Source organism: Fibrobacter sp. UWH5 (genome assembly GCF_900142505.1).
Classification (GTDB): domain Bacteria; phylum Fibrobacterota; class Fibrobacteria; order Fibrobacterales; family Fibrobacteraceae; genus Fibrobacter.
The window spans coordinates 1-57,671 of sequence record NZ_FRBB01000016.1 but is presented as its reverse complement, the minus strand read 5'-3'; the positions used below and the strand labels follow the sequence as shown (position 1 = coordinate 57,671).

The 57,671-nt window shown below is 47.6% G+C and carries 39 protein-coding genes (1 of these 39 running past the window's edge); 17 read left to right on the top strand and 22 right to left on the bottom strand.

Annotated elements, in window-relative coordinates; genetic code table 11:
- The 7 genes in view from BUB38_RS12150 to BUB38_RS12120 are tightly spaced (at most 31 nt apart) and all read right to left on the bottom strand, a layout consistent with a single transcriptional unit that may run on beyond the window.
- Positions 1–3,431: the 5' portion of a non-ribosomal peptide synthetase gene (locus BUB38_RS12150; protein WP_073160923.1), read on the bottom strand. 826 nt of this gene lie to the left of the window's left edge; 3,431 of the gene's 4,257 nt are visible here — the first part of the coding sequence; it begins with the start codon at positions 3,429–3,431; the stop codon falls past the left edge of the window.
- A gap of 2 nt (positions 3,432–3,433) precedes the next feature.
- Complete coding sequence (locus BUB38_RS12145; RefSeq protein WP_073160967.1) at positions 3,434–4,504, bottom strand: Gfo/Idh/MocA family oxidoreductase; 1,071 nt, start codon at positions 4,502–4,504, stop codon at positions 3,434–3,436.
- Position 4,505: 1 nt separating this feature from the next.
- Complete coding sequence (locus BUB38_RS12140; protein ID WP_073160921.1) at positions 4,506–5,588, bottom strand: saccharopine dehydrogenase family protein; 1,083 nt, start codon at positions 5,586–5,588, stop codon at positions 4,506–4,508.
- Entirely contained in the window at positions 5,585–8,293 is a 2,709-nt protein-coding gene (locus BUB38_RS12135; RefSeq protein WP_073160919.1) for an amino acid adenylation domain-containing protein, read from the bottom strand. The genes BUB38_RS12140 and BUB38_RS12135 overlap by 4 nt, the downstream gene beginning before the upstream one ends.
- A gap of 3 nt (positions 8,294–8,296) precedes the next feature.
- Positions 8,297–9,031 carry a thioesterase II family protein gene (locus tag BUB38_RS12130; protein WP_073160917.1) on the bottom strand — a complete coding sequence of 245 codons (735 nt, stop codon included), beginning with the start codon at positions 9,029–9,031 and terminating at the stop codon, positions 8,297–8,299.
- Between the two features lie 31 nt (positions 9,032–9,062).
- On the bottom strand, positions 9,063–10,784 hold the full coding sequence (locus BUB38_RS12125; RefSeq protein WP_073160915.1) for an ABC transporter ATP-binding protein: 1,722 nt from the start codon (positions 10,782–10,784) through the stop codon (positions 9,063–9,065).
- A 9-nt stretch (positions 10,785–10,793) separates the two neighbouring features.
- The gene (locus tag BUB38_RS12120) at positions 10,794–12,524 is read right to left on the bottom strand and encodes an ABC transporter ATP-binding protein (protein ID WP_083542151.1); all 1,731 of its coding nucleotides are present in this window, start codon (positions 12,522–12,524) and stop codon (positions 10,794–10,796) included.
- Between the two features lie 228 nt (positions 12,525–12,752).
- Between BUB38_RS12120 and BUB38_RS12115 the strand changes: the two genes are divergently transcribed.
- The 4 genes from BUB38_RS12115 (at position 12,753) to BUB38_RS12100 (ending at position 15,477) form a co-directional block, all read left to right on the top strand.
- Positions 12,753–13,463, top strand: a complete 711-nt coding sequence (locus BUB38_RS12115) for an energy transducer TonB (RefSeq protein WP_073160911.1) — start codon at positions 12,753–12,755, stop codon at positions 13,461–13,463.
- Positions 13,464–13,471: 8 nt separating this feature from the next.
- Positions 13,472–14,044, top strand: a complete 573-nt coding sequence (locus BUB38_RS12110) for a MotA/TolQ/ExbB proton channel family protein (protein WP_073160965.1) — start codon at positions 13,472–13,474, stop codon at positions 14,042–14,044.
- On the top strand, positions 14,037–14,429 hold the full coding sequence (locus tag BUB38_RS12105) for an ExbD/TolR family protein (protein WP_073160909.1): 393 nt from the start codon (positions 14,037–14,039) through the stop codon (positions 14,427–14,429). Before BUB38_RS12110 ends, BUB38_RS12105 begins: the two co-directional genes overlap by 8 nt.
- Before the next feature lie 109 nt (positions 14,430–14,538).
- Entirely contained in the window at positions 14,539–15,477 is a 939-nt protein-coding gene (locus BUB38_RS12100; protein WP_073160907.1) for a helix-turn-helix transcriptional regulator, read from the top strand.
- A 103-nt stretch (positions 15,478–15,580) separates the two neighbouring features.
- Here BUB38_RS12100 and BUB38_RS12095 read toward each other — a convergent pair whose 3' ends face one another.
- The 12 genes from BUB38_RS12095 to aqpZ form a co-directional block, all read right to left on the bottom strand.
- On the bottom strand, positions 15,581–16,894 hold the full coding sequence (locus BUB38_RS12095) for a hypothetical protein (RefSeq protein WP_073160906.1): 1,314 nt from the start codon (positions 16,892–16,894) through the stop codon (positions 15,581–15,583).
- Between the two features lie 34 nt (positions 16,895–16,928).
- Positions 16,929–19,148 carry a TonB-dependent receptor plug domain-containing protein gene (locus tag BUB38_RS12090; RefSeq protein ID WP_073160904.1) on the bottom strand — a complete coding sequence of 740 codons (2,220 nt, stop codon included), beginning with the start codon at positions 19,146–19,148 and terminating at the stop codon, positions 16,929–16,931.
- Positions 19,149–19,150: 2 nt separating this feature from the next.
- Positions 19,151–21,181, bottom strand: a complete 2,031-nt coding sequence (gene feoB, locus BUB38_RS12085) for a ferrous iron transport protein B (RefSeq protein ID WP_073160902.1) — start codon at positions 21,179–21,181, stop codon at positions 19,151–19,153.
- Positions 21,178–21,423 carry a FeoA family protein gene (locus BUB38_RS12080; protein ID WP_073160963.1) on the bottom strand — a complete coding sequence of 82 codons (246 nt, stop codon included), beginning with the start codon at positions 21,421–21,423 and terminating at the stop codon, positions 21,178–21,180. The genes feoB and BUB38_RS12080 overlap by 4 nt, the downstream gene beginning before the upstream one ends.
- A gap of 63 nt (positions 21,424–21,486) precedes the next feature.
- On the bottom strand, positions 21,487–22,701 hold the full coding sequence (locus BUB38_RS12075; RefSeq protein ID WP_083542168.1) for a DUF1302 family protein: 1,215 nt from the start codon (positions 22,699–22,701) through the stop codon (positions 21,487–21,489).
- A 24-nt stretch (positions 22,702–22,725) separates the two neighbouring features.
- Positions 22,726–23,517, bottom strand: a complete 792-nt coding sequence (locus tag BUB38_RS12070) for an outer membrane lipoprotein-sorting protein (protein ID WP_073160898.1) — start codon at positions 23,515–23,517, stop codon at positions 22,726–22,728.
- Positions 23,518–23,519: 2 nt separating this feature from the next.
- A complete protein-coding gene (locus BUB38_RS12065; RefSeq protein ID WP_073160896.1) occupies positions 23,520–25,880 on the bottom strand; it encodes an efflux RND transporter permease subunit in 2,361 nt (786 codons plus the stop codon).
- 144 nt (positions 25,881–26,024) lie between these two features.
- Positions 26,025–27,719: a diphosphate--fructose-6-phosphate 1-phosphotransferase gene (locus BUB38_RS12060; RefSeq protein WP_073160894.1), complete on the bottom strand. Its 1,695-nt coding sequence runs from the start codon at positions 27,717–27,719 to the stop codon at positions 26,025–26,027.
- A gap of 110 nt (positions 27,720–27,829) precedes the next feature.
- Positions 27,830–30,646 (bottom strand): FISUMP domain-containing protein, encoded by a 2,817-nt coding sequence (locus tag BUB38_RS12055; protein WP_073160892.1) that lies wholly within the window; start codon positions 30,644–30,646, stop codon positions 27,830–27,832.
- A gap of 26 nt (positions 30,647–30,672) precedes the next feature.
- Positions 30,673–32,790: an FISUMP domain-containing protein gene (locus tag BUB38_RS12050; RefSeq protein ID WP_175547685.1), complete on the bottom strand. Its 2,118-nt coding sequence runs from the start codon at positions 32,788–32,790 to the stop codon at positions 30,673–30,675.
- A 154-nt stretch (positions 32,791–32,944) separates the two neighbouring features.
- Entirely contained in the window at positions 32,945–35,230 is a 2,286-nt protein-coding gene (locus BUB38_RS12045) for a CotH kinase family protein (RefSeq protein WP_254794954.1), read from the bottom strand.
- A 206-nt stretch (positions 35,231–35,436) separates the two neighbouring features.
- The gene (aqpZ, locus tag BUB38_RS12040) at positions 35,437–36,156 is read right to left on the bottom strand and encodes an aquaporin Z (RefSeq protein WP_073160886.1); all 720 of its coding nucleotides are present in this window, start codon (positions 36,154–36,156) and stop codon (positions 35,437–35,439) included.
- Between the two features lie 163 nt (positions 36,157–36,319).
- Between aqpZ and BUB38_RS12035 the strand changes: the two genes are divergently transcribed.
- Genes BUB38_RS12035 through BUB38_RS12025 form a run of 3 tightly spaced genes read left to right on the top strand, consistent with a single transcriptional unit; the run spans position 36,320 to position 42,015 of the window.
- Positions 36,320–38,464 carry a polysaccharide biosynthesis tyrosine autokinase gene (locus tag BUB38_RS12035; protein WP_073160884.1) on the top strand — a complete coding sequence of 715 codons (2,145 nt, stop codon included), beginning with the start codon at positions 36,320–36,322 and terminating at the stop codon, positions 38,462–38,464.
- Positions 38,424–40,043 carry a hypothetical protein gene (locus BUB38_RS12030; RefSeq protein WP_249269348.1) on the top strand — a complete coding sequence of 540 codons (1,620 nt, stop codon included), beginning with the start codon at positions 38,424–38,426 and terminating at the stop codon, positions 40,041–40,043. The genes BUB38_RS12035 and BUB38_RS12030 overlap by 41 nt, the downstream gene beginning before the upstream one ends.
- A gap of 52 nt (positions 40,044–40,095) precedes the next feature.
- Entirely contained in the window at positions 40,096–42,015 is a 1,920-nt protein-coding gene (locus BUB38_RS12025; RefSeq protein WP_073160882.1) for a polysaccharide biosynthesis protein, read from the top strand.
- 9 nt (positions 42,016–42,024) lie between these two features.
- Here the strand turns inward: BUB38_RS12025 and BUB38_RS12020 are convergent, their stop codons facing one another.
- A complete protein-coding gene (locus BUB38_RS12020; protein WP_254794953.1) occupies positions 42,025–44,676 on the bottom strand; it encodes a U32 family peptidase in 2,652 nt (883 codons plus the stop codon).
- Positions 44,677–44,787: 111 nt separating this feature from the next.
- On the opposite strand from BUB38_RS12020, the gene BUB38_RS12015 reads away from it, so the two are divergent.
- Entirely contained in the window at positions 44,788–44,967 is a 180-nt protein-coding gene (locus tag BUB38_RS12015) for a hypothetical protein (RefSeq protein ID WP_139258433.1), read from the top strand.
- 365 nt (positions 44,968–45,332) lie between these two features.
- Entirely contained in the window at positions 45,333–46,037 is a 705-nt protein-coding gene (locus BUB38_RS12010; RefSeq protein ID WP_073160878.1) for a hypothetical protein, read from the top strand.
- A gap of 289 nt (positions 46,038–46,326) precedes the next feature.
- On the opposite strand, the gene rpiA is transcribed toward BUB38_RS12010, so the two are convergent.
- Both rpiA and BUB38_RS12000 read right to left on the bottom strand, forming a co-directional pair.
- Positions 46,327–47,016 carry a ribose-5-phosphate isomerase RpiA gene (gene rpiA, locus BUB38_RS12005; protein ID WP_249269346.1) on the bottom strand — a complete coding sequence of 230 codons (690 nt, stop codon included), beginning with the start codon at positions 47,014–47,016 and terminating at the stop codon, positions 46,327–46,329.
- Positions 47,016–47,645 (bottom strand): FKBP-type peptidyl-prolyl cis-trans isomerase, encoded by a 630-nt coding sequence (locus BUB38_RS12000; protein WP_073160874.1) that lies wholly within the window; start codon positions 47,643–47,645, stop codon positions 47,016–47,018. Before BUB38_RS12000 ends, rpiA begins: the two co-directional genes overlap by 1 nt.
- A gap of 144 nt (positions 47,646–47,789) precedes the next feature.
- On the opposite strand from BUB38_RS12000, the gene BUB38_RS11995 reads away from it, so the two are divergent.
- From BUB38_RS11995 to BUB38_RS11960, 8 genes are all read left to right on the top strand, one after another.
- The gene (locus BUB38_RS11995; RefSeq protein ID WP_073160872.1) at positions 47,790–48,518 is read left to right on the top strand and encodes a metallophosphoesterase family protein; all 729 of its coding nucleotides are present in this window, start codon (positions 47,790–47,792) and stop codon (positions 48,516–48,518) included.
- 8 nt (positions 48,519–48,526) lie between these two features.
- Entirely contained in the window at positions 48,527–48,988 is a 462-nt protein-coding gene (locus BUB38_RS11990) for a 23S rRNA (pseudouridine(1915)-N(3))-methyltransferase RlmH (RefSeq protein WP_073160870.1), read from the top strand.
- 160 nt (positions 48,989–49,148) lie between these two features.
- On the top strand, positions 49,149–50,198 hold the full coding sequence (locus tag BUB38_RS11985) for a GGDEF domain-containing protein (protein WP_073160868.1): 1,050 nt from the start codon (positions 49,149–49,151) through the stop codon (positions 50,196–50,198).
- Positions 50,199–50,341: 143 nt separating this feature from the next.
- Positions 50,342–51,907: a peptide chain release factor 3 gene (locus tag BUB38_RS11980; protein ID WP_073160866.1), complete on the top strand. Its 1,566-nt coding sequence runs from the start codon at positions 50,342–50,344 to the stop codon at positions 51,905–51,907.
- Between the two features lie 153 nt (positions 51,908–52,060).
- Positions 52,061–53,635: a citramalate synthase gene (gene cimA, locus BUB38_RS11975; protein WP_073160864.1), complete on the top strand. Its 1,575-nt coding sequence runs from the start codon at positions 52,061–52,063 to the stop codon at positions 53,633–53,635.
- A complete protein-coding gene (hisD, locus tag BUB38_RS11970; RefSeq protein ID WP_073160863.1) occupies positions 53,626–54,915 on the top strand; it encodes a histidinol dehydrogenase in 1,290 nt (429 codons plus the stop codon). The genes cimA and hisD overlap by 10 nt, the downstream gene beginning before the upstream one ends.
- A 237-nt stretch (positions 54,916–55,152) precedes the next feature.
- Positions 55,153–56,937, top strand: a complete 1,785-nt coding sequence (locus tag BUB38_RS11965; protein ID WP_073160861.1) for an RHS repeat domain-containing protein — start codon at positions 55,153–55,155, stop codon at positions 56,935–56,937.
- The gene (locus BUB38_RS11960) at positions 56,900–57,364 is read left to right on the top strand and encodes a hypothetical protein (RefSeq protein WP_139258432.1); all 465 of its coding nucleotides are present in this window, start codon (positions 56,900–56,902) and stop codon (positions 57,362–57,364) included. Before BUB38_RS11965 ends, BUB38_RS11960 begins: the two co-directional genes overlap by 38 nt.
- Positions 57,365–57,671 lie beyond the last annotated feature (307 nt).

Here is a 57,671-nt window from a genome sequence, read left to right as displayed (position 1 = left end):
ACAATATACTTGAATCTATCCGGATTCCAGAAAATGGGTGGGAGAATGACTCGAATTTTCCCATCCTTGATTTCTCCATTCCCGTAGTGCACCATGCGGATAAAATCGCCCTTGTCCTTCTTGACTTCATTTTCTTCCTTATGGAATAGGAAGTTTGCCGTATCGCGTACAGTGGGGTAGTCTAGCATCTGCTTTAACAGAATATCAAAGGGCATCTCAATCTTGAGCTGGGTGCGAATAGATGTCGCTACCTGAGTCATCATGATTGAATTTGCGCCAAGGTCATAGACGTTTTCTTCGGGGCCAATCTGATTGACCTCTAAAGCTTTTTTCCAAATTTCAGCAATTTTTTCTTCATCTGGAGTTATCGCCGAGTCTGTATGGGTATCCTTGTTGCAAACTTTCTTGGATTCAATGAGTGAGAGTACGGCCTTTCGGTCAATCTTTCCATTGGTGGAAAGTGGCATTGCCTCCACGATTTCGATATGGGAGGGGTGCATGTAGTGGAGCAGGTACTTATCGATGTGATTCTTAAGCCCATCCTTATCGATTTCGCCGGATTTTTCAATCATGGCAAAAATTTCATTTTTGTCGGCACTTACGATGGCTACAGCGGCGCGTACGTTTTTGAATTCCAAAAGCACATTTTCGATTTCACCGAGTTCAATGCGATGACCGCGAATCTTGACCTGGTTATCTCGACGGCCGAGAAATTCAATTTCACCTCCATGGAGGTAACGGCCAAAGTCTCCGGTAAGGTAGACACGTTTTGTAGTTCCTGGAAGGAATACGAACTGCTTATCCGTGCGTTCTTTGTCAAAATGATAACCGAGGGCTACGCCATCGCCACCCAGTGCAATTTGACCGGGTACAAGTACGGGGCAATCTTCGAGATTTTCATCGAGGACATACATGGTCTGGTTCGAAAGAGGCCTTCCATAGGGGAGTATCTTTAAACCGTCATTGGCGTCATAACGGTGGTAATTTGACCAGATAGAAGCTTCAGTAGCTCCTCCAAGACAGATGACTTCTGCTGTTGGAGCGTATTTTTGGATGGTCCCCGGCATATCGACAGGAATCCAGTCGCCAGAGAGGAATACCTTTTCTAGCGGAAGCTTGGGATTAGATACAGACTCTGTATAGTTGAGGAGCATTTTCATGAGAGCGGGAACGCTATTCCATAGCGTAATTTGCTTTTCGTGAAGCAAGCTGTACCAATAGGCGGGGTTCATGTAATCTGCCTTTGGCGGATAATAGATTGTGCCTCCTGCACCAAGAACGCCAAAGATGTCATACACGGAAAGGTCAAAATTGAGCTGAGAAAGTCCAAGGACGTTGTCATTTGATGAAACGTGAAATCTTGCATTCATGTCATCAATAGTGTTCATTGCACCTGCATGGGTAATGACAACACCCTTAGGTTCACCGGTACTTCCGGAGGTGTAGATGACGTAGGCTACATCATTTGGATCATTGCTTACTTCTGTAAAACCTTCCGTGGGGGCAAGGGTATCCACATTGATTAAGGTGTATCCTTCGGCTTCCGGGTGTTCTTCTGTGGAAACGCCTAAAACAACCTTGCAGCCTGATTTTGTCATAATTTTCTGGGCTCTACCGCTAGCGTGTGCCGCAGAAATAGGAATATAGACCGCTCCTGCATAAAGGATTCCCATGACGCTTACAATCTGCCAAGCGCTCTTTTCCATAAGGACAGGAACCGAATCACCTCTTTTTACGCCGTTATCTACAAGTGCCTGGGCGAGTGCACTGGCTCGCAGGTCAAGTTCTCTGTAAGTAAAATTGGTGATGCCGTCATCAACGGCAATCTTTGCTGGGTTTGCCAATACATTCTTTCTAAAGTCAGCTTGCAGCATACGGACGTTCCATTGACGTTGCGTGCTGTTGGCGGTAGTACGTTCTTCGTGGTCCTTTTGAGGTATGGCTAGATTCTTTATGAGTGTCCAGTCTGCATTTTCATCAGCCAATGACTTTAAGCGTTCCTCAAAAGACTTGAACATAGCGTCAATGATATCTGGTGCAAAAACGCCTGCTCTCAAATCCCAGTTGACCTGTAGGCCGAAAGATCCATCCATGACCTGGCAGTCTATGAACGTTTGCGGAGTTTGGGATATACCCCCACAGAATTCAGCGCGTAAAGGCTTTGACGATTCAGAAAGCCCTATGGCGCTGGTGTACACGATAGGCATAGAGATGCCATTCTTCTTGGTCTGCCTGGATATTTCGCGCATGACCTCTACGCCACTGAAAAGTCTGTGGTCGATATCGTCAAATAGCTGGGCGTTTAAGGTTTTGGCCCTTGTTAAAAAGTCTGTCTTTGTATTGTTATGGATTTCAAGAAGGCTTAAAGATGTAAAGTCCCCAACAATTTCCATAACATCCTTGTGAAGGGGGAGGCGGTTAAGTACCGTCATATTGATGCAGAAATCCTTGTTTCTGCTCCACTTGGCAAGGACATCGGCGTAGGCGGTAAGGACGGGGACGGTCGGCGTAAGGCCATATTGCTTTGAACGAGTCTTGACCCTGTTCCATTCTTCAGGGGAAAGCCTTGTGAACTTTCGTTCAAAGGCGTCTTGAACCTGGTCAATCGAATTGATCGGCAATTCTGGAGATTCGGGGAGGTTCGGGATACGCTCCATCCAGTATGCTTTTTCGCTCTGGTACTGCTTACTTTCCTTGATTTTCTTCTCGGCTATCAAGTAGTCCCTGAACGAAATTTTTTCTTCACCTTCAATGGCGACGTTGTCGAAATAGGCTCCTTCAAATTCTGCCACGAGTTTCCAGATGCTTGTCCAGTCGGCGATCAAAAATTCAATAGAAAAATGGAGAATGCTGTAATCTACGTGCTTGGAAACGGCTAGTCCAAACATTGGCCACTTGCCGATAGTGTAGGCCCTATTTCCCATTTGTTTGCGGAATTCTTCAAAAGCCTCTTTATTTTCAGGTTTCTTGACTAAATTCCATTCCGGGATTTCGAGGGAGGGGACCTCTTTTAATACCTGCTGGAATCCCCCTTCGTTAATTACCGCATGTAGCATATCGTACTTGCGGGTGAGCGCATTCCAGATTTCAAGGACTCGACTTGTATCTAGATCCTTGTACTTGAGTTCCAGATAGACGTGGCATGCGACGCCACCATAATCATAAAGTTTGCTTCTACCGACGAGATAGGCAGACTGTACATCGGTTAGAGGGAAGGGCTCGTAACGGTTTGTTCGGTCAATTACAAATTTTGAATTCTGTTCGCGTTCTTCAAGGGTCTGAAGAATTGCTTCCTTATTCGCCTTAAGTTCTGCCATGACATCTGGCGTCATGGTTTCCTTAGAGGCTTTGTATTTGAGTTTTCCGTTTTCGGACCAGAGCAGTATGCCTTTCTTTTCAAAATTGTCTAGGATATTTATGGTCGTCTGCATTGTTAAACCTCGCTACAGTATTTCTTGATTTCGTCGGAAGGAATGTAATGGTGCCCATCGGGCGTGATGAACTTTGCAAAACCCATGGCAGTGGTAAATTCTGCCCATCGTGTTGCGTATGTAATTGCTCGCTGAGCCATGGGGCCGATATTGGCGTGTTCGTCAATCATTCTTGAAAGATTTTGGATGTTTTTGCCGATTGCCTTTTTCCAGTCGTCAAGAAGAACATCCTCGAAGCTCTTTGCCGAGAAATTGTTCATGATTTCCATGGTCTTTTCGCAGGCGTAGGCTGGCATATCCTTTCGGTTTTCCGGATTGTACATTGCCTTGGGCATGTGCATCCTGGGTTTCCAAAGGACTGGGCCAAAGGTATCTTCAAGAATGAGACGGCCTGATTCGTATACAAAGGCGAAATTATGCAAAAGTTGCGAGTAATTGTCTCTGTCTTCGGCAAAGACGCGGTTGTTGTATTCAAAAGCAAAGGGGATGTTCCCTATTTTGCCTGTCGCAATATCGAAAGGCCCCAAATTTTCAATAGTATTTTCGATTCGTAGCGAATAGAGCGATGGCAAAGCCTGTGAAAGAATGTCGAAGGTAGGGTAGGCTACTTGAGGAGCGAAAGCTCCCTTGATATAAAGAGGAGGCTCCTTCTTGTTTAGCGCCTTTGCTATGCGAATGAATCTTGAAACTTCGGGCAGTTCCGTGTAAAGGTCGCTTGTTAAAAAGTAGGTCTTATTTTTCTGCGCTGCCTTATAGCATTGAGTCAAGTCTTTGGGGTGTATAGGCTGTTCCTGAATAACGCTTACACCCTTATTCAGAAATTGCAGCGCCATATCGGTCCCACATCCGCCAATAGTTGCGGCACTCACGATTACGCAGGCGATATCTACTTGTGGAATTTCGTTAAAATCGGTATAGAGGGGTATATGGTAGGTTTCAGCGCATTTTTTTGAGCGATCGCTGCCCTTTCCATAGAGGCCTACAAGCACAAATTCATCAGGTAGACTTTGGAGTGCCTGAATGTACATTTGGCCGAATGAACTTCCGCATACGACGACTTTCTTTCTATTCATCCTAAATTTCTCCTTCCAGTTCATCTACGGGATCGTTGGATGTGGAGCTTTTCTTGATTCTAATATCTGAGTCCTTGTTTATAAGGTCAATGACATTTTTGAATAGTGATGTTTCGCCAAGTAGAGACTTCTTGTTCTCCATTTTGACACTTTGCATAGTAAAGACTGTTGCTGCAGCGCATTCACCAGTAAGTCTTGAGGCCCCAATTCCCGATATGATAATTTGGCTTTCCTGTTCCTTGCCCTTCTGCATGCCCTTTATGGAACACGCGAAAACTGCATCTTCCTTAACACCGAATAAATCAAGCTTGTTTGCTGTACAAAGCCTTTCGATGGTTTTATCGGGGTTTTTCCTGTAACTTTCCCTGGCGGAGTCTAGTTCTTCCAAAGTTCTCTTGCCGATTATGCACATTTGCCAGTTTCCTATTTCTGGCTTAAGCTTTTCGGCAACGGCTCTCGACTCGTCGTCAAAGAATGGATAGAGCCTGAATGTTGAAAACTTCTGTCTAAAAATTTCAAACTTGCACTGGCTTGGAATATAAGGTTCAAGCTTTCCGTTTTTCCAATAAATCATGGAGTGGTTGGTATCGGAAAGGATTCCATTCATATAGTCCCTTGCAGCAGCTTTCGATATGGCGCTGCAGGTACCGTATACAAAGTCAAGTTCTGAAACCGAGTCGAATTCAGAAGCCAAATACTGAGGGATAAGACCCGAAAGTCCAGGAATGCTCCCTGAGCCATAGAGAATGGGTACCTTGGAATTGCTACGGGAAAAACCGTTAATTCCTAAGTGAGCGAGAGGAATTCCCATATCTTCGGCAACATCATCCATGTTTTTCATGTTGGCATCTAAGGTGCTGGTTGCGTCAAGCACGCAGCTGCAACCATTGAAAAAGTTTCGGATGCTATCCTTATTACTTACATCGACGCTTATCCATTCTGCATTGGAAAATTCGGAACGGATTTCGTTTGATATGCTATCTACGTTCCTTCCGCCAATTCGAATTTGTGTAATACCGAGTTTTGAAAGAAATCTGACGGCATGGAGCCCAATATTACCGTAACCACCGATAATACCGATCATATTTCGCCCTCTTCCATATTTTCGGATGCTTCCATTTCGGAGCTCAGCTTCTGGGCTAAAATATCGAGTTCTGGATGCTCAAAGAAGTCCTTTAGCGAAAGCTTGACTCCGTATTTTTGAAGAAGTACTTCAATAAAGCGGGTGGCGAGCAGGCTATCACCTCCAATTTCAAAGAAGTTTGCCTTGCGGTCAATGTGCGGAATGGAAAGGAGATCTTTCCAGATACAAGCGATATCTTCCTCCTTGCCAATGTAATTTTCATCGACACTCTCTTCACCGGCCTTCTTCTTTAAAAGTTCGGTAAGATACTTGCGGTTTAGTTTTCCGTTTGGAGTCAAGGGGAACTTTAAAAAGACTTCAATGCGGGCGGGAATCATGTAAGGAACGAGATTCTGCTTAAGGTAGATGCCCAATTCTTCCATTGGAATCTTGGGAGCGGACGCTTCCTTTTGTGCAATGAGCACCTGTGAGAACCCATTTGTGTTCAAAATGGTTGCTTCTTCAAAACGGCTAGCTTTAAAGAGTGATTCCCATTCGCTATCCGTCAGGAGAGATGTTCCCTTGCGGCTGCGGGAGTAGTCCTTGAAGCCGTCTTCAAGTACAGCGGAGCTTATGACTGCGATGGGGTCAAAATTTTCGAAATCAATGGCGTAAAGCTTTCCACCTGCCTTTAGCATTAGGTAGGCAAGCATAAGAGCCTCTGCCGGGTTTTGATAAGTATGCAGGAATCCTGCATCTACCACAAAATCAAAGCTCTGGAGTTCTTGTACGGGAGCAACTAAGTCCGAAACGGCAAAGTTTATGTTGCATTTATCCTTGAATTGAGCAAGATTTTCCCTTGCCATGGAAAGCATGCCTGTTGATTCATCAAATACGGTTACATCCACCGGTTGATTGGTTTCTTCTAGGAACTTTCTTATGGTAAGTCCGGAACGACCGTTGAGGAATGCGATTTTTGCCTTAGGGTAGTTCTTGATTTCTTCCTGGAGTGTCTTTACGAATTCACCATAGGCCTTGCTTTGCACCATGATTTTTTCTGGTGTGAAAAGATCATTTTTGAGAAGATTGGTTGCTGGGATACTCTTGTTGAGAACATCGCGCAATAGGGTTATGTTTTCGCTAGAAAGGAGTTTCCTTGAAAATTCAGATTCTTTGAAGACGGGCTTTTGGATAATGTTTCCGTTATGGTCCATAAAGCCGTTGGACTTTAGCCATACATTCCAGAAATCAAATTGCATGGAATCACTCATGACACGAATCATGAATTCCGCAACAATATTCTTTCTATCGAGAATTTCTTCCTTATCGGTTTCCTTCTTGAAAAGTGAAACGGATGGCTGCTGAGAGGCGCTATTCGTTGTAGGGACAACTGCCGCAGTAATTTCCTTCTTTGCTCCATTTTCGGTAACAAGGGCTACGGCATTGACATAGTTCTTATGCTTCTTGATGACATTTTCGATTTCGCCAAGTTCAATGCGGTATCCACCAAGCTTAATCTGCGTATCTAGGCGTCCCATAAATTCGGTATCTACACAATCCATAAAGCGAGCCTTGTCGCCAGTACGGTACCAGCGTTCGCCATCAATTATGGGGAATCTTTCTGCAGTAAGTTCAGGCTGGTTGAGGTACCCTTCGGCCACACCTTCGCCACCAATCCATAGCTCCCCAGGAGTACCTATGGGACAGTCCTTATTATTTTCGTCCACAACGCGGATCTTTTGATTGCGCAATGCATGTCCATAGGGGATAGATTTCCATTCCTTCTTGATTTCACTTACGTTGTAGATTACGGACCAAATGGATGCTTCCGTTGCTCCACCAAGCGATGTAAATTGAATAGAGGGCCAAATTTTATTTGTTGTATCAAAGAGCGAAAGAGGAATCCAGTCGCCCGATAGTAAGACTGCGCGCAGAGGGACTCTAGACATATTGTTCATGACGATGCAGAACATTTCAAACAGGGCAGGAACAGAGTTCCATAGCGTAATCTTCTGTTCTTCTGCGATGGTTTTCCATACGGAGGCCTCCTTCTTGGTCTCTTCCGAAAGTACGGCGAGCTTTCCACCGGCACTGAGGATTCCAAACAGGTCGTATACGGAAAGGTCGAAGTCAAGCTCGGAAATAGCCATGGCCGCATCATTTTCGCAGACATTGAATCTGGCGTTGATATCGCGAATGGTATTGCTTGCGCCCTTATGCGAAATCATGACGCCCTTGGGAACACCTGTTGTTCCCGATGTAAAAATGATGTAGGCGAGAGCATTTTCATCGGCGACGATTTCACTTTCGTCAAGGGCTACAAAGCTTGATGAATCTTCAATAAAGGTTACGGGACGCTTTTCGTCCTTGAAAAATTCCTTGTGGTCATAATCCGTAAGAACGCCACTCATATGGGCGGCTTCAAAGATCTTTTGCACGCGTTCCATGGGCTGGTGTACTCCAACGGGCACATAGGCTGCGCCAATGGATTGAATGGCGAGTGCTGCAATGACTTGATTCATGCCCTTAGGTAGGACAATGGCGATTAAGTCCTTTGTCTTGAACCCTTTTGACTTGAGCATTCCCGCGACGTTCATTACTTTAAGGAATAAATCACCGTATGTCAATTCGGCGTAAGAACCGTTGCTATTCCTTGCTACAAGTGCAATTGCGTTTGGAATAAGTTTCGCCCTTTCAAGAACGGCTGTATGAATGCAGTTTGTCATTGCTTAGATGCCCTTTGTCAAAAAATCTTGGTAGTTGCTTGATTTGAGTACAAAAAAGTGATCTCCGTTGAATTCCGTAAATTTTGTACCCTGAGTAGTTACATAACTCCAATGCGACATAATTTCTCTAGTCGCTCCGATATCCATTGTGCCTGCATGGAGATATATTGGGGTATCCACATGCTCGCCATGGTAAATTAGACTCTCGTTAAGTTTGTAGTCCTTGCGTACCTCGGGAAGAATGAATTGCAGAAGTTCCTTATTTTCAAGAATTTCAGGAGGGGTTGCGTTATATTTCTTGAGTTCTGCGATCAAGGCATCGTCATTCATGTAGCTCTTGAATTCGCTTGGATCCTCATCCTGTGGGGCCTGGCGGCCTGCGGCAATAATCTTGTCTGGATGAATGTTAAACTGCTTTTCAATGTAGTTTGCTACATAGAAGGCCATGGCTGCACCCATGCTGTGTCCAAAAAGGGTGAATTTTTTGTTGAGTGCAACTTTGACGATATTTTCGGCCAGTGTCGGTAAGATTTCGCTAAAGTCGTTAACGAACGGCTCGCGCCTACGCGTTCCCTTGCCGGGAAGCTCAACGCAAACGAAGTTCTTTTCTCCTTTATTGAGAGTCCATTTTCTATATACTCCGGCATTGCCTCCCGCATGATGAAAACAGAATATTTTTTCATGGGTTTCATCGTCCAGGGCATAAGTGTGAAACGGGAACCAAGAATTTGATACCATTTTACTAATCCAGCTATGTTAAAAGTCTATTTTAGTTCAATAAATTCCAGCCGAAGGCATTGCTCCGGATTTTTAGGAAGCGACTGTAGATTCCATTCTTGTTGTTAAGTTCATCATGCTTGCCGTGCTCGGCAATAGTACCATGGTCGATTACTAGAATCTGGTCGGCATCGCGAATTGTATTCATTCGGTGGGCGATGGAAATAACCGTTTTTCCTGCAGTCAATTCCTTGATGGCATCTAGAAGGTCGGCTTCGTTTTCGGGATCCACAGAAGATGTGGCTTCGTCAAGAATGACTACGGGGGCATTTTTCAGGAGCGCTCTCGCAATGGAAATTCTCTGCTTTTCGCCACCCGAAAGCGAGCTTCCGCTTTCGCTAATCACTGTGTCATAACCATTTGGGAGTGCCATAATAAAGTCGTGACATTTTGCTTTCTTGGCTACGGCAACGATTTCTTCGTGGGTTGCATCCGGCTTTCCAAAACGAATGTTGTTTTCTATGGTGTCATTAAATAGATAAACTTTCTGGAAAACCATTGAAAAATAGGAGAGGAGTTCATCGGGCGTGTATTCGCGGATGTCGTGACCGCCAAAGGTAATGGAACCTTTCTTAACATCCCAAAAGCGAACAATCAGGTTGCAGAGAGTGGTCTTTCCACTTCCAGAGGAGCCAATGATCGCGCAGGATGTTTTTTCGGGAATGCTAGCAGTAACATTGGAGAGAATTGTTCTTGAATCGTAACCGAATTCCACATCCTTCATTTCAATGGAAAAGTTTTCGGGCTTTACCCCGGCTTTACCGATCATTTCGGGAATCTTGAAGGTTTCTTCCAATTGGCTTAGAGCTGTTTCGACTAGTTCCAAAAAGAAGGTTCCGTTGCCAAGCAATTCAATCTGACCATAGATGATAAATGCGGAAAGGAGGAACATCATGCCGTACGCAAAGTCAAGCATGCCGTAGAATGTCATAAAACTTGATACAAGTATAAGGATGCCGCTAAAAATGTAGAGTGTCCCGCGAAAGAGACTATGGGGCTTTATAATGGAGATTTCCATGGCTGTGTTTACCTTTTGGAATTCTTCAAAGCTCTTGTCGAGTTCATTACCGTTTTTTCTGCCAAAGGAGCGGACAACTGCGATACCACGGATGAATTCTAGTATATCAGAGGTTGTCTTTTCAACAATTCGATAGCGTTCCGGTGCAAACTGGACAGACTTTTTTTGGACCAGTGTCAAGGAAAACATCGAAAGTAAAATGCCAAGAATGGCAATGCAACCAATTCGCCAGTCAAAGAATATGAGGAATACAGAAACGGCTACGGACTGTAATAAGCCTCCAATGACATTTTCGACTGCAATCATGGTTCCATTTTCCAAATCGGTCATGGCGCTTGAAATGGTGTTGTTGATTTGACCGAGGGATTTCTTTGAAAAGTAACCCATTGGGGCTTGCTTTAACTTTTCGCCAAGTTCAAGGCGCTTATCGGTGTACACGATGTACCCTGCTGCAGCGAGGAACATGTTGATTAGATACTTGAGGATGATTTTTCCGACGAGGGCTACGGCAAGAATCCCTGTGGTCTGCCAGATGACGGTCATATTCAGGGAATTGATATGCATAAGCACCCATAGGAATGCCATGACCGAGAGGGAATTGAATCCTGCGTTTAATAGACCGCAGACAATGCCTCCATAAATGCGTTTCTTATGTGTTCCGCATACATTTAAGATGTTTTTTAAAGACTTGAACATTATCTACTCCTATTTCTCTGTAGCGGCGATGTGTTTTTCCCACATGTTCTTGTAAAGTGGGCTGTTTTGCATCAGCATATCGTGCGTTCCTTGACAGGAAAGCTTGCCGTCATCTATGACAAGGATGTTTTGGGCATTCTTGATTGTAGAGAGGCGATGGGCGATGATGATAAGGACCTTATCCTTCACGAGTTTTTCAAGAGCTTTCTGGATTTCGGCCTCGTTTTCTGGGTCGGCGTAGGCGGTAGCTTCATCGAGAATAATAATGTCTGCATTCTTGAGAATTGCGCGGGCGATGGTGATTCGCTGCCTTTCGCCACCGGAAAGTTTTCCACCGGCATCGCCAACCAAAGTGTTGTAGCCATTTTCTAGCTTTGTGATGAATTCGTGGCAGCCGGCAGATTTGGCTGCTTCGTAGATTTCTTCATCAGTTGCCGTGGGCCTTCCCATGCGGATATTTTCTTTAATCGAGCAGTTGAATAGGTAATTATCCTGGGCTACATAGCTAATCTTATCCATCTGCTGCTTAAATGGAATTTTCGTGAGAGGCGTCCCACCCAAAAGAATTTCACCTTGTGAAACATCCCAGAAACCAGCCATGAGCTTTGCAATGGTCGATTTTCCGCTTCCAGAGGGTCCGACAATTGCAGTAACGCCGGACTCGACGGTCTTAAAAGAAATATCCTTGAGAACAAGCTTCTCCTTATATCCAAAGGAGACATTCTTGAATTCAAATACATTTCCATTCAGTTTAGTCTCTTCGGTGGGGCGAACGAGATCCTTTTCGTTAAGAAAATCGCCAATCTGCTTAAGAGCCTGGAAAACGTTCGAGAAACTTTCTGCATAGCTCATTGTTGCAAGGATTGGGCTCGAAATGCCCATGCTAAGAATAGCGCAAGTCAAGAACGAGGCAAAAGTAATTTCTCCATTCATGAACAGGTATGCGCCCAATGGGAGAGTCACGAGCAACGTGGCAGATACGAGCGAAAGGCCTGCGGCAGAAAACATCCAACAATTTTTCCACCAGTCAAGTGTTGTGTCGCGGTAGTAAGTGCAAGCCCTAGAGAACTTGCTGAAAGAGGATGTTCCCTGATTGAATGCCTTAATTACTTCGATACCATTCACGTATTCTATAATGGCGTCGTTCATGTCGGCATTGGCCTTAAAATAGCGGGAAGACTTTTCCTTGTAGCCAATCATTTGCCCCATGGTTACTATAAAACCGATGGGGATTGTTGCTATGGCACCGAGTGCCATTCTCCAGTCAATTACAAAGAGTATGACAACGATAACGATGGGCGTAAATGTATTTGCCGCCATTTCCGGAACCATGTGCGCAAGAGGCTTTTCGATTTTTTGGACGGTTTCGATTACAAGCATCTTGTAACTGCCTGAAGCCTTGTCAAGCATGATGCCCATGGGAATGCGTTCCATCTTGTGGGTAAGTCTAATGCGGATATTCTTGAGTATTTCAAAGGTTGCTACATGGGAAATTATGGTAGAAATAGTGGAGAGAAGAATCTTTACTATGTATCCACCAATTCCAACAAGTCCCCAGATCAATATAAAATTAGCGGTAACAGAATGATTGTAAAAACCGTTCAGTAGTTGCGCAGTTGAATAGTAGGGGATGGTCCCTGCGAGAACTCCAACCACTGCGATGATTAAGGATGCTATTAGATTTGACTTTTTTTCTGCGGCAAAGTCGAATAGTATAGATAAGCTATTTTGTTTTTTCATATTAGCCTTCAAATATTTATTAGTCAAGGCTAATTTAAAAAAGAAGGTTTGTTTATTAAAGATTGAAAAGGGCAATTTTGCCCAAGCGGTTTATAGAATGTCTAATTGGAGCTAAAATTTTCATTACAAAAAATCTCAGAATTTTTCAGATTGTCCATTGGGATTATTGCAATCCCTTTTGGAGTAGAAAATAAGCGTAGGTTTGGGTAAATTACCGCAGAAATATTTATGAATACGAATCCATACAAGAGCTATTCGTTTAATAGAGCACTTCTATTTGGAGTTCTTTGTGCACTTGTAGTGCATCTTTGCATATTGCTTGTGGCCCATAAAGATAAAATTGCCCAAATAGTCGTGAGTGATGGCAGTGAAATTATCCGCGTGGAACAGATCTTTTTACCTCCTCCTCAGCCTCCGCAAGAAATTGTAGCCCCAAAAAAGAAGATTGTCAAGGCGAAAATAATCCCGAATGTCGTAAAGGATTCGGTTGTTGAAGTTGAAGAGCCAACGCCACCGATAGAGCCGATTGCTGTAGCTGTTGAGACGGAAGTTATTGAAGTTCCTGTTGCACCCCCTCCGCCAAAGGTTGAAAAAGTCGTTCCCGTAGAGCCTCCTAAACCAGCCCCGATTTCTAAGGATTCGATTCAAAAGGTGATGAAGGCGTATCTTGTACAGGTCAAGAAAAATATCGACAAGAATAAGCTTTATCCAACCACGGCGCGCCGCCTAAATCAAGAGGGCACCGTGCGAGTTCGCTTTACGGTACAAAAGAATGGACGGGTTGAAGACATTCATTTGGCAAAGGGGAGTGACTATTCTGCCCTGGATCAGAGTGCTTTGGATGCTGTTGCCGCACTAACATCTGTTGCTCCAATTCCTGATCTTTTAAACAAAGATCATTGGACAATCGAAATTCCCATCAAATATCAACTTCATTGAGGAATAAAATGAATTACGTTCTTGATTTTATCAAGCAGGGTGGCGTCATTGCCTATATCCTAATCGCCATGAATTTTATTGGGTATGCTATTATCGTGTGGAAAATAGTGGCAATTGTCGTTTTCAAGCGCAGGGTTCAGAATAGGCTCCCGTCAAAGATTATTCATAGGATTGTTTCTGCCAATACGGACCACCACATTATCGTGGAAAATATTCGCACCGAAATATCGCTAGCCTTTTCTCCATTGACAAAGGGGCTTACGACCATCGAGAATATTGCGACGGTGTCGCCATTGATGGGACTTTTAGGTACGGTGGCCGGTATTTTTGACGCTTTTGGCGTAATAGCTGTTTCTGGTCTCGACGATGCGGGGGCTTTTGCACTGGGTATCAAATTTGCACTTGTGACTACAGTCCTTGGGCTTTTGGTCGCCATTCCGCACGTCATTGCCTATAACTATCTAAATGCCCATATGGAAATGGAACAGGACGAGGTTGAAAATCTTGTGTTCCAGAAGATGGGGAGAATCCTCCAGGAACGCGATCATTCTATCAATATAGAGGATTCCGATAATGGTTAGGCACAAAAAAAGACTCCGTCCGGACATGACGCCGCTTATTGACTGTGTCTTCCTATTGCTGGTATTTTTCTTGGTAACGTCGGTATTCAAGCAGGATGAATCTGTCTTAAAATTGATTTTGCCTGAAATTCAGAGCGAAATCAAGCGCGATGTTCCAGAAGGTCTGTATATTGAGCTAAGCAAGGATGAATTGGCCCTAAATGGCCAAAAGATAGAACTTGCCGTATTGGAGCAAAAGGCAGGGGATGTGGTTAATAAAAAATCGCCCATAGCCATAAAAATTGATAAGGAAACCCCTTACGAGCGTGTAGCTTCAGTGCTTGATGTGCTCCAAATGAAAAAATTATACAACATTCAACTGATAAATGATTATAAGGAACCTTAAAAAGGTGATCATACTTCTAGTGTGTACTTTGTAATAAAAAAGCATATTAGGATCCACTAGACATTTTAGTTAGATTTAGCTAACTTTTGCCGTGAAAATCGGGGTTAAAATGCTAAATCTTTCTATTGAAAAGAATGTTCAGTTACTTCAAAGAACGGAGTTCATGCAACACTACCTGTTGTCCGATGGTACGGATACAGGTCATTTGGTTGTCTACCATATTGTAGATGGTGTTGATGTGATGTATGTGGATTGTCATGTAAAATGCGCAGTCCTTAAGTTTGATGCTCCGCAAGACGCCATGGCCATAACTCATTGCTATATGGGTGAAGTTCAGTTTGAACTGGATTCCGAAGATAGCCTTGAAGGGGGAGATCTCGGTATATCGAGGACCTTCTTCAAAAATCAGATGTTCTCGTTTCCAACAAAGACTTTTCATGGCGTGACCATTGTTTTCTCGAGTAAGAATGCAGTTAACGAAATACAGGCGGCCTTCTGCAACTTTAACATTGACTTCAATGCCGTTTACGAGAAGGTTCTCTCTCTTAGGTCCAATGTACGCATTTGCTCGGATAAGAGAATTCTGAATATCTTTTCGGAACTGTATCTTGTTCCCAAAAGCATGCGTCTAACCTATCTTAAGCTCAAAATTCTTGAAATATTCGCCTATTTGAAGGATGCTCCGCTAATTCATTTTCTGCATGCTCCAAAGCGCTTGTCGAGAAAGAACGAGGACAAGATTGAGCTTGTAGTCAGCTTCATTCGCGAAAATCTAGATGAACATTACACCATTGAGGATCTTGCATCGAAGCTGGATATGAGTGCAACGTTACTTAAAAAGTGCTTTAAGACAGCTTATGGGGAGTCAATATACGCCTATCTCAAGAATTACCGTATGAAAATCGCTGCGGAATATCTTGCAAAGGACGAACTCCCCATATTTGAAATTGCAAACCGCGTAGGCTACATCAATTCCAGTAAGTTTACTGCGGCATTCAAGCAAGTCATTGGCCAAACGCCTAAAGAGTATCGCAGCGAACATGTTTAGTTTCGCTAAAAAGATTTCCTCTAATGTCTAATTTCTATAAAACATGGAAGAGGTCGCTCACTGTGATGTGAGCGACCTCTTTTTTTGTGGGGTAACAAAAACCTTAGTTGTTGCTCAGCGGGAACACGTAGTAGACAAAGCCTGTTTCTACGTCGGCAACTTTTGTGATCTTGTCGCTATCTAGGTCATAGCGGTAGAGAACGGAGGCTCCTTCTTCGTCCATGTGGCCGAGAAGCACCGTGCCATCAGTATCCATGTGTACGGAAGGTACTAGCCAGGGGAGGGTGAGACCGAGGTCAATCTTCTTAATGCTCTTCTTGTAGATATCAATGATTACATACTGCCATTCAAAGTTGTTGAAGTTGGTCGGATCTGATAAATCGCCGAAGAGGCCGACAAACTTGCCGTTGCTAGCATAGACACCACCGGTCATGAGCCAGTTTGTGTTGCTGCTCTTGCCATCATACTTTGCTTCGTGCAGATGGAATACATAGCTGGTGTCGAAATCTTCTTCACCCTTCTTGATGCGTACAAAGCCTTCGTTGTAGCCTTCGATAAAGTTCATTGCGCCGTTGGCATAGAAGTAGACGTCGCCTTCTTCATCGGTAAATGCCATGGTATTGTTCATGTCGTCGTAAACACCGAGTGCAGAGGTTTCGCTTTCGCTTGCAACCTTAATCACCTTGTCCGTTGCGACATCGATAATGGCAACTTCACCCTGGGGGCCCATGATGGAGTTGTTGAGGTCAACAACTTGATAGAGCGTTACGTAGAGCTTGCCGTCGGAAATGGCGCTGGAGCCCGGGAATGCCATGACGGCACTTACTTCTTCATCAACGTATTCGGAAAGGTCGATTTCGGCGGTGATGCTCAAATCGCTTGGGTTAAGGGCAATGAGCTTATCAGCCATAGTTTCGATGACGTACATCTTGTTGTTGTCAACGAACTGCATCATGAGTGCCGTAGAATTGAAGCTTCTTGTCTTTGTCGGTTTTTCAGGAACATCCTGGTTCTTGTCCAGCTTGAACATCTTGAGAACGGAAGCACCGGTTTCATCCATGGAAAGGCTATACAGGGCTCCGTTAAAGTAGACTAGGCTACCCGAAGAGGTCGTTTCATGGAAACTCTTGATTGCGGTATTGAAATCTTCATCAAGAGCAGTGGTGCCGTAGAACTGGCTTTCGCCAACCATGAACGAAATACCGTATTTTGTGCTGGCGACCGTGCTAGAGCTGGATTTGTCATCATCCTTGGCGCTGGAGCTAGACTTTGCATCACCCTTAGTGCTGGAACTTGACGTGGCGACGGTGGTGGAAGATTCGTCGCTAGAGGCGTTGGAACTGGAGTCGTCGCTGCAGGCTGCAAACATGATGCTTGCAGAGGCTGCTGCGATAAGAGTCTTCTTGAATGTATTCATTATTGATCCTTTTTGTTGTTATTTGATTAAAACCTTACAGATTGAGCCTAATCTTTGTGCTAAATGCCCTGCCAGGCTTGGAATCGCCATAGCTATCGTAAATCATCCTGTCCATAAAGTTTGTGACTTCAAAATTCCACGAAAGCATATTAGCGAAGATGGAGTATTCGATGCCGATATTTTGAGAGAAAGAAGAAGGAATAATTCGTTCCTGTTTATTGGAAACCTTCCAGGCGTAATAGTATTCGTCGGTATAGTTTGCGTTCCAGTAAATCTTAAGGAAATCATCGCGATTGAACAGATCGCCTGCATGGAGCTCTACGCCAAAGTTCATGTAGAACAGGGGGATGTTCGGTATATTCCAGTTCTTGCCAATGCCATAGCTGGGGTCTGCTTCGCGACTCTTGACTTCAAGACTAGTCATGTTCCATGAAAGGTTCAAGTACTCGTTTACATCGACATTGGCGTCGATTTCAAAGCCCTTGGTCTTGGTGCCAACGCTATTGTAATAGGGGCGAGGAATCGATGATAAGAGCGAGTTCAGGTAAATTCTATCATCCAGGAGCATGTAGAAGTAGTTGAATTCCAAATGTCCCTTGAGGATAAGGGGGATATGCTTTAGGTCTATGTCAGCGCCGGCGGTAAAATTGTCCGAAACTTCGGGCTTTAGGGCTGGGGCTATATTTATGTACATTCCGTCACCAAAGATTTCTTCGTGGGTCGGGAATCTTAAACTATGTTGGTAGCCACCACGAATGGAGAACTGCTCCACAATCTGGAATTTAAGGTTTTCGCTATAGCCTATATTCTTACGGCTGACGGCCCCGCTCTTTAGCTTTTGCAGACGAACGGCATCATCTTCGGCATCTAGCTTGTAATAGTATCCCTTGACACCAATAATATTCTGGATGTGGGAGTTCCAAAAGTTATCTTCGAGAGAAAGGCCCGATACGACGGAATAGTTGTATCCAGGGAAGCCTGCGGTAGAAAGCTGCCTTCCTCCATCTGAAAGTTTATCCGTCGGATCTTGGTGATCGTACTTATAAAGACCACTCCAGTTGATGGAATGATTGCTTGTGAACTGGTAATCGATATTCCAGGGCACCTTTACGGAGGTGTTGACGAATTCGTCCCAGGCTGGGCTAGAAATTCTTATTTCACCGATGCTGCGCTTGCTTTCCTTGACATCGTCATCTGTCCAGCCGTAGTGATAGGTATGGCTAGTATCGATGAAAGTCTCATTGGAACGTTCAAATGAAACGCCAAGCGAGAGGGCTAGTCCCTTGAAAAATAGGTCCTGCTTTTCAATGCCCGCGTTTATGCCCCAGCCACTGAATTCGCCATGGGCATCCACAATCTTGTGGTTCTTTGCCTGGACTTCCTTATCGCCAATATTGTAGCTTCCGCCAAGGGTAATCTTATCGAAAAAGTAATTGTCGAGTGCGATATAGGGCGATACGGAATAGCTGTAGTAGCGGTCGTGATCCCTGGTAACCGTCGTATCCATGTAGGGAGTTGTAAACTTGTAGTCGTTATCGGAGTAGTTCAGGTAGCTGCTGACGCCCGTTTCGATTGCCCTTCCTTTTAGGGAATCGAGTGCGTACACATATTTTGCGTCTAGGGATACCTTATGGGTATTAAAGCTTCCGAATGAGTATGAGGCGCTTATGCAGCTCTTTGGCATATTTCTTGTAATCACATTGATAACGCCACCCATGCCGTCAGTTGCAAAGCGTTCTGGAACGTAACTCTTGTAGACTTCGATGCGGTCAATCATGTCGATGGGAATGTCGTTTATGGAAAGGCTTCCGCTGCCGTTCTCTACGGGAACTCCATTGACAAGGACCTTTACATTTTTGCCTTCCATGCCGCGGATGCTTATCTTTGCATCGCTACCCATGCCGCCGGACTGCTTGACTTTTACCCCCGACGACCGATTTGTCGCATCGGCAATGGTATTGCTTGAACCCTGCAATTCCTGGGTGTTCATAACCTTGACGGATTCTGCCTTTGTCTTTGTATCTGCCGGGGCAGATTCGTTAATACCTTCGCCATCAACAGAAAGATCGCTGAGAACGGTAACCTCTTCTCCGCCATTATTCTGAGTCGTAAATTCGGAATCGTTAGATTCTGCACGGGAGGCTCCTTCTGTAGTTTCCTCGAAAAAGTCGTCGTCAAGTGTGGTGACTTCGTCATCTTGTGCAAAGGCAAGCGTAGAGAAAGTAAGTATGGTGAATAGCTTGATAAGTTTCATTTTTAGAAAATCAGTAGACCGATGTGGTATGCAATAAAGGCTAGAACGAGTGATATTGCGAAGTAGTATCCGATAATTGCCACAACCCACCTTGCGGAATGCATTTCGCGGTAGGTGGTCCCTATGGCAATAACGCAGGGAATATTGAACATGGAAGCGAACAGGAAGCTTAATGCCTCGGGCTTTGTGACGGATGCCCTGAGAGCTTCTCCCAAATTTTCGCTCACACCAGTCCTCGTGAGTAATGAGAATGATTCACCAGCCCCGACAAAGAGCGTATTCATGATGCCGAGGGAGGCTTCTTTGCTGAATACGCCTCCGAGGTACGAAATAAACAGCTGCCAGCGCATGCCAAAAAGCGACGTGACGGGCTCTATAAAGTTTCCAATCTTGTAAAGGATTGTATGCGTTACGTTTTCGTCGGCGGAGTAGGAGAGGATCCAGAATAGTGCCGAAATCATGACGATGATCTTGACCGCCTTGCAGAATACGTTCCACACGTTGCGAATAACGGATTTGCAGAGAGCCTTCCAGTGCGGCTTGTGGTAGGGGGGGAGTTCCATGATAATGCCGACTCTTTCGTTTTCCGGCAGGAGCTTTTTTCCGAGCGTCTTTGATGACAGGTAGAAAGACCCTAGAATAAGTGCAAAGAAGATAAGTACAATTAATGGGGCTACGGAGCCAAAGAAGGTTGTTGCCATGAAAAGAACAACGGAAAGCTTTGCTCCACAGGGTATACCCCACAGAAGCATCATAGTAAATAGTCGCTGTCCCTGAGTGTCAATGACGCGAGTGCCGCAAACTGCCCCTGCCGAGCAGGCAAGGCCTGAAAATAGTGGCATTACTGCTTTGCCGTGGAGGCCAAGGCGGCTCATGGTAGAATCAAAGATGTACGAAAGTCTGGCCATGTAACCCACATCTTCTAGGAGTCCGAAAACGAATACGATGGCAAAAACAAAGCTTGTCATGCAGATAGTGAGTCCCACTCCGCCAATAATCACCTTGTTTATGAACGAAATGAAGATATTTCCAACACCAATATAAGAGAGTGAGTCGCTTACGATGGGGCTCAGAAACCCTTGCAGGCCAAAGCCAAGGGTAATGCCCGGCATGGCAAGCGCCATACAGAGAATTAGCACCACAAGCATAATGGCTATGGCGAGTATTTTGCCTTTTATGCGATGTGTAGCAACCTTGTCAAATTTACGGAGTGTAATATTGTCGTTTCGCTTAGACATGCAACCGCGTATAAGATTGGAAATCCAGAAGTACTTGGACTCGCCGATCATGAGTCTAGCGTTGCTATCGTTTCCACCCTTCAGTTCTTCGGCCTTTTCAAGGTCTTCGGATGAGGCAATCTTGCTTACTTCGGCCATGACGAGCTGGTCATTTTCGATAAACTTTGTAGCGATCCATAGGGAATTGTACCGATTGAAATCGTACTTGGCAAGTATTTCAGAAATTTTGATTGCCACCTGGTTATTACACTCTTCGTAGGCACTCTTGAGCGAATCTGCTGAAAGTACCCGCGGATTTTCGAGTGCCTTTTCAAGCGTTGAATAGAAGTAGTCGTAGCCTGAAGAATCAGAAGCATTAAAGCCAATTACAGGAACGTTCAGCTTTTTCTGAATATCTTCGATCTTTATGTAAATTCCAAGCTCGTAGGCGACATCAATCATATTGATCACCAAAAGCACCGGAATCCTAATGCCCACGTAGTCCGAAAACATGTATAGGCTACGTTCCAGCTGGGAGGCATCTGCAAGGATTATGATTAGGTCCAATTTTTCATTTTCGATATATTCCCTGGTAACGACTTCTTCTTCGGAGTTTGCGGTAAGGCCGTAGCTGCCGGGAAGGTCCGCAACCACGTAAGATGCGTCATCATGTATAAAGAGGCCTTCGCATTTTTCTACCGTTTTGCCGGGCCAGTTGCCCACATGCTGGTGAAAACCGGTAAGCGCGTTGAACAAGGTAGATTTTCCTGAGTTCGGCTGCCCAAGCAGGGCTATTTTGAAAGACTTCTTGTTCATGCTTCAATCCATATTTGCGCACTTTCCTTGCGGTTGAGTGCTATGACAGTGTCTCTCACAAATATGAGGAGGGGAGACTTGCCGTCGTTCTTTAAAACCTTGATTTCGGAACCCTTTACGATGCCTATAGAAACGACTCTCGACAAAAAGCGTGAATCGCCTTCGATTTTTGCTACGGTACCGTTCTGATTTTCGTCAATTAAAATCAGCGAAATGTTTGTGTTTGCGACGGAATTTTCCATGGCGCGCAAGATAAATTCTAGTGGTGTCCCTTAGCTACTCCAAAAGGACCCTATATAATCCAATCAGAAAAAGTATTTTGCCTTGGCCCATACGCCACTGTTTTCTTCATAGGAGGCTAGCTGCCCCTTGTCTCCGCCAAATAAATCATAGCCAAGCGATAGGGTAATCTGGTCGTTGAGCTGGTAATCTGCCGATAGGCGGCCATAGTAGCTTTTGTTGTCAAAGTCGATCATGCCGTAAAGCGAAAGCTTGAGCGTATTGTTCAACAAATCCTTCGATATGCGGAAGGTCCCCTGGGAGGTATTCTTTTCGGAGCTTAATCGTTTTTCGTAATCGGCCAGGTACTTATGCAGGTACTGCACCATGAAAGTCCAGTTATTTCCGGCATACCAGTCGATTCCTGCGAGGGCATTAAAGGTATTCTTGTGGCAATATGCTGTTCCGCTTGCAAGAGCGAGTGGCTCGTGGAAATATTCCGCAATTTCACCTCGGAACACGAATTCACCTATGGGCATCGAAATATCGCCGCCAAAGACGGTCATCGGGTCGTATACGCCTTTTACAAGAATAGCCCCTGTGTTAAAGTCGTAACTGGATACCATTACGGGTAACTTGTTGTAAGTGTGCAACGCCATAATGGAAATATCTAGGCTTTCAAGGAAAAAGCGAAGCCTGGTTCCGTATTCGCTGTACTTAATGCGTTTTTCGGGATAGTTATTTAGCTCTAGTTCCGCATTTTCGGGTAGCGTCTTGAAATACCACGGATTATCGGTTGTTTCGGGGAACTGAAAGTATTCTGGAACCGGAACAAAAATAAATTCCGCCATGGCATTTTCGCCAGTATACTTAAAGTCAACCGCATTGATTGAAATGCGTGTGTCGTCATAGTCTTTCGTCAGGAACTCCGTATAGTCCAGAGGCGAAATCAGGTCCGTCACGCGCAAGCCGTCGGCTACGCCCCATGCGACAATCTGGCGCCCGACTTTCACATCTATTGTACCATTCGCATAATCCAGATAGGCCTCATGGAGATTTATGCCAGAGCTATTTTTGACTACGCCATTGTAAATGGCGTTAAAACTTGCGTATAACGAGGCGTTCTCGTAATCCATACGAAGCTCGCCACGCATACGCGTTCGTGAGGATAGTATTTCGTGGGGGTAATCGGTCTGTAGGGCATGGTACGAATCAACGAATCCGTTGAATTGCAGGCTAGACTCTTCTTGCGCAAAGCAGATTGAGGCTGCTAGGGGAATGCTCAATAAAAACTTTTTCATAATCCAGAACCCCATAGACGAGTTTTATTTTCCCTTTTCGAGACGGTTGACCGTAAAGATCTTTGGGTCTATCTCGACATCGTATTTTTGGTTACTGAAGGTAATATGGGTGCTGTGCTTGGTCTGCACATTTTCCATATTCATGGATGTACTGGTCCAGAAACCTCCAATATTTTCGATATTGTCGTTTACGAGGACTCGCTGCAAGGTGGAAAGCTTGTCATAGTATTCCACACGCTCCGGAATGAGGCAGTCCTTGCGGATCCAGGAGATTTTCTTGGTGTAGATTTCGTCGTTTTTCTTGGGTTTTGATTCAAGCACCCAGTAGTCATGCCCATTCTTGGATTCCTCGCGGAGGAGTGTATGGATATCTTCGTCTACGTTACGCTTGCCGATATCGTCGAAGGTAAAGTCGGAGCCCATAAAATAGTCCGTCTTCGAGCTTTTGCCGCTAATGCGGCGAGTCTTCTTGAGCGAAGGCATGTAGAGCCACTTGTCCTTATCCTTGTTCATATCGTCGTAGTTAATGGTCAGGAACCCGGTGCCCTTGACGTCATTGGGGTACAGGAAGAACATAATTTGCTTCGTATCCTTGCCAACGTCCATGGCCATGCTCGAAATTTTTCTCACTCGAGTACTTCCACCCTTGTTAATGAGAGTCATTTCCATATCCGAAGTACGGGTGTCGCCATCAGGGCGATTCTTTACCATCTGGGCAATGGTGCGGCCGTCAAGGCTTTCTGCTGCAACAGCGCAGAAACCTGTCAGGAGAACGGAAATAAAAACGATAGCCTTGTCTACAAAATTGAATTTCATGGTTATTCTTCCTTACCGTAGATTTTAAACTTCTTGATGAGAATAGGTGTTACAAACAAGTCGGCTGCCAGGGCGGATGCGAGACCTACGACAATCGTGAATCCAAAGTTGAAAAACATTGTGCAGCACGAGGTGTTAAAACTTGCAAAGGTTACACACATGATAACGGTTGTCATAACAAGGGCCGGACCCGTTGTCTTGAACACTCTCGAAATGGATTCCGTGTATTTCCCGGTGCGTTCGAATTCAAGCTTTCCATGGTTAATGAAGTGGATTGTATCGTCTACTGCAAGGCCAATGATCATGGGGATGACGGTAGCCGTCATCATGTCCAACGGGACTCCTCGCCATCCGAGATAGCCTCCAACAAATATTGCCGGGGATATGTTTGGAATCATGCCGATAAGACCCGTACGCACGCTGCCAAATACAATCATTAAAAGTACGGCGACTATGAGTACAGAAATGCCAAAGGAAATCAGCTGGCCACGTACCAGGTACTGCTGCATGGTCGTAAACTGGGAAACGTTACCCACGGCGCTGACCTTTGCGTTGCTAAAGAGATTGGATGCCTTTTCGGTAATGTCCTTTAGTTCGTATTCCAGCTCGTTACTGTTATAGGTGTTGATTTCGACCATCATGCGCAGGTTTTTGTAATCGTAATCGATCCAGTAGTTGGATTCGCTTCCGCCCGCATTTTCGTAGAGCAAAAGCATCTGAGCCACTTCCTCTTCGGTTGCGGGGAGTGTGTATTGTTCCTGCTTATTTTCGTTAAGGGTGCGGTTCAAATCCTTGATGATGTCGAGAATGGAGGTTACGCGCTTGGTGAGCTTGAACTCCTTGACAATGGAAGTGAGCGAGTCGAGCTTGCTCAGATTTTCGACAGATTTTGCGTCGTCGTTGTTGGGAAATTCTATGGCAATTTCGTAGGAATATATGGCACCGAGCTTTGTTTCTGCCATGTGGAGGATTCTATCGACATAGGTGACCTTGCGGCCCATGGTGCGTTCCACGTCAAAGGTAGGTTCTACTCGGAACATGCCCACAACTGAAACCAGTGCCAAAGCTGCAAATACGGCAAGGATTGCCTTGGAGTGAGCATCAACAAACTTGCCTAGGGCCTCCATTTTCAAACCGAGGCCGGTATCTCCCTTTTCAAGAACTTTCGGGCTTGGCTTTTTGTCCTTGCCAAAACTCAACATGATTGGGGAGATTACCAGCGCTACGGCGAGGATAAACAGAACGCACAATGCCGAAAGGCTTCCGACTGCGCGAATGGGCTTTAGCATAACGGCAAGGAACGAAAACAGGGCGACAATGGTCGTAAGGCCAGAAAATGTAATGGACCATCCGGTTTCCTTGACTGCGTTAAGGATAGCCGTACGCCTCTTGCCGTGCAACAGCATTTCCTTTCTAAAGAAGGAATAGAGGTGGATGTTGTAGGCGATGGAGACTGCAAACGAAAGAATTGGCGGAATCATGGAAGTTGTCGTATCCATGTACATGCCGGTAAAGCCTGCAAGACCAAATGTAAGGAGAATGCCTACAAATGTGGTAAGGATTGGTGCTACAACTCCGCGGAGTGAGCGGGTTACGACAACCATCACGAAAATGGCGCACAGGAGGGTAATGCCCATGATGCGCCCCATTTCCTTGTTGGTAAAGTTAATTTTCTGCTTGCTCATGTAGGGCATGCCGCCTGCATAGGGGTGTAGCGGTGCGTACTTTTCTTTTTCGATAATGTGGTCGGTTTCTTCGCCGGTCTGCATATCTGGAGCAATCTTGCCCTCGGCCTTCCATACAGAATCGTCGGGGAAGGGGCGGAGCTTTAATAAAATCCAGGTCTGTTTTCCGTCTTCGGTCACTAGCTTCTTTGAAAGCTCGGATTTAGCCTTCACGCGTTCCTTGATCTGGTTCATGCCTTCTTCGTTCTGCGGAATCTCTTCGGGCACAATCTGGGTGATTTCCATTCCCTCGTCGGTGCCGAGCATGTATTCCACGTTGGTGAGCGAGGTAACTTTACCGTCGGAGTACGAAATGCTGTCGCGAAGTTCTTCGCTCAGCTCGCGCAGTAGCTTGAGGTTTTCGGGGGTGTAGATGTTGTCTGTTTCGGTAAGGACCGTTACAAAGTAGTCGTTGCCGAAAAGTTCTTTGAACTTGTCGGTCTGCTGAAGCATCGGGTCATTTTCTACGAAGTAGCTATCCCAGGATGTTTCGTAATAGATTTTTTTAGTGCCGACTAATGCTAAAGCGACGAGTAACAAGGTCGCAATGATGAACATTAAACGGTGGCCCAAGAGAAAGTTGGCGAATGTCGCATACCTTTCATTAATTGCACGCAAATTAAGTTTGTGCTTGTTCATGTTTTTCCCTTTTTTGTAGCCAAAGCTACAATCAAGGACTTGTATCTTTCTACTCCAAATGGGCTTTGAATAATCCGTTGAAACAAAAAAAAGAACCCTCACGCTATTGCGTGAGGATTCCTTTAATCCATTAAAGTCGGACTATTACTTCTTCTTGGCCGGAGCCTTCTTAGCAGCAGCAACCTTCATGGCGCCGCGTTCCAGCTTGATGGTGAAGTTGGTAACGTCGCAAACTTCGCTGGGACCCCAGTACTGGATCGGACCCGGATAGGTGTAGGATTCAGTCTTGGCCCATTCTTCGCGGTTAGCAGCAAAGAACTTGAACGGAGCACCGTCGAGAACGACGAGAGCCTTCTGGATAACCGGCTTGTCTGCACCGTGACGGCGTTCCATGTTCATCATCATGGTGATAGGAATGCCACCAGCGGTCCACTTTTCGATACCCTTGGTCAGGTCGCGAACAGAGCTCATGTAGCCGTTCATCTTGTTGAAAGCGAGAACGGAAGCGGTGTAGCCCAGGCTGTAGCAGTAGTCAGCGTCGAAGTTGGACGGAGCTGCGCAACGGCCTTCGTAACCGAAGAAGTGGTTGAGAGCGGAGAACTTGCCCTTGAAGTTCTTGCGGCTCTTGAGTTCGCTCTTCACCATGTCGATGATGAGCTTTTCGGTTTCGATGAGGGAAACCTGAACGTTGCCATGAGAGTCGCGGTCCAGCATGAGCTGAGCCTGAACGAAGGAAGGCAGAGAAACGAGGACTTCAGCAGAAGCCTTGGAAACCCACTGGCAGAGCTTTTCAACCTTAGCAGCGGTGTCGAGGCCTTCAACTTCCTTTTCGTGGTGAGCGAGGGCTTCGGAAAGTTCAGAAATCAGAACGCCAACATCGGGGATGAATTCCAGGAGGCCTTCCGGAATGAGGGCAACACCGAAGTTCTTGCCGTCAGCAGCACGTGCAGCAACGATGTCTGCAACATACTTGATGACCTGCTTCAGCTTCATCTTCTTAGCCTTGACTTCTTCGGAAATCAAGCAGACGTTCGGGTGGGTCTGGAGAGCAGCTTCGAGAGCAATGTGAGAAGCGGAGCGGCCCATGAGCTTGATGAAGTGCCAGTACTTCTGAGCGGAGTTAGCATCGCGCATGATGTTGCCGATGAGTTCAGAGTAGGTCTTCACAGCGGTGTCGAAACCGAAGGAGGTTTCGATGTATTCGTTCTTGAGGTCGCCGTCGATAGTCTTGGGGCAGCCGCAAACAACGCAGGAAGCGCCGTTAGCCTGGAAGTATTCACCGAGAACAGCAGCGTTGGTGTTGGAGTCGTCACCGCCGATGATGACGATGGCGTCCAGCTTCTGAGCCTTGGCAACAGCCATGCACTTCTTGAACTGTTCTTCAGTTTCCAGCTTGGTACGGCCGGACTGGATGATGTCGAATCCACCAGTGTTGCGGTAGGAGTCCATGATCTTTTCGTTGATCACGATGAACTTGCCGTTTTCGAGGCCAGACGGACCGCCGAGGAAGCCGAGAAGCTTGGAGGACTTGTTGATGGACTTGATACCGTCGAAGAGACCTGCGATAACGTTGTGGCCACCAGGTGCCTGACCGCCAGAAAGAACAACGCCAACGTTCAAAGCCTTAGCTTCGCCAGCAGCCTTGCCAGCCTTCAGCTGAATGTAGGGAGCACCGTAGGTGTTGGGGAACAGAGCCTTGATCTTCTTCTGATCAGAGACAGATTCAGTTGCCTTACCCTTGTTGAGTGCGACATTGAGGGCGCCCTTACGGAGAGCGACGGGGAGTTTCGGCTGGTAGGCCTTGCGAGCCTTGCCGAGGACGGACAGATTGTCAGCCATTGTTTCTTCCTTTGGTTAGAAGTCTGCCTTTTTCGACAGACGGGTTAAAAAATATACGCAGAGAAATATAGTAAATAGATTCTTTGTTGTTATTTAAGCCTGTGATTTGTTTAGTCCTTTACGCAGCGGATATTTCTGGCATCATCCTTGTCGGCGTATTCTGTTGTGCTACTGCTTGAACTGAAATAAATGTAATAGCCGTTGTTCGAGGAATACTGGTCTGCAGTCCAGTAATCTGCGCGAGATCCAACATTGCTGAACGAACCATTGCTATATGGGTTGCTTCCGTAAGCCTTAAGATCAAATCCGTAATCGTTTGTGGCATTATCAGAGGTTGTCCATGTGGTAGTGGCTCTGAGAGCATATACGGCGTTGGAGTATTCTGTTTGCACGAATGAAATTAAGGTATTCCATTCGGCTCTAGTGGGAATGTGCCAACCTGCAGGACATGATCCCTGAATGGGGGTCGAATAAGAACAACTGGCTCCGTATCCACAAGAAGATCTTGTCTTATTCAGTGCTGCATTCCAGCGATAATATCTGCCTCTTTCAGAGCAGGGAGAAGTTGATTGGACTGGACTGGATCCTGCATAGCACCAGCTTTGTCCTGATTCTACTGTAGGCACGAAATTCAGGTTTTCTGCCATCCAGGTCTGGGTGCCGATTGTGACATAGGTGTATTTTTGGCCGTCTCTAGAGTCTGTAAATGTTGCGCGACTCCATTCCTTTTCTGTGCAGGACATCGTGCATGCCTTAACCGGAATTTCTTCGCCTTCACGATTGGTTGTGCATGCGCCATAATTTTTTTCGAATTCATCCTTAGCTTCGCGCCATGCAGATTCATCGCTATCCCAAACATAAATGATGGTGGTATTTATGTTTCCTGCCTTGAATTCGCCTTCGGTACCGTCGGCCCAGCCATAAGTGTCGCACATGGTTGTTGCTGTAGCTTGCCAGGAATCCACGCTGTAGATGTAACAGTTTCTTGTATTCACGGATCCTATTTTCAGTTCGCCGTCCGTACCAGCTTCCCATCCATAGGTATCTATTTCAAGATCAGTGGATAAAGTCCATGTCCTGCTATGGCATGTGTAATAGGTGGAACCGTAGGTCTTTAAGACCCCTTCGATTGTCTGGGTGCATGCGCCCAAGTCGGATTCCTGAGTTGATGCCGACGCTCTCCACGCGGATTCGTCACTATCCCAGACATAGTAGTATGTGGTATTCACGGATCCCATTTTCACATCGCCATCAACACCGTCTTCCCATTGGTAGGTGTCTACTTCGACGGTCTTGGCTTCTCGCCATGCGCTGTCGGCTACATAGTAGTAGTAATAATCAGGGTTGACGGAACCAGTCTTGATTTCACCTGGGGTTCCTGCTTCCCATTGGTAAGTGTTGTATTCCAAGGCGGTAGCATCATCAATACCGGATTCTCTACAGATCTTGTAAAGATTGCTTAGAGTGTCCAGCAGAATCATGCCTATCTTAGTTGAATCGCATTTCTGGAACAAGGTCTGCAAGGGGTCATAGCTCCATGTGCCATTATAAACGTAGAATGAATCTGTTGCGCTACCTTTTTTAACGGCTCCTATTTCATCATTCTTCCAGCCATAGGTATCCTTTTCGTAGGTGGTTGCAGAATCCCAGGCGGAACCATAGCGACAAATGAAGTAACGGTCCTTGTTAGAACTGTTGGGATTCTGATTCTTCATGACTTCGGCGTTACGGGTAGAGGTGCATTTCCCGATGCCATAGGCGTTCTGCCAGAAGTCATTCATACTGTTATCGAAATATGCGATTTCCGCAATGTTCCAGCTGGACACCGAAGCGCGAACAATGTTCTTGTCAAAACTATAGGCCCAGTCGGCCATGGCGATTTTCTGCGCAGAATCTTGCCAGAGGCCATCTTCGGCAATGTCCTGCCTAAAATGACTGATTTCTTCTGCGGTAAGAGAATCGCTCAGATCCCTGAGGAACAGCAGCGAGATTGTCATCAGTACGCCGTTGTTGTTGGCGGTGCTGAACAGGTCAAGATCTTCGGCGTTGGTAATCTTGGTGGGGAACCCGAATGCGTTCATGATTTCCTGCTGTGCCTGTTTTTTTGCAGCAGCTAAAGAATATCCCATCCGATAAAGTTTTAATACGCGGTCATATTCCAGGTGGGTGAGGATATTGATGTTCGCTTTGGTACGTCCAACCTTTTTCTGGTCGCCTGCAGAAATTTCTACAAGGGACTGTAATGTCATATAAGTTGTCGTCCATGTGCCGGTGACTTCATTGTAATATCGGCCGGATGCTTCCATGGACACGATGCCGTTTTCAAGAGTTACGGCGGGTATCACGAAGTCACCCTTGTTGCCAGAAACTTCGTCGGTATAGGAACGGGTTGTCTTTGAAAGGGAATCGCCGTAAAGTTCCGTGAGATTGATTACGCTATGGAACATGAAGGGACCCTTCTGGGCGACGCCAGTAATGGTGCCGTTTGTCAGGGCATAAGGTTCTGTGCGGTCAAGAACCCATTGTTCATCTTTACAGACATAGGTGTATCCACTGGTGACGGTGTATACTCGGTTTCCTTCCCATTCATCAAAGCAGTATTTGAGTTCCTTGAACGACAGGACGGATTTCATTTTTGCCGTATCCGCAATGACTGCGGAATCCTTTAAATAAATAGTGTCATGATTCAACACCAGGACACCAATGATGGAATCCACAAAAACCGTGTCGATACGATACAGCGTATCAAGAATTTTTAACGTGTCAATATTGAATACGGAATCATTGACATACACGGTGTCATATATAAATGCATTCCCATTTTGTTCAGTTGCACTAGATGTTGAGTCATCGCCACATCCGTAAATGAACAAAGCTGCCCAAAGGCTGAATGCAAAGAAAATCGTATAAATCTTTCTATTCAACATAATTTATCCTTTTTCTCGCCTTTAGGTTAATCCTTGATACAGCGGATATTTCTGGCATCATCCTTGTCCGAGGATTCTATTGTGTAGTTATTGTATTTGAATGAAATTTGATAGCTGTTGCTTGTGGATATCTGATCTGCAGTCCAGAATTCTGCATGGGTTCCCACATTGCTGAACGAAGTATTTCCATATGGATTACTTCCGTATGCTTTAATGCTAAATCCATAAATATCGGTGGCGTAGCTGGAGTTTGTCCATGTGGTTGTGGAGTTTAATGCAAAAACGGCATTGGAATATTCATTCATCACAAAATTAATGAGAGTATACCATTCTTCTAATGTGGGAATATGCCAACCTACAGGACATGATCCCTGAATGGGGTTTGAATAAGTGCAACTAACTCCATATCCACAAGAAGATCTTGTCTTATTTAGTGCGGCATTCCAGCGGTAATATCGACCTCTTTCGGAGCAAGGAGATGTTGATTGAACAGGACCCAATCCTTCATAACACCAACTTTGGTCTGATTCAGCTGTAGGCACGAAATTCAAATTCTCAGCCATCCAGGTTTGAGTTCCAATCTTGGCAGTCTTATAAATCTGGCCGTCACGAGTGTCAAGTACGTATGCGTCATCAACATCATATTGGACAAAGCCTTCTTCCGTACAAATATACAGGGTTTCAGTGGAGTCTTCCACAACTTTGCCAATTGAGGACTCATCACAAATCTGGAACAAGGTTTGCATGTAGTCATATGTCCAATTGTTGCCTAATCCGCAAACATAGACTGAATCGGTAACATTACCTTTCTTGATGTCTCCGGTTTTGCAGGAATTCCATTTATAAGTGTCTTTTTCAATGGTGGTTGCCTCGCGCCAGTTGGTGCCATTGCAGATATAGTACTGTTCAGTGGAACTTGCCGCTACAGACTTGTTGTGAAGAATGATGTTTTTTCTGTAGGAGTTGCATTGGCCCAGGCCATACTTATTTGACCAGAACTGATTCAGATAATTTGTATATGAAGAGATTCCCGCAATATTCCAACTGCTTAGGTTTACGGATATATTGACGGATTTAACGTCAACGTAAAATCTGTAGGCCCAGTCGGCCATATCCTTCTTCAATGCAGAATCGTTCCAGACACCATTGATCGCCAGGTCATTGCGGAAGGATTCAATGTTTGCCAAAGCGGTTGAATCGTCAAGATCTCTCAGGAACAGTAACGAAACCGCCATCAGCAGGCCATCACCTTCTTTCTCGCCATACAAGTTCAGGTCTTCGGCGTGTTCTACGGTAGTTCCCAGTCCTAGTGCATTCATGATTTCCTGCTGAGCTTGCTTCTTGGCGGCATCAACGCTGTAGCCCTTCATATACAGTCTTTTTACGCGGGGGTACTCCAGGTGGGTCAGCAGATTCACGTTGACACTGTCGCGGCTGATGGTTGAATCCTTGTGGCTCAACTTGGAAATTGCCTGGAGCGTCACCTTCTGTAAACTCCACTTTCCGGTAACTTCGTTAAGGAATGTTCCTTCGGCTTCTACTTCTACAATGGGATTTTGCAGGGTGACCTTGGGAATCACGAATTCCCCCATATTACCAGAAATCTTGTCGCTGAAACTATTACTCGTCTTTTTAAGGGAATCCAGGGTTAATTCGGTAATGGTTACGTTAGACTGGTAGGCGAGAGGCCCCTTCTGGGCCATGCCTGTAACTGCCGCATTATTCAAGGTGTAGTCTACATAGACAGACCAGGAACCATCTTTACAAATGTATGTCTTTCCCTTGGGGATGTTTACCCTAAAGTTTTCCCATTCCTTTGCGCAGGAATCCAGGCTTACCAGTTTTTCAAATTCCTTGGCGGCAGAGGAATCTACCAGGTAAGTTATGCTATCTAGATAGATGGTATCGTTGTGAGTGACAATGACTGCCCTAATTGAATCCAACTTTACCGTGTCGACATTGTCGATGGAATCGTTGAGGATGTAGAATTGTCTCAGGGAGTCAGTAGTATACACGGTATCGTGGTGAATACCATTTGCATCTTCGATATTTTTGTCAGCAGCACTAATTTCAATTGTACTACAGTTCGTAAAGCACAAAGCCGTCAAAAAAACTAAAAAGGGAAAAATTAAATGCTTAATCATAAAATTCTCCATTCACACTTGATTAAGATATTTTTTTTTAACTAAAAAGGTAGGGACGTTAACCTTTTTTGTGTTAAACTGTGCTTTAAATCGCAAAAAACGTGATGCCGAAGCACCACGTTTTTCTGAAATCTTCTAAACCGATAGAGAAATCTTATTTGAATTGAGCCGTCAAAGTCATACCTGCGCTAGGTTCAACCAGGCGAGGATTCTCAGTAGATCCGTCAGACCATCCCGTGAATACGCCTCCCGATACGGCCACGGCGGTAAGCTTCAGCGGGTTTCCTGCCAGGAATTTGCCCTGGTAAGTGGTGCTGGGGAGGGCCATTTCATCGACATAGATCTTGCCGTTACCGCTTGCAGACAGGGTTACAGAAACTTCACCGGAAAGGCCGAAGTAGTTGGCCAGTTCCTGGCGGGTGGTTTCGGTGCGGTTCTGTGCGAATCGCAGCAAATCGCTGCCGGAGGGGGCCCAGGTAAAGCTGCTCTGGTTACGGGGCCAGCGCTGTTCGTCGCGGGACTGTTCGCTACTGGGAATGGTGGCCAGCATATTCTGTACGGCGGCCTGGACCTTTTCGTAAGTCAGGTAGCTGTTCAGCAAGATGCAGGACTGGTTAATGAACAGACGCTTGAAATCGGGGTTGGCCAGGAGTTTCTTTAGCATGTTGCCCAGTGTGGTGGTGGAGCCCATGCCCCAGCCGCCCATACCGCCGCCGAAGCCGCCGATACCACCTATGCCGCCCTGGTTGCCACCCTGGTTGCCTCCATTGTTGTTATCCATGGTTGCGCTACCCAGAACCCACTGGAACATATTTTGGCTTTCGGTATCGAAGCCGGTAATACCCGGGCTAAAGCCGTAACCATGGTCCACGTCGAAGATCATGGCCTTGAAGGGCTGGCCATTGGCGGGGCTACCCCAGAAACGGATGTTGTTGTTGGGCCAGTCGCCGTTGTGGATATACATTTCGGCAATCATATACTGGGCGAAACTGCTTATGTTCAGTTTCTTCTTGACTTCTTCGTACTGCTGGTTGTTTTCGCCTTCGAAGTTGCCACTGGTAATCGTATTTACCAGCTGTGCGAATTCATTAGCCGAGGCTCCGTTGGTACCGCTGGGGCACCAACCATTCTGATAGCCTTCGTCGCCGTTGCTGCAGTTCTTGACAACGTTGATGCTCTTGCTGTCGACACCGTAGTTGGTTTCGGCAAAACTGCGGTTCAGGCGTTCGCGCATGTCGTGGATGCCGAAGTATTCGCCGTTGTAGAATACCACCACCTGGCGGCTACGCTGGTAGTCCACTTCGGTACCTTCCATGAGGCTTACCAGCATGGGGTCGCCAAAGTAGTCTGTCCAGAAGCGGTTACCGTTGTTGCGGAGGTTGAATGCCTTGAACTTCTTGGCTTCGGGGCGGGTCTTGAACAGGGAATACTTTAAGGTCTTGTCGCCATAGTTGTCATTATCCATCTTGATGGCGACGCTCTTCTTGGGCTTATAGCGGCTGTAGTTTCCGATAATAGAGATGCCGGCATCAAATTCCCAGTTCTTGGTCTTGGTGGAACTTCCGTTTTCGAAGAATTCTACATGGACAGGGAGTTCTGTATCCTTCCAGAAGTTGGCCTGCTTACAGGGTTCGCTGCACTTGGGATTGTTGTTGTCGGTGGCACCGAAACCGCCTATATCCCACATGCCGCCGCCCTGGTTGTTGGTCAGGGGGCCTGTAGCATAAAGGCCATCGGTGGAGTCGAACATGTCGTGGTGATTCACCGTCAGGGCGACCACAGGCATGGTCACACTTTCGTTAATAAAATATGTTTGCGTTGTTGTATCTGCGGCTTGCCCATTTACAAATTCAGAGCAGCGGATCACGGTGTTTTCGGTAATCGGCTTGGCTGCTGTAATGCTTTCGGAATTCTGGGTGGGGAAGGAGCCATCGAAGGTACACTTGATCTGGCCTCCCTTTTGGGGGGTAGGCGGATCGATGGTCAAACTGGTATAGAAACCTGCCGGCGGCAAGAAGCTCTCCTTGGGAGCGTGGTTGTCGTCATATTCCTTGAGGGCGCTGGAAGAAGGTTCCGTAATGACGCCTGCGCTGCTGGTAGGTACAGGATTATTGGGGTCCACCGGGGTGGGTTCCGTGGAACCGTTGGAATTGGGGGAGGGATTGTTCGGGTCCACGACACCGGCGCTGCTGAGGGGGGCAGGATTGTTGGGGTCGACAGGGGGAACATCTCCGCTTGCGCTAGAAATGATATTGCCGTTTTCGTCGTAAATAGGTTCGCTAGATTCGCTGGAATTGATCAGCTCTCCGGTGGTGCTATCATCAGCGCCGGTTGAACTGTCGTCGGAACAGGCTGTTGTTCCAAGAGCTGTACCCAAAATTAAAGATCCTGCCAGGGCATAACGTGCCATTACAGACATACGGACGATTTTCTTATTCACAAAACACCTCAAAGTGAAACTAAATCAATCCAAAACCACACACTACCAAGCCTCAAATTAACTAAAGATTCCCATATAAGTACAATTATAAGGTTTTCTTTACATTCTTTGGGCATAAAAAAAAGGATGGCATGACCGAAGTCACGCCATCTAGAAACTAAAAGTTCCGTTATTTTGCCTTTAGAGCGGGCTAGTACGTTTGACGATTACTTGGACTTGCCCAGCATCTTGTAGGCGAAACCGCCGATGCAGCCGCCGAGAATGGGGGCTACCCAGAAGAGCCACAGCTGCTTTATAGCTGCACCGCCAACAAATACGGCCATTGCAGTGGAACGGGCCGGGTTCACGGAGGTGTTGGTTACGGGGATAGAAATCAGGTGGATCAGGGTGAGGCAGAGGCCGATGGCGATGGGGGCGAAGCCTGCGGGAGCGCGGCTATCGGTTGCGCCCATGATCACGAACAGGAAGATGCCTGTGAGGACCATTTCGACGATAAATGCGGTGCCCATGCCAGTGGCCTTGCCACCGAAGGCGTTCACGCCGTTTACCAGGGAATCGGACCAGCCGTTAGTGGCGAAGGCACCGATGCCTGCGTTAGTCAGGTTGGGGCATGCCACCAGCAGAAGGATACCTGCTGCGACGATACCGCCCAAAATCTGTGCGACGATGTAAGCCGGAGCTTCCTTGGCAGAGAAACGGCCGCCCATGACAAGGCCCAGGGTAACTGCAGGGTTCAGGTGGCAACCGGAAATATGGCCAATGGCATAGGCCATGGTCAGAACGGTAAGACCGAAGGCGAGAGAAACGCCAACGTAACCGATGCCGGTTGTGGGGACGCCGCAAGCGAGGACTGCGGAGCCGCAGCCGCCCAAGACCAGCCAGAAAGTACCGATTGCTTCTGCAATTGCACGAGAAAACAGTTTCATGTTACATCTCCATATTTTGCCCCCGTGGGGTTAGGATGGGGTGGGGGCAGTGTTTTTTGGTTGTTTTCTAAAATACAAATTGTGTATATCACTGGCTAGTGACTAGTATCACCTCTCCAAAATATTACATAAATGTTATATTTGGCACCACTAGGAGTATTGTATGGAAACGAACGAACAGAAAGCGACTATCAATTTGGCAGGTCTGCTTCCCCAGAGGGCTGGGGATACCATCACATTGATAGAAGCCATTGGTATTCTCTGGTCTAAGAAGTTTTTTATTGCAACCTTTATGGTTGTTGGCGCACTGATTGGCTGTCTGGTCATGAACTGGATTCGTCCCGAATTTACAAGCGACGCCATGCTGCAGATTGATATTCGCGGAAACAAGGCTACCCGAGCCATGGGCGAAATGGGTGCCCTGTTGGATATGACTAGCCCCGCCGACGCCGAAATCGAACTGGTTAAGAGCCGTAGCGTGCTTGCCTATGTGGTTGAAGAGGAGCATCTGCGCTTTAATGCCATTCCGGTAGGCAAGATGGATCGCCTGCTCCATCGCGAAGGTCGCATGGACATCGACGAACTGGATATTCCAGAAATTGCCCGCCGTGACCGCTGGACTGCCACGGTGACGGGCGCTAATTCCTATGCCGTCATTACTCCCGAAGGGGCAAAACTTGTAGAAGCTGAAGTCGGCGAAACTGTTCGCGCTCCCTATGCCGGTGATACGTTGGTGATGCGTGTGCGCCTGATTCGCGCAGCCGTCGGTCAGGAATTTGTACTACAGCAACTTAAGCCACTGGCCGCCATTCGTAGCCTAGCCCGAAAGTTATCTGTTAGCGAAAAGGGGAAGCAGACCGGTATTCTGGCCGTTTCCCTTAAACATCGCTATGCTGATCGTTCCGCAACAATCCTGAATGCCATTGCAAATACCTATGTGCGCCACAATGTAGAAAAGCGTAGTGCCGAAGCCGAAAAGACTTTGGAATTCCTAGAAAAACAGTTACCCGGTGTTAAGGCCAAGTTGGACACCGCCGAAAAGATCCTGGCCGATTACCGCCATAAGATTGGTTCTGTGGACATGACTGGTGAAACTCAGGTTCATTTGCAGAAAGAAGTGGACTTGCAGAAGCAGTTGCTGAAGCTGCAGCAGGAATATCAGGAAGCTACTCGCTTGTTCAAAGATGAACACCCGGCAGTGCGTACCATTGCTAAGCAGCAGGACAAGTTGAAGGGCGAACTTTCTAAGTTGAAGGCTAGCGCAGCTAAGATGCCCTTGACTCAGCAAGAAGTGATGCGCCTGCAGGAAGATGTGCAGGTGAACAATGCTATTTATAATACCATGCTCAACAACATCCAGCAACTTCGCGTGGTTCGTGCCGGCGAAGTGGGTAACGTACGCGTGGTGGACTATGCCATGGTGGAAGATCGCCCCAGCAAACCCAAGAAGTTGAACATCCTTATCTGCTGCGTTGCCGCATCCTTCATGGTTGCGGTGTTGCTGGTGTTCCTTATGCGTATGCTCCACAACGGCGTCCGTAGTACAACTGAGGTGGAAAAGGCTACGAGTATCAGTGTTTTCGCAAAGATTCCTGAACGTCATGGTAAGGTCATGAAGGCACGTCGTCGCAATTTGGTTCCCTTGGTTGTTTCTCAACCTGAAGATCCGGCAAGCGAAGCCTTCCGCAGTTTGCTTACCTCTGTGGATTTTACGGTTCCGTCTCAGACCCATCCTGTAATCATGGTGTCTGGTCTTATTCCTGGTGTAGGTAAGAGTTTTGTTTCTTCTAACTTGGCTGCACTACACGCTACGTCTGGCAAGCGCACTTTGCTGATTGATGCGGATATGCGTCGAGGCGTGCATCGTAGCAGTAGTAAAATGGGTCTGGCTGAAGTGCTGGGAGGTTTGTGTGAATTTGGAGTTGCAGTTGCAACCTCTGATATTGAAAACTTGTTTGTTATTTCTGCTGGACACACGAAGCTGTCGCCCAGTGAACTATTGCGTGGTGAAAACTTTAGGAGCATGCTTGATGAGGCCCGCAAACAATTCGATGTAATTATTGTGGATACCCCACCCATGAGCATGGTGACCGATGCCGAATTGATTTACCCTGCTGCCGATTTCAGCCTGTTTGTTCTGCATTATGGAAAGCATAGCATGGATGAAATTTCCGAGGCGATGACCAAGATGAATCGCTTTGGAGAAAAGCCAAAGGCCTTTGTGATGAACCACTGCGAACGTGAAACCGGCCGTTATGGATACGGTTATGGTTATGGATACTATGGGTATTACTCCAAGAAAAAGTAAGGATGATTCCGAGACTCGTGGCGTTTTTGCTTTCTTGGGTGCGGTTGCTGTAGCCTTTGCCTTGCTTGGTTTGTTGGCAAATACCGCTTTTGCTGCATCTCCTGTACACGGAACCGAACATAACCGTAACCTTCGTGGGCTGGATTATATGCCCATGTTGTTGGAATACCATAGGCATACCATAGGGGAGGGTAGACAGTTCTTTGCATACCCTGCCCGCGATACCACCTTCCGCACACACTTCAATGAAACGGAAGCCCGCGCCATGGCAAGCATTGCGGATACTATCGGCGATGTGTTCGTTGGCGGTCCCCACGTTTATGCAGTTGCCGTTTCTCCTATACTTGGAATTGACTTTCGCGGAGGCGAAGCCCTAGACGATACTATTTGGCCTGGTGTTGATGCTGGTCTTTACATTCGAGGCTTTGCCGATTCCCTGGATTTTGACCTTGATGCCCGTATGTATTCTGAAGCGCACAGTGCAGGAGTCAATAAGGGCGCCAAACGTAAACCCAAGAGTTATGATGGGGAAGTCTTTGATGTTCAAAGTGAAAATAGCAATGACGGCGGAGCCGATTACGTTAGCTATTCCCGTTATCGCGCCCACCTTGGTTTGAACTATGCTTTTGCCAGGCTGGAACTTGCCCGAGATGTAATGCACTGGGGGCCCGGTTATTACAATAATTTGTCTTTAAACCAGTTTGCGCTCCCTTATAACATGATTTCCCTGGATTTTAAGTTTGGTCCCCTCCATGTACTAAGCGCCTACGCAGACCTCCGTGTCAACAGCTGGAGTTACAGCAAGGATAACCTGAATGATCGTAATCTGTATGCACACCGTTACGAACTTAACTTGTTCAAAAACGACTTGGTGGTTGGCATAAGCGAATTGCAAATCCTGTACAACGAAAATAAACCTTGGCTCTTTGTTCCCGTGGTACCCCTGTTTATCGAAAAGGGGAATTACACCGAACGAGTGAATAACGGCGCTCTATCTATGGATTTGAATTATCGTCTATTCAATACGGCTCGAATCTATGGTGAATTCTTCTTGGATGACCTGGAGTCTCCCATGGCCGTATACGAAAACAAGTACAGCAATAACCGTTGGGCTGCCATGGCGGGTATGCAAGTGTCCCATGACTTTTATCTTAAGGAAAAAAAGATTGAAGCCGGAACTATCGCAGAAATTGCCCGTGTAGAACCATACACCTATGGTCATTATGATACAGCTATGGCCCAGATGGCTCACCTGGGAATGCCTCTAGGAAATCCCAATGGACCGAATAGCTTGAGTATCGACTGGGCCATATATGGTAGAATGACCTTAGATAAGTCTGCGACGACTCGCAGTATATTTATGAGTTACCGTAGTCAGTGGCTCTGGAAGGGTGATGATTACGGCAGCAGCATTGATGACCCCTACAAATGGGCAGAAAAGCACTTTATACATGGTGCAAAAATGCACTACAATGGTACCGTCGCCCTTGATTTTAGGGGCGTGTATGTTGGATTCATGGGGGAATACACCTTTGGAAGCGACCCTGCAGTAAATGTGCGCACCACACTCATGTGGTAGTTTCTATATTTTACGAATCCTGGAGCATGGGTATATAAAAAGGGAGTGGCTTATGCTAAATAAAATTCGTCTACTGTTTGCCAACTTCAGGTTGCGAAAGCGTTTGTTGGCTGTAGCGGATGCATGCATCGTTGTTTTTGCAGGGCTAGTAGCGAATGTTCCTCTCCCTTTGTTTGCAGAACGTATCGGACGCCCCGACCTCATTGTCATTTTTGCATTGACTGTATTGACCTGCTTTGGTTCCCTGATTTTTATGGGGGCCTACAATAAGCTGTGGCGCTATTTTAGCAAGAAGGATTACCTGAGCTGTATCTATGGCTGCCTTTTGGGCATGTTCCTGGGATACTTCTTGCTGTACCTGACTACCGAAAAAGTATTCATTGAGTTTCAGATCCTCCACTTTATCGTGGCGACCTTTGGCATTTGCGCTTTCCGCTACCTGTTCAAGGATGCCTTTATGGTGCTCCTTAAGACCGGCATAGACGAAGCCCACCGCAAGCGCACCATGATCATTGGTGCCGGCAGCGCCTCTTTGGCTTTGCTCCGTGAATTCAAGGTGGCCTCGGAAGATATGTCATCTGACAATGCGGCCAGCAAGATCAATCCTGTTTGCCTGATTGATGATGACCGTGATAAGATCGGTAAGACCTTTGAAGGGGTTCTTGTTGCCGGCGGTACCAGCGAAATCCCAAAAATCGCAAGGCTCGAACGCATCGAAGAAATCCTTTTCTGCATTCCCAGCTGCCCGGCCCCCGACCGCCAGAAAATTTTGGAAATCTGTAACGACACCAACCTGCCTGTAAAGGTGGTCCCCTTCCTGGGCAATATTGTGGAATCCGGCAATTACGTGGGCCAGATCCGCGACATCAAGGTAGAAGACCTGCTGGGCCGTGAACCAATCAAGTTCAACAACAAGGATGTGCGCAACTTTATCGAAGGCAAGGTCTGCATGGTTAGTGGCGGCGGTGGCAGTATCGGTAGCGAACTGGTACGCCAGATTGCCAAGTACAATCCCAAGCAGGTGATTATCATAGACATTTACGAAAACAATGCCTACGATATCCAGCAGGAACTGGTCATGGAATATGGCAAGGAACTGAACCTGGTGACCCTGATTGCCAGTGTGCGAGACTACTTCCGCATGAACGAAATCTTCAAGACCTACAAGCCCGACGTGGTGTTCCATGCCGCCGCCCACAAGCATGTGCCCCTTATGGAACACAACCCCATGGAAGCCATCAAGAACAACGTGATGGGTACCTTTAACATGGGTTGCCTGGCCCTGTTCAACAATGTACAGAAGTTCGTGATGATCAGTACCGATAAGGCCGTGAACCCCACCAACGTCATGGGGGCTAGCAAGCGCTGCTGCGAAATGATCGTGCAGTACCTGAGCCAGCAGGCCGGCAGCAAGACCGAGTTCGTGACCACCCGTTTTGGAAACGTGCTGGGCAGCAACGGTAGCGTGATCCCCCTGTTTAAGCGCCAGATCGAAAAGGGCGGCCCCGTGACCGTGACCCACCCCGACATAATCCGCTACTTTATGACCATTCCCGAGGCGGTGAGCCTGGTGATGGAAGCGGCCTCCATTGCCAAGGGTGGCGAAATCTTTGTGCTGGACATGGGCCAGCCGGTCAAGATCGTTAGCCTGGCCGAGAACCTGATTCGCATGTACGGCAAGGTGCCCTACAAGGATGTGGAAATCAAGTTTACCGGTTTACGCCCCGGCGAAAAGATCAAGGAAGAACTCCTCATGAACGAAGAGGGGTTGCTGCGCACAAAGAACAAGCTGATCTTTATCGGAAAGCAGATCGAAATCGACATGGATCAGTTTATTGTGGCGCTGTGGACCTTGCGTAATGCGGCCAAGAAAAATGACGACAAGGCTGCCATCAGCGCCCTGCATGACATAGTGCCTACTTTTACTACACCCGAAGAATTCAACAAGACCGTAATGATGAAGGCCCTATAGGGGGTCGACCTAATCGCATTTCTTGCGGTTCTGCCAGGTGCTTTCGTTGAAGAGCTGGCCTTCGCTGAGGCCGTACTTTTCCTGAATGCCGGCTTCACGGATGGCATCTTCGATGGAGACTTTTCCGCGGATGGCCTGGGTGTAAATTAGCACCTTGCGTCGGACAGTTTCTGGATCTTCGTTGAGCATTTCTAGGCGGAAATGGTTTACGCCGGAGGTGCGGAGTTGAGGCATCAATTTAAGCGCAGACTGGGGACGGCCTACGAATAGGGTGTTGCGGCATTCTGCGTCGGATTGCAGGAAGTGGCGTTCTCCCTTGTGGTCCAGGATTTCCACCTTGTGCTGGGTGCAGATTTTTCCGCATTCCGGGAAGCGGCGGCCTGTAGTAAGGCTGCGGGCGAAAGCGCAATATTCCGAATGGAAGGCGGGCATGTACTGGTGAAGGGTCAGTTCCAGGCGGCTGCCGTCGATGTTTTTCAGCAGGTCGAAAAGCTGGGTGCTGTTTAGATCCCAGGAGGGGTGGATTGTCTGCAGTCCCTGATCCAGAAGCCATTCGTAGCTGGCGGAGTTGGCGGCGTTCAGGCTGTAGTCGCCTACGAGAGGGATCCCGCTATCCTTGAGGATGGACAGGGAACCAAGATTGCGGACAAGGGCGAAATCCGGGCAGAGTTCCAGAATCTTTTTCAGGTAATGATTTTCGCCGGGCTTGTGGATTCGCAGGGTGGCCATGCCAGCCTTAAAACCAAGTTCACGAATCTGCTGGAGGGGTTCGTCATATTTGACGCCCCAGTCGAAATCCATGATGACGTTGTCGATGTCTAATCCCTTGAGGGCGGCAATCTGTTCCGGGTTGCGGACCAGCACGGAGATGACGGGCTTTGCAACTTTGTGGACGATGCCGAATTCTTTTTGCGTGTCATCCTGAGCGGAGCGGAGCGAAGCCGATGGATCTTGAGCAGCTGCGGACTTCTTGGCGGCAACGGCGAACTTTGCAGAAATTGTCTGCAGGAATTTTTTTCCGTTTGCGGCGCTGATATTCATTTCCTTCCACTGCAGGGAGGAGGCTCCCAGCTGTTGAATTGCGGACTGTCGCAGGTTGCGCAGCACCTTTCCGGGTACGAAAGGTGCGCCGGCCACGTGGACCATCAGACTTCCAAGTTCATAGGGCGTGGCCGACAGGCCCCCAAGTTCCTTGCGGGCCAGCGCTTCCAGAGCTGCAGGGTCGACTGCATTTTTCGCCTGTTCCAAAATCTGTTCGCTTTGTACTTCTGCGGCCTTATCCATCCCTTGCATCAGGGGGGTTCCCGCCAGCCAGACTTTCAAGGTCAGAGGTTCGCCCACCGCACCGGAAAGTTCCATGTTCACCGCACGCTTGGTTTCCTGATTTCGGTCGGTAAATGTCTTGCGCAGTTCCTTTTCCAGGGTGGGGGAGTCGTTGCGGAAAACGTCCATGTTGCGGCCGATCTTTCGTGTGTCGAAATCGTAGCCGAAGTCCAGGCGCAGCAGCGGACCCATGCCGCGCATGCCGTCTCCACGCTTGCTGTGGGCGTTATGTACAATCTGCGCTCCGTACAGGCGGCTTCCCAGGGAGACGCCAAAGCGGTAATCTTCAAAGAGGATGCCGTCGCCGGGGCGGGGGAGCCATTCCTTTTCGGCGGTTACAAAAACAGATGAACGCTCTACCTTGACGACTTTACCTAAATAAAGACCGTGATGATTGCTGAAGGTTCCGTTCACCAGTTCCTGGTGGTTGTCGCCATCAAGCCAGCCGGTAGTCAACCCGCGGGAGAACAAGACTTCCAGCGGTTCCAAGTCTGAACTTTCCAGACCGAGATCGCCCCGCTTGCTGGTGGCTGCGGAAATGTTGTCCAACGCCTTTCTATAGGCTCTAGTTACGGCAGCCACGTATTCCGGGCTCTTCAGACGGCCTTCCACCTTCAGGGATTCCACGCCGATTTCGGCAAGTTCCTCAAGCTTGGGGAGGGCGCACAAATCGCGGGTGCTGAACAAATACTGGGCGTCGGTTTCGGTGAATTCCTTGCCGTCTACAAAAATGCGGTAGGGGAGGCGGCAACTTTGGGCGCACTGGCCTCGGTTTGCGGATCTTCCGCCGAAGTTTTCACTGGTGAGGCACTGGCCGGAATAGGAGACGCAAAGGGCTCCGTGTACGAACACTTCGATTTCAAGGTCGGTTCCGCTCTTGACGGCGGCAATCTGCTTGGCCGAAAGTTCGCGGCTCAAAACGGCGCGGTTAAAGCCGATGGATTTTACCAGGTTTACGCCCTCGGCGCTGGCCAGGGTCATCTGGGTGCTGGCGTGGATTTCCTGTTCCGGGCAAATTGCGCGAATCAAGCGGGCGAGGCCAATGTCCTGGATAATAAAGGCGTCGGGTTTCAAGGCGATAATCTGGGCCAGGAATTCCGGCAACTCCTGCAGCTCACGCTCGAAAACAAGAACGTTCATGGCCATGAAACTGCGGACGCCTCGGCTTCGGGCATACTCGATCATGGCCTTTACATCTTCAAAGGAAAAGTCTTCGGTACGGCCGCGAGCGTTCCAGTGGGGAACCCCGAAATACACGGCGTTGGCCCCGTTCTTGACGGCGGCTTCCAGCATTTCCCAGGTTCCAACAGGCATCAAAAGTTCTTGTTCTTTCATCATTGCGTACCGGATTTTAAATTACGCTCCACAAGATAGAAATTACCATCCATTCTAATTTCTATTATTGGGAACATGAAGTTTTATTCCCTTTTGTCTTTGATTTTTATTCTAATGGCTTTCTCTTTTATGGGCTGCGCCGATAAGGATGCACAGGCCGAAATTACACGCCTGAAACAGAATAACGCCAGTCTTCAGCACTCTGTAGATTCGCTTCAGCATACCCTGGATTCCCTGAACGCCTACGGCGATTCCGTGAAGAAATCTTTACAAAAGCTGGATATGCACCTCTAACTTTGGGGCCTTCGGCCTGAAAATTAAGGAAACAGCGGGTTATGCCCGCTTTTTTTATATAAAAAGTCTGATATTCCAACTTGAACTGCCACCTCTAGTCGGTCGGTGCGGGGGATTCGTTGTGAATATTTTGTATATTTGGCCTCGTGGCAAAAACTCGTCTACCGCTGCGGCGGAGACCCCTTTAAATGCTTCGCCGGCCCAATTTGCCCGAAGCCTTATGGCCAGTCAAGCCTCTCCGGAGGCGCTAGTAAGATGGCTTTAAGCATAAATCCGAATACGGATTACATTAACCCAACGCCACACCGCCTGCGGGTTCTTCCAGCCTGTAGTCGCGGTCAACCCTTATTTATGAGGTGCCCCGAATGGAATACATCGCAATCGCTCTCTCACTCGTTGCAGTGATCTTGAGCATCGTTATCCTGACTAAGGTTAACAAGCTCCTTACTATGCTTCGTACCCCGATTTTCAAGAAGCTCACCCCCGACATGAACCTGAAGCCGGGCGCACGCCGCCCCGTTAACGCTCAGGAAATGGCTCAGCGCGGTGAACGCAACAACAAGGAAAATCGCCAGAAGGAAAATAAGGAACGTCCTGCAAAGGAAAACCGCGAAAATCGCGAAAACAAGGCCGCCAACGCTGCACAGCCGGCTGCCCGTAATGAACAGCGTGAACAGCGCGCTGAACGCAACGAACGTGGCAACCGCCGCGACCGTCGCGAAGGCCGCCCGGAACGTCCCCGTCGTGAATTCAACGCCGCCGCTGCAGCTCCTGCCGCAGAAGCCGCCGCTCCCGTAGCTGCCGCTACCGAAGCTGCTGCACCGGTCGCCGCTGAAGCTCCTGTTGCTGAACGCCGTCCCCTCGCTCCTCGCATCCCGGTTGAAACTCCGGCCGCTCCCGCAGCACCCGCAGTTGAAGCCCCCGCCGCAGCTCCCGCAGCTGTTGCAGCACCGGTTGTGAACGAAGCTGATATTGCTCCGGTTGAAACCACTTTCGATCCGTCCAAGGTTCGCTATGGCCGCCGCAACGTGATCAAGAAGGCTCCGGAACTGGCTGACGACGAAGCTTAATTAGCTTGGCTCAAAGCATTAAAAAATCCTCCGCAGAAATGCGGGGGATTTTTTTAATTACGAATTACGAGATACGAGTTATGAGATATTTGTCTGCGTTTGTCATCCTGAGCGGAGCGAAGGATCTAGTGGCGCAGACTCAAATTATGAGATACGAACTGTGAGCGATGAGCTGTGAGCTAAAGTAAGGCGCCTTCGGCGCGATTATCTAGCTCAAAGGAGCCGAAGGCTCCGTCCTCATACCTGAAAGCGAGCTTTGCGAGCGCCCTCATACCTAGAACCTCGTTCCTTAGAATTCGATCAGTCCCTTTTCTTCGTCGGCGAGGATTACCTTGGTTGCCATGTCGACGAACAGACCGTGACCGACGATACCGACGATGTGTTCCAGTTCGCGAGCCAGCTTGTCTGCATCAGCAATAGGAGCAAACTTGGCGTCGGCAATGAGGTTGCCAGAATCGCTAATCACCGGACCGTCCTTACCGGGAGCGCCCATACGGACCTTGACTTCGCCACCCAGCTTGGCAACGCGTTCGGTTACGACTGCGATTGCACCCGGGATGATTTCCAGAGGAACTGCGAACTTGGTACCCAGCTGGTTCACCTTCTTGCCGCTGTCTGCGATAATCACGTAGTTGTCGGTCATGGAGGCCACAATCTTTTCAAGCAGGTGGGCTGCACCGCGGCCCTTGATCAGGTTGCGGTTGTCGTCGATTTCGTCGGCACCGTCAATGACCATGTCCAGGTGAGAGACTTCGCCCATTTCCTTCAGGGGGATGCCCAGAGCGCGGCACTGCAGGGTGGTGCTCCAGCTAGTAGAAACGCCAACCACCTTGATACCTTCGGTCTTGATGCGTTCTGCCAGGCGGTTAACCATGTGGGCTGCGGTGCTTCCAGTGCCAAGACCGACGGTCATGCCGTCCTTGATCATGTCAGCGGCGCGTACGCCTGCGGCTTTCTTCAGTTCATCCATGTTGGCCATTATCGCCATCTCCTGTTGAAATTATCGGGGTTGTTAAGATCGTCGCCGAATTCGTCGAACTCATCCTGTTCGTCAAATTCGTCCTTATCGGGAAATCCTGATTCCAGTTCGGTAAAGCTGGGGGATTCTACGGCAATGACCTGCACGTCAAAGGTCAGGTCCTTACCGGCAAAGGGGTGGTTGCCGTCTACGATTACGGTTTCCTTGCGGATTTCCTTGATGGTGTATATACCGTCAGCTTCGTTATCGTCGTCGCTGTCCAGGTTCAGTCCATCTACAAATTCGTCGGCCGTTTCGGGTAACTGGAACTCACGGATGTCTTCATCCTGATACATTTCCAGTTCCATGCCCAGCCAGATTTCACCAATTTCTTTCAGTTCGTCCTTAGGGACTTCCAGGATCAAGTCATCGCGGAAAAGACCGTAGCCGAGATTCGCGTCAATGTCGATTGTGAATTTCTCGCCAACGCGGCGACCATTCAAGGCACTCTCCAGACCGGGGATAATGTTGTTGTACCCATGAATGTACACGAAGGGGTGGGATGCCGGCACTTCTTCCAGAATCTTCCCGGACCTTTCCATTAAAGTGTAGGCAATGCTGACCTTCAGCTTGTCTTGAACAATTTCCATACGACGCAAAAATAGTAAATAGAGCCGTATTTTTAAATGCGTATGACGTTTAAGGCCTTAGCTTTGTAGAAAAGAAAACTTAATTTTTGCTTTTCTCGCCACCTAATTCTCTCATATTTCTTCTTTTTTATTTAAATTAGGCTCATGCTTTACGGAATTTGCTCTGATATCCATTCTAACGCCGAAGCTTTCAAGGCTGTGCTCCAGTCCATGGAAGATAATGGTGTAGATCGGAAGGTTTGTCTTGGTGATTTGGTGGGGTACGGCGCAGACCCTGATGAATGTGTAGCCCTGGCTCGTGAAAATATGGACATCTGCATTATCGGTAATCACGATAGTGTCGCCATCAAGCACGAATCCAGCGAAGGCTTTAACCCCTATGCCAAGCAGGCTATCGAATGGACCCAGACCCACCTTTCCAAGGAATCTGTGGAATACATGCGCAGCCTGACCTACATCCGTGAAGAAAACGATATTTGCTTCGTTCACGCATCGCCCCTGAGCCCTGCAGACTGGGTCTATGTGACAGAACTGGAAGATGCTCTGGACGCCTTCGATCATTTTTCTGGCCGCTACTGTTTTGTGGGACATACCCATAGCCCGGTTATCGTGGCAAGCCGCCCCATGGCCATTCCCAAGATTCTGGATGAATACGAATATACCATCGAGAATACGGAACGTCTGCTGGTGAACGTCGGCAGTGTGGGGCAGCCTCGTGACCGCGATCCCCGTTCCTGCTGGTGCCTGCTGGATACCGAAACCAAGTGCGTGCGCATCATCCGCGTGGATTACGACATCGCCAAGACCCAGGAACGCATGCGCAAGCAGGGAATGGCAAACTTCCTGATCGACCGCTTGTCAGTTGGAAGATAGTAGCCTCCATGAAATGGGTTCTCGCAGTTTTTGGTAAGGCAGGTTCGCCTTTTGTTGCCGACGAAGTCGACAAGTACGTCAAGCGTCTCCGTGGGGGAGCCATCCCTCTGGAAGTCGTGGAACTCAAGGAATCGAAGCTGGACGACCGAAACCAGTCCCTGGCGCAGGAAGCAGCCCTTTTCGAGAAGAAATTCCCCAAGAGCGATTTCAAGCGGATCATTCTTTCTGAAGAGGGGAAGCTGATGGACACGGTCAAACTATCTGACACGCTCCGTGACCGCTTCCCGGGAAATGTGGTATTTCTGATCGGTTCCGCATACGGTATAGACGAGAATTTGAAGAAAACCGCCGATATGCTGTTGAGCCTGTCTCCTCTGACTTTTACCCACGACCATGCCCGAATCATCTTTGCGGAACAGCTCTACCGGGCCCAGATGGTGATGCAAAATCACCCGTACCACCACAGGTAGTGGCTGGACCATACAGGTTGTAATAAAAATATCTGTTTTTCGGGGTGTTTTTGTATAGTTAGATGTTCTGAACCCGACGTAATCATCTATATTCTTGTCCATGGGTTCCGAATATTATGACAATCATTTCTCGTATTTTCTAGACAACAACGAAAAAAGGATGAATGGCATTTTTTGCCGCATCCTCTGGTATTGCTGCCTTGTTTCTCCGACGATCGCCTTAGGCGTTCTTTTTGCCGCCTTTCCTGGCGTCACTTATTGGGCCTGTCTCCAGTCTTTTTTGGTGATTTTCGTTTTCGCCATCGGCCATTCGGTGCTTTATAAGTTCAAGCCTGAAAGTTCCATTATCAAGTACATTGGACTGGTAGGTGCCTTGGTGACCATCTACGTCATGAGTATTGGCCACATGGACATCTCGCTAAGCTACTTCTTTGTGCCCATGACCAGCCTTCTGTATTGTAAGCGCAGGACTTTCGTCACCATGAGCATCCTCAGCTATTTGATGATGTTGGTCAGCAACTGGCAGATTTCAGAATTCGAGGCCAGCGCCCTTGCTAATCCGGATGCCGTCGAATGGTTTGTTACCCACATTGACGGAATGACCATCGAGTTCGTGGTGATGTTCGTAAGTGGCTTCTTTATTAACAAGGCCATGGTTAAGCACCTGAAGACCATGTACAGTAATGAAGTGAATATCAATAAGAGTGAGCATTCCGCCTACACAGATCAGCTAACTGGATTGTGGAACCGCAGGTACATGGAACGCGCCTTTGACAAGTTCATGGTGGTTCAGCACAATTCCGGAGCCATGCTGGTGGTGGATATGGACCATATGAAGGTGGTGAATGACTCTTATGGACATCTGGAAGGGGATAGGGCCATTAAGTTGTTCGCAAACATCTTGCAGAAGACTTTTGACAAGTCTGAATCCGTGACCATCTGCCGTTTCGGCGGTGATGAATTCGTGGTGCTCTTGCCCAACGTGAAGAGCATGGCCGATTTGACCTTGTGCATCAGCCATCTGATTTCTAATTCCGACGAAACTTTCTGCAACGACGAAAAATTGAATGTCATCAATATTTCGATAGGGGCGGCCTTTGCAAACGACCTGGATATGAACTATCAGGCCCTATTTGATCGCGCAGACAAGGCCCTTTATGATGTGAAAAAGTCAGGTCGTAACAGCTACCAGATTTACACCGAGATGTAATAAACAGTTAAAAGCCCTGTCAAATTTAAGAAGAACAGTCGAGGTGTCGGCTGTTTTTTCTATCTTTACCGCCGCAAAAAAATGAACCCTAATTCTTGAGTTCCTGGCTTCAAACCTTTTGCCTTGAACCTAGAGCCTTTTTTATGAACGAAGAAATTTCTAAACGCCGCACTTTCGCCATCGTTAGCCATCCTGACGCTGGTAAGACAACCATTACCGAAAAGTTCCTGTGGTACGGCAACGTAATCCGTGAAGCAGGCCATGTTCGTGCCAAGTCCAACCGCAGCTACACGGTTTCTGACTGGATGAAGATCGAACAGCAGCGTGGTATTTCTGTTTCCAGTTCCGTTCTGAATTTCCCCTTCGAAGGTTGCATGTTCAACCTGGTCGATACCCCGGGCCATCAGGACTTCTGCGAAGATACTTACCGCGCCCTGACCGCTGTGGACGCAGCCCTGGTGCTTATCGATAGCGTGAACGGCGTAGAAAAGCAGACCATCCGCCTCATGAACGTGTGTCGCATGCGCCACACTCCGATTATCACCTTCATCAACAAGATGGACCTTGATGGTCGCCATGTGCTGGACCTGCTGGATGAAATCGAAAATGTCCTGAAGATCAAGGTGGCTCCCTTTACTCTGCCCATTGGCGTGGGTAAGCTTTTCAAGGGTGTGTACTGCATCGCCGACAATACCTTCCATACTTTTAACAAGGAAGAAGGGGAGCAGCAGCTTATCCAGATGACTGGTCCCGATGATCCCCGCCTGGTTGAAATGTGCGGCGAGAACTGGGTGGAACAGTTCAAGGAAGAATACGAAATGGTCACTGGCGCTATGGATCCGTTTGACCACGAAAAGTTCCTGAAGGGGGAGATGTGCCCCGTGTTCTTTGGCAGTGCCGTGAACAACTTCGGTGTACGTCAGCTGTTGAACGCCTTTGCTCAGTTGGCTCCTCCTCCCATGATCCGCGATACCGACAAGCGTCCTGTGGATCCGGGTGAAGATGCTTTTAGCGCATTTGTGTTTAAGATCCAGGCTAACATGGACCCCAAGCACCGTGACCGTACCGCATTCCTGCGTATCTGCTCCGGTAGCTTTACCCGTGGCGAAAAGGTTTTCCATGTGCGTACCGGCCGAGAAATCCGTCTGGCTGCTCCTACCGCATTCCTGGCCAAGGACAAGGAAGTCATTGACAATGCCTGGGCAGGCGACATCGTGGGTATTAACGACCCCGGTCTGTTCCGCATCGGCGATACTCTGACCGATGGTGAAAAGATGAGCTACACCGGCATTCCTGACTTCGCTCCGGAACATTTTGCCCGCGTCACCCTCCTGAACCCGCTGAAGTCCAAGCAGATGGCCAAGGGCCTGGCTGAACTTTCTGAAGAAGGTGCTACCCAGCTTTATGAACCTATGAAGTCCGCTATTCCGGTGATCGGTGTGGTGGGTGAACTGCAGTTCGACGTGCTGAAGTTCCGTCTCCAGAGTGAATACGGCGCTGACGTTTCTTTGGATCGCGTACCCGCTCACGGTATCCGCTGGGTCTCCGGCCCCGAAAAGGACGTGAACAAGTTCGCTGAAGAATATGCCATGGACTGCATGCTGGACAAGGAACGCAACTTAGTTTGTCTGTTCCCCAACGAATATCGTCTGAATCTGGCTATCAAGAATTACGAAAACTTGACCTTCGCAGAAACCTCCCAGGGATAGTTTCAACGAATCGGCCTTCGGGTAAAAAAATTACGAGATGCAGTAAATTCGCTGCATCTCTTTTTTAAACATCAGGCAAACACCTTGCTTTACTGTTTATTGCATGAACACATCGAAAAAAAAACAAAGTTTTTTGCTAAATTTACTGCACTTATGAAATGCTTTATCTATGACACCACGCTGCGCGACGGCAATCAAGATCGCAAGATTAGTCTCTCTCTGGCCGATAAAATCCAGATTACTCGAATTCTTGACTCTTTCGGTATTGATTACATTGAAGGCGGCTGGCCTAACCCGAGCAACCCTACCGACGAAGAATACTTCCGCGAAGTCAAGAAGCTTAAGCTGAAGCATGCCAAGATTGCTGCATTCGGCAGCACCCGTCGTCCGAAGATTCTTCCCGAGAAGGATCCGCTGCTCCAGGCATTGGTGAAGTCCGAGGCTCCCGTAAAGACCATCTTCGGCAAGAGCTGGGATCTCCACGTTACTGAAGTCATTCATACTACTCTGGAAGAAAACCTGGACATGATCCAGTCTTCCATCGAATTTTTGAAGGAACATTCCGAAGAAGTCATTTACGATGCCGAACATTTCTTTGACGGCTATAAGGCTAATCCGGAATACGCTCTTGAAACCTTGAAGGCTGCCGCCCTCGGTGGTGCAGACTTCATCGTTCTTTGCGATACCAATGGCGGTACCATGCCGTGGGAACTGGAAGAAATTTTTGATGCCGTTAAGGAACACGTGGACGTACCTCTGGGCATCCATGTGCATAACGATTCTGGCCTTGCTGTGGCCAACAGCATCTATGCCGTAAAGTCCGGTGCAGAAATGATCCAGGGCGTCATCAACGGTTACGGTGAACGTTGCGGTAACGCAAACCTCACCACCATCATGGCTGACCTCAACTTCAAGATGGGCGTGAAGTTCTTTGCCGCCAAGAAGATGGCTGGACTTCGCAAGCTGTTCCTCAGCGTCGACCAGATTGTGAACTTGGCTAGCGACGTCCGCGCACCGTACGTGGGCGAGGCCGCCTTTGCCCATAAGGGCGGAGCACACATCGATGGCGTCATGAAGGTGTCCCGCAGTTTCGAACATGTGGATCCCCATTCCATCGGTAACGACCGCGTATTCGTCACCAGCGATCAGGCTGGCGGCTCTTTGGTTGTAGAAAAGCTGAAGGCCATCAAGCCGGGCATCGACAAGAAGGACCCCATGGTGGCAAAGCTTTTGCTTGCCATCAAGGAAAAGGAAAACGCCGGCTGGCACTTCGACTCTGCCGAAGCCAGCTTCAAGATGCTGGTTTACCGCCAGCTGGGTATGTTCACTGAACCTTTTGAATTCATGAACTATCGCGTCACCGAAGACAAGACTCCTCAGGGACTCTCTGTTTCCCAGGCCAGCGTCAAGCTGAAGATTGGCGACAAGATCAGCCATCAGGTGAGCGAAGGTGACGGTCCGGTGAACGCTCTGGATGCCGCATTGCGTAAGGCTCTGCTGCCGTTCTTCCCGTACATGGCCAAGGTCCGCCTGGACGACTTTAAGGTCCGCGTTCTAGGTTCTTCTGTGGGTTCCGACGCTCTGGTCCGCGTGTGGACTACCTTCGGCGACGACAAGGAACATTGGAATGTGGCAGGTGTCAGCACCAACATCATCGAAGCCAGCTGGCTTGCCTTGATGGACGGTCTGTGCTACAAGATTTTGAAGGAAACTAAGAAATGCAAATAGTTAAGGCTACTCCTAATTCTAAGGAAATTGAACGCATTTGCGGTCGCGAAGTTGCTCCCAGCCGCGAGATTTATAACAAGGTTGTAGATATCCTTGCCGACATCAAGAAGGGCGGCTACGCCAAGGCTGTAGAATACGCCCAGAAGTTCGACGGCCTCAAGGGCAAGAATATCCGCGTATCTGAAAAGGAAATCGAAAAGTCTGCCGCCAAGTGCCCCGCCGATTTGCAGAAGGCTCTCAAGCAGGCCATCAAGAACGTCCGCGATTTCCACCAGAACCAGATGGAAGAATCCTGGCTCATGGAAGGTAAGGACGGTGTAGTTCTTGGTCAGCGCATCCGCCCCATGAAGCGCGTTGGCCTTTACGTTCCCGGTGGTGCTGGCATTTACCCCAGCACCGTGATCATGAATGCTGTGCCCGCACTGGTGGCTGGTGTTCAGGACATCGTTGTGGTGACCCCCATCAAGGGCGAAATCAACCGTGCCGTGGCTTTCGTGCTCCAGCAGTTGGGCATTACCGAAGTCTACCACATCGGTGGCGCACAGGCTATCGGCCTGTTGGCCTACGGTGCCAAGGATTCCAAGGGCAAGACCATCGTTGAACGCGTCGACAAGATTGTGGGCCCGGGTAACGTTTTCGCTGCCGTCGCCAAGAAGGAAGTCTTCGGCGTTGTGGATATCGACATGGTGGCAGGCCCCTCTGAAGTTCTCGTCATGGCCGACAAGACTGCCGATCCTGACTTCGTTGCAGCCGACCTGCTTTCCCAGGCTGAACACGGTTCCGGTTTCGAAGCCGCCATCTGCATTACTGACGACATGGAAACCGCCCAGATGATTTCTGCCTGCGTAGACGTCCAGGTTGAAAACAGCCCCAAGAAGGAACTGCTCCAGAAGGTGCTGGACAACTTCGGCCGCATCCTTGTGGTGAAGGATTGGTTCGATGGCGTTGCCATTGCAAACAAGATTGCTCCGGAACATCTGGAAGTCATGACCGACGAAGCGGAATCCATGGCTGCCCAGATTGAAAACGCCGGCGCCGTGTTTATCGGTCACTGGTCTTCTGAACCTGTGGGCGACTACTTCGCAGGCCCCAACCATGTGCTGCCCACCAACGGCACTGGCCGCTTCTTCAGCCCTCTCGGCGTATACGACTTCCTGAAGCGCATGTCCATCATCCGCTACAGCGAAAAGGCCATCAAGAAGAACGCCAAGGCAATCGCCGCTGTTGCAATGGAAGAAGGCTTCTACCATCACGCACAGGCTGTGCTGAAGCGCCTTTAGTTCAGCGCCGCTTCTTTAGAATAAATTTCTTGAATAAAGAAAAACTTTAAAACCGAGATGTTCATCTCGGCTTTTTCGTTGCATAACTAAATAAAATCGCAAAAATCAGAAAAGTATCCTTACGGCTTAAACATTTATGCCAAGAATCGTGCCGTTTCGGACCAGTATGTCTATGATCGTCTGGGAAGAATTTCATCTATTTCCGTCAAGAATGGTGCATCACTGTCTACGGAACTTGTGTCCTATGCATATTACCCTACAGGAAATGTTAAGACCGTAAGGCTTGGCAACAATGTTACAATTGATTATACCTACCATATCTCGGGTGCTGTAAAAACAGCCACTGCGAAAAATGCTGACGGGAAGAAGCTATTTGAAGAAGAACTCTACTATGAAGACTGTGGCAACCACAATTGCGTTCCTCAGTACAACGGTAACATCAGCTACATGGTTCATGAACTTGCTGCTAATGGGGAACAAAAACGTAGTAGCAAGTACGTGTACGACTTCATGAACCGTCTCACGTCTGTGGAGGATTCTGAACAGGATATGTTCAATGAATACTTTAAGTATGATGAACAGGGCCGAATTGTAAGCCAGCGCCGCGGCCAGGGTCGCGGGGGTGATGGCGCTACCGGCGGTGAGTACGGCTACTATGCAAACACGAACCGTCTCGAGAAGGTCTCCGGTGGCATGGGCGGAATGTCTGCTGCAAACCGCGATATGAGTGCTTCCGAGAACTTTGTTTACGATGCGGAAGGTAATCTCATCGAGGACAAATCCAAGAACCTCAAAATTTCCTATGATTGGAGAGGAATGCCGGTGGAATTTAGGATGGAAAGCAAATCAGGAAATGTACTTGAGAATACGCGTAGTTGCAGCAGGGACAGTGTCAGGGTGCTGATGGCATACGACGGCACCGGCAGACGTGTTTCAAAGACGCGGGAACGCAAGGCCTGCCTATCCGAGACATCCACTGGTGCGAACACTTCTGAACGAACATACGCCGCCGACTGGGAACGTGAACTCGTGACCCACTACACAGGCATCGGCACCGAGGTCCGCGAAAGTTTCCACAACGGCACTCCCAGCGAAACAAAGGTCGTGGTGAACATGCCCCAGGGCCTCGGCCGCTACGGCGTGGAAGATGCCACGAATCCCTTCTATGGTGTCGACAAGATGCAACTCGCGGGATACATCCCCAGCGCAAAATTTGAATGGTTTCTCAAGAATCATCTCGGAAGCACTATGCTCGTATACGGAACCTCCGCCTACAACGACACCTATTTTTCTGGCTACAAGGGTGGTGTGCAGGCCGCCTACGATTACCGTGCATTCGGCGAGCAGGTAACGCTCTCGGAACCCACCGACAAGGTGACCGAGAACTTCACAGGAAAAGAAAAAGACGACGAGACCGAGCTGAACTACTTCGGCGCAAGATATCTGGATCCAATGCTCGGATTGTGGATTTCAGTAGACCCAAAGAGACAATTTAGTAGTCCGTATTTGTATGCGGGAAATGGGATGAATCCTGTGAACGGGGTAGATGGGGATGGGAACATTATAACATTTGCATCTAAAGATGAACAGAATATGTTTGCTAATTTGTATTCTTCTTTAACTATCGAAGCTAAATCAAATATAGCCGTTTTAAGTGCGTCAAAAAATGTTTATAATTTGAACTTTAGGGAACCCCAACAAACCATGGTGTTTGAAGATACTTATGGTGATCCAATCAAAAATAAAACGAGTTATGGAAAATTTGAACCCAATGCAACTGGCGCTGAGATATATTTTGATGGAACTGCGAAATCTTTAGGCCATGAACTTGGTGGTCATGGATTTCAATATGAACAAATTTTAAATATTTTTCTTGAAAACGGCATTGATGGACAAGGTGCAGCGAATCTCTTCAAAAATACGTATAATGTTAATGAAGAATGGAGGACCGGTATAGAAAAGGAGGCTGCCAGAATAGGTGGACATGAATATGATTCAAAAGCATATGAAGATTTTGACTAGTTTGTTGTTTATTCCTCAGATTCTTCCAGCGCAAAATTTAATTACAAAGGAAATTCCTGGCTTGGATTCAGTTCTCCGTTCTGTGGCTGGTCTGGACGCAAATGCTTTAAAGCGAAATGCTGTTGTAGACTCTTTGGTTGTTGATATAAAAAAAGATGTCGAAAAAAAAGGAAATATATTAACAACAAAAAAAAGTTTTTTTTCATTGTTTGAAAAAAATCAGGAAACTCTAGATGCATTAATGCATGTATTTGTTGAGTACATGATAGGCAAAAAAGCGACAATGACTGTTATAGGTAGACAAAAAAATTCGCCATGGAAAATAAAGGCGATTCTATCATACTTTGAAGACGGATCAATAGTTGACAGCTATGTATATTTATGCATGGATGAACAGAAAATGGGTTTCTGTTCAAATATTGACTGATAAATAGTATAGTGAACAAGGGCCGCGCCTTCAATGGTGCGGCCTTTCAATTTTGCCAGTTTTACAGTTCTACAATTCAGCTTCCAAGATTCCCATAAACCACACTTCTCCTCAATTCAGTTCCTTGCATTGCAGGGGGCGGGATGCTCTTGAAGTATTCTTTTTGTTTTGACTTTGTTGACACGGCTTTTAAAATGTTGTATCTTAGATACCATGGCCGTTAAATGCATGTCACATGACTTGGATTACCGAAAGACGCACCTTGCTGTTGCTGCTATTGAAAATGCAGCGTTAAAGCTTGGTGTTG

What these genes read in the sequence shown, in the direction of transcription:
- BUB38_RS11985 (WP_073160868.1), top strand. Translation starts at nt 49,149, where the DNA reads ATGAATGGCATTTTTTGCCGCATCCTCTGGTATTGCTGCCTTGTTTCT.
- BUB38_RS12090 (WP_073160904.1), bottom strand. Translation starts at nt 19,148, where the DNA reads ATGAAACTTATCAAGCTATTCACCATACTTACTTTCTCTACGCTTGCC.
- BUB38_RS12030 (WP_249269348.1), top strand. Translation starts at nt 38,424, where the DNA reads ATGGTTATGGATACTATGGGTATTACTCCAAGAAAAAGTAAGGATGAT.
- BUB38_RS12060 (WP_073160894.1), bottom strand. Translation starts at nt 27,719, where the DNA reads ATGGCTGACAATCTGTCCGTCCTCGGCAAGGCTCGCAAGGCCTACCAG.
- BUB38_RS12145 (WP_073160967.1), bottom strand. Translation starts at nt 4,504, where the DNA reads ATGAATAGAAAGAAAGTCGTCGTATGCGGAAGTTCATTCGGCCAAATG.
- BUB38_RS12120 (WP_083542151.1), bottom strand. Translation starts at nt 12,524, where the DNA reads ATGAAAAAACAAAATAGCTTATCTATACTATTCGACTTTGCCGCAGAA.
- BUB38_RS12140 (WP_073160921.1), bottom strand. Translation starts at nt 5,588, where the DNA reads ATGATCGGTATTATCGGTGGTTACGGTAATATTGGGCTCCATGCCGTC.
- cimA (WP_073160864.1), top strand. Translation starts at nt 52,061, where the DNA reads ATGAAATGCTTTATCTATGACACCACGCTGCGCGACGGCAATCAAGAT.
- BUB38_RS12105 (WP_073160909.1), top strand. Translation starts at nt 14,037, where the DNA reads ATGGTTAGGCACAAAAAAAGACTCCGTCCGGACATGACGCCGCTTATT.
- BUB38_RS12080 (WP_073160963.1), bottom strand. Translation starts at nt 21,423, where the DNA reads ATGGAAAATTCCGTCGCAAACACAAACATTTCGCTGATTTTAATTGAC.
- aqpZ (WP_073160886.1), bottom strand. Translation starts at nt 36,156, where the DNA reads ATGAAACTGTTTTCTCGTGCAATTGCAGAAGCAATCGGTACTTTCTGG.
- BUB38_RS12015 (WP_139258433.1), top strand. Translation starts at nt 44,788, where the DNA reads ATGGCTTTCTCTTTTATGGGCTGCGCCGATAAGGATGCACAGGCCGAA.
- BUB38_RS12110 (WP_073160965.1), top strand. Translation starts at nt 13,472, where the DNA reads ATGAATTACGTTCTTGATTTTATCAAGCAGGGTGGCGTCATTGCCTAT.
- BUB38_RS12100 (WP_073160907.1), top strand. Translation starts at nt 14,539, where the DNA reads ATGCTAAATCTTTCTATTGAAAAGAATGTTCAGTTACTTCAAAGAACG.
- BUB38_RS12055 (WP_073160892.1), bottom strand. Translation starts at nt 30,646, where the DNA reads ATGTTGAATAGAAAGATTTATACGATTTTCTTTGCATTCAGCCTTTGG.
- BUB38_RS12135 (WP_073160919.1), bottom strand. Translation starts at nt 8,293, where the DNA reads ATGACAAACTGCATTCATACAGCCGTTCTTGAAAGGGCGAAACTTATT.
- BUB38_RS12020 (WP_254794953.1), bottom strand. Translation starts at nt 44,676, where the DNA reads ATGATGAAAGAACAAGAACTTTTGATGCCTGTTGGAACCTGGGAAATG.
- BUB38_RS12025 (WP_073160882.1), top strand. Translation starts at nt 40,096, where the DNA reads ATGCTAAATAAAATTCGTCTACTGTTTGCCAACTTCAGGTTGCGAAAG.
- BUB38_RS12035 (WP_073160884.1), top strand. Translation starts at nt 36,320, where the DNA reads ATGGAAACGAACGAACAGAAAGCGACTATCAATTTGGCAGGTCTGCTT.
- rpiA (WP_249269346.1), bottom strand. Translation starts at nt 47,016, where the DNA reads ATGGCCAACATGGATGAACTGAAGAAAGCCGCAGGCGTACGCGCCGCT.
- BUB38_RS11990 (WP_073160870.1), top strand. Translation starts at nt 48,527, where the DNA reads ATGAAATGGGTTCTCGCAGTTTTTGGTAAGGCAGGTTCGCCTTTTGTT.
- BUB38_RS11995 (WP_073160872.1), top strand. Translation starts at nt 47,790, where the DNA reads ATGCTTTACGGAATTTGCTCTGATATCCATTCTAACGCCGAAGCTTTC.
- hisD (WP_073160863.1), top strand. Translation starts at nt 53,626, where the DNA reads ATGCAAATAGTTAAGGCTACTCCTAATTCTAAGGAAATTGAACGCATT.
- BUB38_RS12095 (WP_073160906.1), bottom strand. Translation starts at nt 16,894, where the DNA reads ATGAATACATTCAAGAAGACTCTTATCGCAGCAGCCTCTGCAAGCATC.
- BUB38_RS12065 (WP_073160896.1), bottom strand. Translation starts at nt 25,880, where the DNA reads ATGAACAAGCACAAACTTAATTTGCGTGCAATTAATGAAAGGTATGCG.
- BUB38_RS12130 (WP_073160917.1), bottom strand. Translation starts at nt 9,031, where the DNA reads ATGGTATCAAATTCTTGGTTCCCGTTTCACACTTATGCCCTGGACGAT.
- BUB38_RS12010 (WP_073160878.1), top strand. Translation starts at nt 45,333, where the DNA reads ATGGAATACATCGCAATCGCTCTCTCACTCGTTGCAGTGATCTTGAGC.
- BUB38_RS12050 (WP_175547685.1), bottom strand. Translation starts at nt 32,790, where the DNA reads ATGATTAAGCATTTAATTTTTCCCTTTTTAGTTTTTTTGACGGCTTTG.
- feoB (WP_073160902.1), bottom strand. Translation starts at nt 21,181, where the DNA reads ATGAACAAGAAGTCTTTCAAAATAGCCCTGCTTGGGCAGCCGAACTCA.
- BUB38_RS12070 (WP_073160898.1), bottom strand. Translation starts at nt 23,517, where the DNA reads ATGAAATTCAATTTTGTAGACAAGGCTATCGTTTTTATTTCCGTTCTC.
- BUB38_RS12125 (WP_073160915.1), bottom strand. Translation starts at nt 10,784, where the DNA reads ATGTTCAAGTCTTTAAAAAACATCTTAAATGTATGCGGAACACATAAG.
- BUB38_RS12115 (WP_073160911.1), top strand. Translation starts at nt 12,753, where the DNA reads ATGAATACGAATCCATACAAGAGCTATTCGTTTAATAGAGCACTTCTA.
- BUB38_RS12000 (WP_073160874.1), bottom strand. Translation starts at nt 47,645, where the DNA reads ATGGAAATTGTTCAAGACAAGCTGAAGGTCAGCATTGCCTACACTTTA.
- BUB38_RS11980 (WP_073160866.1), top strand. Translation starts at nt 50,342, where the DNA reads ATGAACGAAGAAATTTCTAAACGCCGCACTTTCGCCATCGTTAGCCAT.
- BUB38_RS12075 (WP_083542168.1), bottom strand. Translation starts at nt 22,701, where the DNA reads ATGAAAAAGTTTTTATTGAGCATTCCCCTAGCAGCCTCAATCTGCTTT.
- BUB38_RS11960 (WP_139258432.1), top strand. Translation starts at nt 56,900, where the DNA reads ATGAATATGATTCAAAAGCATATGAAGATTTTGACTAGTTTGTTGTTT.